Origin of the sequence: Candidatus Competibacter denitrificans Run_A_D11, from assembly GCF_001051235.1 — a bacterium.
GTDB classification, from domain to species: Bacteria; Pseudomonadota; Gammaproteobacteria; order Competibacterales; family Competibacteraceae; genus Competibacter_A; species Competibacter_A denitrificans.
Genome location: NZ_CBTJ020000002.1, coordinates 1 through 57,671, shown reverse-complemented (window position 1 = coordinate 57,671; position 57,671 = coordinate 1). Strand labels below are relative to the sequence as shown.

38 protein-coding genes (1 of these 38 running past the window's edge) are annotated in these 57,671 nt (G+C 59.3%); 24 read left to right on the top strand and 14 right to left on the bottom strand.

Going from position 1 to position 57,671, the window contains the following annotated elements; all coding sequences use genetic code 11:
* Both BN873_RS01320 and BN873_RS01315 read right to left on the bottom strand, forming a co-directional pair.
* Positions 1 to 3,743, bottom strand: the 5' portion of a protein-coding gene (locus BN873_RS01320) for a translocation/assembly module TamB domain-containing protein (protein WP_139031618.1). The gene continues 409 nt to the left of window position 1, outside the view; 3,743 of the gene's 4,152 nt are visible here — the first part of the coding sequence; its start codon is at positions 3,741 to 3,743; its stop codon lies beyond the left edge, outside the window.
* On the bottom strand, positions 3,740 to 5,554 hold the full coding sequence (locus tag BN873_RS01315) for an autotransporter assembly complex protein TamA (protein ID WP_048670162.1): 1,815 nt from the start codon (positions 5,552 to 5,554) through the stop codon (positions 3,740 to 3,742). The genes BN873_RS01320 and BN873_RS01315 overlap by 4 nt, the downstream gene beginning before the upstream one ends.
* Positions 5,555 to 5,730: 176 nt before the next feature.
* Between BN873_RS01315 and cysM the strand changes: the two genes are divergently transcribed.
* The 5 genes from cysM to BN873_RS01290 all read left to right on the top strand — a co-directional run bounded on the left by cysM (position 5,731) and on the right by BN873_RS01290 (position 13,812).
* On the top strand, positions 5,731 to 6,630 hold the full coding sequence (gene cysM / locus BN873_RS01310) for a cysteine synthase CysM (protein ID WP_048670210.1): 900 nt from the start codon (positions 5,731 to 5,733) through the stop codon (positions 6,628 to 6,630).
* 16 nt (positions 6,631 to 6,646) lie between these two features.
* Positions 6,647 to 7,987 (top strand): 23S rRNA (uracil(1939)-C(5))-methyltransferase RlmD, encoded by a 1,341-nt coding sequence (rlmD, locus tag BN873_RS01305; RefSeq protein WP_048670159.1) that lies wholly within the window; start codon positions 6,647 to 6,649, stop codon positions 7,985 to 7,987.
* Between the two features lie 329 nt (positions 7,988 to 8,316).
* Positions 8,317 to 10,227 carry a TonB-dependent receptor plug domain-containing protein gene (locus tag BN873_RS01300; RefSeq protein WP_048670158.1) on the top strand — a complete coding sequence of 637 codons (1,911 nt, stop codon included), beginning with the start codon at positions 8,317 to 8,319 and terminating at the stop codon, positions 10,225 to 10,227.
* 2 nt (positions 10,228 to 10,229) lie between these two features.
* Positions 10,230 to 10,850, top strand: a complete 621-nt coding sequence (locus BN873_RS01295; RefSeq protein ID WP_171820392.1) for a TOL_0243 family YfiR-like periplasmic protein — start codon at positions 10,230 to 10,232, stop codon at positions 10,848 to 10,850.
* A 16-nt stretch (positions 10,851 to 10,866) separates the two neighbouring features.
* On the top strand, positions 10,867 to 13,812 hold the full coding sequence (locus BN873_RS01290; RefSeq protein WP_071243951.1) for a response regulator: 2,946 nt from the start codon (positions 10,867 to 10,869) through the stop codon (positions 13,810 to 13,812).
* A 49-nt stretch (positions 13,813 to 13,861) separates the two neighbouring features.
* On the opposite strand, the gene BN873_RS01285 is transcribed toward BN873_RS01290, so the two are convergent.
* The gene (locus tag BN873_RS01285; protein ID WP_082161022.1) at positions 13,862 to 15,889 is read right to left on the bottom strand and encodes a transglycosylase SLT domain-containing protein; all 2,028 of its coding nucleotides are present in this window, start codon (positions 15,887 to 15,889) and stop codon (positions 13,862 to 13,864) included.
* Positions 15,890 to 15,911: 22 nt separating this feature from the next.
* Complete coding sequence (locus tag BN873_RS19005) at positions 15,912 to 16,943, bottom strand: lytic transglycosylase domain-containing protein (protein ID WP_071243950.1); 1,032 nt, start codon at positions 16,941 to 16,943, stop codon at positions 15,912 to 15,914.
* Between the two features lie 268 nt (positions 16,944 to 17,211).
* On the opposite strand from BN873_RS19005, the gene pap reads away from it, so the two are divergent.
* The 5 genes from pap to BN873_RS01255 all read left to right on the top strand — a co-directional run bounded on the left by pap (position 17,212) and on the right by BN873_RS01255 (position 23,948).
* On the top strand, positions 17,212 to 18,756 hold the full coding sequence (gene pap, locus BN873_RS01275) for a polyphosphate:AMP phosphotransferase (RefSeq protein WP_048670151.1): 1,545 nt from the start codon (positions 17,212 to 17,214) through the stop codon (positions 18,754 to 18,756).
* Between the two features lie 8 nt (positions 18,757 to 18,764).
* The gene (gene ppk1 / locus BN873_RS01270) at positions 18,765 to 21,014 is read left to right on the top strand and encodes a polyphosphate kinase 1 (RefSeq protein ID WP_242434342.1); all 2,250 of its coding nucleotides are present in this window, start codon (positions 18,765 to 18,767) and stop codon (positions 21,012 to 21,014) included.
* Between the two features lie 84 nt (positions 21,015 to 21,098).
* Positions 21,099 to 21,518, top strand: coding sequence for a rhodanese-like domain-containing protein (locus tag BN873_RS01265; protein ID WP_048670149.1), 420 nt, complete (start codon positions 21,099 to 21,101; stop codon positions 21,516 to 21,518).
* A gap of 137 nt (positions 21,519 to 21,655) precedes the next feature.
* On the top strand, positions 21,656 to 22,579 hold the full coding sequence (locus tag BN873_RS01260; protein ID WP_048670148.1) for a CHAD domain-containing protein: 924 nt from the start codon (positions 21,656 to 21,658) through the stop codon (positions 22,577 to 22,579).
* A gap of 70 nt (positions 22,580 to 22,649) precedes the next feature.
* The gene (locus BN873_RS01255) at positions 22,650 to 23,948 is read left to right on the top strand and encodes an MmgE/PrpD family protein (protein WP_242434341.1); all 1,299 of its coding nucleotides are present in this window, start codon (positions 22,650 to 22,652) and stop codon (positions 23,946 to 23,948) included.
* 320 nt (positions 23,949 to 24,268) lie between these two features.
* Here the strand turns inward: BN873_RS01255 and BN873_RS01245 are convergent, their stop codons facing one another.
* On the bottom strand, positions 24,269 to 24,952 hold the full coding sequence (locus tag BN873_RS01245; RefSeq protein WP_048670144.1) for a Bax inhibitor-1/YccA family protein: 684 nt from the start codon (positions 24,950 to 24,952) through the stop codon (positions 24,269 to 24,271).
* A gap of 507 nt (positions 24,953 to 25,459) precedes the next feature.
* Between BN873_RS01245 and BN873_RS01240 the strand changes: the two genes are divergently transcribed.
* Positions 25,460 to 27,904, top strand: coding sequence for an EAL domain-containing protein (locus BN873_RS01240; protein WP_053085198.1), 2,445 nt, complete (start codon positions 25,460 to 25,462; stop codon positions 27,902 to 27,904).
* 22 nt (positions 27,905 to 27,926) lie between these two features.
* Positions 27,927 to 31,748, top strand: coding sequence for a DNA topoisomerase 3 (locus BN873_RS01235; protein WP_053085197.1), 3,822 nt, complete (start codon positions 27,927 to 27,929; stop codon positions 31,746 to 31,748).
* A 62-nt stretch (positions 31,749 to 31,810) separates the two neighbouring features.
* On the opposite strand, the gene BN873_RS01230 is transcribed toward BN873_RS01235, so the two are convergent.
* Positions 31,811 to 32,551, bottom strand: coding sequence for a bacteriohemerythrin (locus BN873_RS01230; RefSeq protein WP_048670142.1), 741 nt, complete (start codon positions 32,549 to 32,551; stop codon positions 31,811 to 31,813).
* A 78-nt stretch (positions 32,552 to 32,629) separates the two neighbouring features.
* Between BN873_RS01230 and BN873_RS01225 the strand changes: the two genes are divergently transcribed.
* Positions 32,630 to 33,034: a DUF350 domain-containing protein gene (locus BN873_RS01225; protein ID WP_048670141.1), complete on the top strand. Its 405-nt coding sequence runs from the start codon at positions 32,630 to 32,632 to the stop codon at positions 33,032 to 33,034.
* A gap of 83 nt (positions 33,035 to 33,117) precedes the next feature.
* On the opposite strand, the gene BN873_RS01220 is transcribed toward BN873_RS01225, so the two are convergent.
* Positions 33,118 to 34,062: a serine/threonine-protein kinase gene (locus BN873_RS01220; protein WP_048670138.1), complete on the bottom strand. Its 945-nt coding sequence runs from the start codon at positions 34,060 to 34,062 to the stop codon at positions 33,118 to 33,120.
* Between the two features lie 151 nt (positions 34,063 to 34,213).
* On the opposite strand from BN873_RS01220, the gene BN873_RS01215 reads away from it, so the two are divergent.
* From BN873_RS01215 to BN873_RS01200, 4 genes are all read left to right on the top strand, one after another.
* Positions 34,214 to 36,019: a vWA domain-containing protein gene (locus tag BN873_RS01215; RefSeq protein WP_082161020.1), complete on the top strand. Its 1,806-nt coding sequence runs from the start codon at positions 34,214 to 34,216 to the stop codon at positions 36,017 to 36,019.
* Between the two features lie 114 nt (positions 36,020 to 36,133).
* A complete protein-coding gene (locus tag BN873_RS01210) occupies positions 36,134 to 36,697 on the top strand; it encodes an RNA polymerase sigma factor (protein WP_048670137.1) in 564 nt (187 codons plus the stop codon).
* Positions 36,694 to 37,470 (top strand): hypothetical protein, encoded by a 777-nt coding sequence (locus BN873_RS01205; protein WP_048670136.1) that lies wholly within the window; start codon positions 36,694 to 36,696, stop codon positions 37,468 to 37,470. The genes BN873_RS01210 and BN873_RS01205 overlap by 4 nt, the downstream gene beginning before the upstream one ends.
* On the top strand, positions 37,467 to 38,102 hold the full coding sequence (locus BN873_RS01200; protein ID WP_048670135.1) for a DNA-J related domain-containing protein: 636 nt from the start codon (positions 37,467 to 37,469) through the stop codon (positions 38,100 to 38,102). Before BN873_RS01205 ends, BN873_RS01200 begins: the two co-directional genes overlap by 4 nt.
* A 72-nt stretch (positions 38,103 to 38,174) precedes the next feature.
* Here BN873_RS01200 and BN873_RS01195 read toward each other — a convergent pair whose 3' ends face one another.
* Positions 38,175 to 38,543, bottom strand: a complete 369-nt coding sequence (locus tag BN873_RS01195) for a response regulator (protein WP_048670134.1) — start codon at positions 38,541 to 38,543, stop codon at positions 38,175 to 38,177.
* 230 nt (positions 38,544 to 38,773) lie between these two features.
* On the opposite strand from BN873_RS01195, the gene BN873_RS01190 reads away from it, so the two are divergent.
* The 4 genes from BN873_RS01190 (at position 38,774) to BN873_RS01175 (ending at position 44,653) form a co-directional block, all read left to right on the top strand.
* Positions 38,774 to 39,331, top strand: coding sequence for a DUF2760 domain-containing protein (locus BN873_RS01190; protein WP_048670132.1), 558 nt, complete (start codon positions 38,774 to 38,776; stop codon positions 39,329 to 39,331).
* On the top strand, positions 39,328 to 41,169 hold the full coding sequence (locus BN873_RS01185; RefSeq protein WP_048670131.1) for an Hsp70 family protein: 1,842 nt from the start codon (positions 39,328 to 39,330) through the stop codon (positions 41,167 to 41,169). The genes BN873_RS01190 and BN873_RS01185 overlap by 4 nt, the downstream gene beginning before the upstream one ends.
* 38 nt (positions 41,170 to 41,207) lie before the next feature.
* Positions 41,208 to 41,840: an FMN-binding negative transcriptional regulator gene (locus BN873_RS01180; protein WP_048670130.1), complete on the top strand. Its 633-nt coding sequence runs from the start codon at positions 41,208 to 41,210 to the stop codon at positions 41,838 to 41,840.
* A 131-nt stretch (positions 41,841 to 41,971) separates the two neighbouring features.
* Positions 41,972 to 44,653 carry an Hsp70 family protein gene (locus tag BN873_RS01175; RefSeq protein WP_242434340.1) on the top strand — a complete coding sequence of 894 codons (2,682 nt, stop codon included), beginning with the start codon at positions 41,972 to 41,974 and terminating at the stop codon, positions 44,651 to 44,653.
* A gap of 5 nt (positions 44,654 to 44,658) precedes the next feature.
* Here the strand turns inward: BN873_RS01175 and BN873_RS01170 are convergent, their stop codons facing one another.
* The 6 genes from BN873_RS01170 to BN873_RS01150 form a co-directional block, all read right to left on the bottom strand.
* A complete protein-coding gene (locus BN873_RS01170) occupies positions 44,659 to 47,787 on the bottom strand; it encodes an efflux RND transporter permease subunit (RefSeq protein ID WP_048670127.1) in 3,129 nt (1,042 codons plus the stop codon).
* Between the two features lie 11 nt (positions 47,788 to 47,798).
* Positions 47,799 to 48,944 (bottom strand): efflux RND transporter periplasmic adaptor subunit, encoded by a 1,146-nt coding sequence (locus BN873_RS01165; RefSeq protein ID WP_102046980.1) that lies wholly within the window; start codon positions 48,942 to 48,944, stop codon positions 47,799 to 47,801.
* A 48-nt stretch (positions 48,945 to 48,992) separates the two neighbouring features.
* Positions 48,993 to 50,153, bottom strand: coding sequence for an alcohol dehydrogenase (yqhD, locus tag BN873_RS01160; RefSeq protein WP_048670125.1), 1,161 nt, complete (start codon positions 50,151 to 50,153; stop codon positions 48,993 to 48,995).
* 24 nt (positions 50,154 to 50,177) lie between these two features.
* Complete coding sequence (locus BN873_RS01155) at positions 50,178 to 51,110, bottom strand: NADP-dependent oxidoreductase (RefSeq protein ID WP_048670203.1); 933 nt, start codon at positions 51,108 to 51,110, stop codon at positions 50,178 to 50,180.
* 8 nt (positions 51,111 to 51,118) lie between these two features.
* Positions 51,119 to 51,319, bottom strand: a complete 201-nt coding sequence (locus BN873_RS20265; RefSeq protein ID WP_171820391.1) for a hypothetical protein — start codon at positions 51,317 to 51,319, stop codon at positions 51,119 to 51,121.
* Between the two features lie 442 nt (positions 51,320 to 51,761).
* The gene (locus tag BN873_RS01150) at positions 51,762 to 52,664 is read right to left on the bottom strand and encodes a Fic family protein (protein ID WP_048670123.1); all 903 of its coding nucleotides are present in this window, start codon (positions 52,662 to 52,664) and stop codon (positions 51,762 to 51,764) included.
* A 118-nt stretch (positions 52,665 to 52,782) separates the two neighbouring features.
* Here BN873_RS01150 and BN873_RS01145 point away from each other — a divergent pair, with 118 nt between their 5' ends.
* Genes BN873_RS01145 through BN873_RS01135 form a run of 3 tightly spaced genes read left to right on the top strand, consistent with a single transcriptional unit; the run spans position 52,783 to position 57,563 of the window.
* Positions 52,783 to 53,877, top strand: a complete 1,095-nt coding sequence (locus BN873_RS01145) for an efflux RND transporter periplasmic adaptor subunit (protein WP_048670122.1) — start codon at positions 52,783 to 52,785, stop codon at positions 53,875 to 53,877.
* Complete coding sequence (locus BN873_RS01140; protein ID WP_048670121.1) at positions 53,874 to 57,020, top strand: efflux RND transporter permease subunit; 3,147 nt, start codon at positions 53,874 to 53,876, stop codon at positions 57,018 to 57,020. Before BN873_RS01145 ends, BN873_RS01140 begins: the two co-directional genes overlap by 4 nt.
* Positions 57,021 to 57,029: 9 nt before the next feature.
* On the top strand, positions 57,030 to 57,563 hold the full coding sequence (locus BN873_RS01135; protein ID WP_048670120.1) for a YgjV family protein: 534 nt from the start codon (positions 57,030 to 57,032) through the stop codon (positions 57,561 to 57,563).
* Positions 57,564 to 57,671: the final 108 nt, after the last annotated feature.

The following is a 57,671-nucleotide window of genomic DNA, read 5'->3' as shown; positions in this document are numbered from 1 at the left end:
GTGCCGCGCACCTGTGCGCCCGCCATGATCTCTGCACCGGAAATGATATTTCGCTCTTGACGGACGACGCGCAATTCCAAGCTGGGGTTGTCGAGCGCGCTACTGCTGAATAATAACTGACCGCGTTGGATCTCGATTTCTTCGCCATAAATTTTGTATTTACCGGCCACGACTTCGATGTCACCGCTGGCGCGCGGTGCCAACTGCGGACTTTGCAGCACCCGCAAATCACCCCGGAGCTTACCTTTGAAGGCAGGCGTTTCCAACTGCACATCCTGGCCTAGTACGACGCGCATATCCGCGAAAATCGCCATGCCGCGCTCTTTGGCTTCCGGCGCCGTGCCATCCCGATTCTTGACGATCACCGTGTCGCTGGAGGCGTTAATCGCGCCCGGACGCTGACCGCCGGGCCGCAAAAAGGCCCGTGGAATGGTCAAGGTGCCTTGCAGACGGGTTTGCTGCGGTGTGTAGTCGATCTTGAGGTCAGGACTGATCTGGATTTGCACATCCGTGGTTTTGAGCGCTTGAAAGTTTTCTCCGATGATCGCCAGGATAAGCTGTCCTTTGAACGGATCATAATGGCCGTCAACCTGCAACTGGCCTGGCTCGGATTGCACCGAACCCGCCAAGCGGATCGGTCCCTGGCCGGTGCTGGTGGCGGCGAATTGCACAGCGCGCAGCTTCAGACCAGCCTCTGGAATCGACAGGGCGGTATTTTCCAGGCGCACATCGCCGCGCATTAAGGGTTTGGTCAAGGTGCCGCCCAGCGCCACATCCGCACGGACTTGCCCGGAAATTTCCGTGATCTCCGGCACGAAAGCCGAAACAATCTTTAAGTCGGTGATCGCTCCCTCAATCTTGCCGTTCAACCGACCAGCGCCGAGCGGGTCTTGTACTTGCAGGTTAGCCTGCAACTGCCCGGTTGATCCCAGATCTAGCCGGGCTTGGCTGGTCGCAGTCCGCCCATTGCTGTCCAGCTTGAGGGTGCCGCCGTTGAAGGCGATAGTGACCGGTCGGCCCTGATTTTGCAGGCTGACGTTACCAGGGGCGATGGTGACGTTGGCTTTACCCAGCAGCGCGCCACCGATTTTGCCGCTGACGGTGGCTTCGCCATTGATACTGGTGGTGAGCGCGACCTCCTTGGGGAAAAAGCGTTTGAATTGGTCTGGGTTGAGATTACTGAGTTGTACCCGACCATTGAAGTCGCCGGCTTGTTGCCACTGGCCTTGTAGGCACAACCGGGTGGGTGCGCTGCTCAAGCAGGCGGTATCAAGGCTCGCCTCCTTGGCGGAGGCGCGAACCGCTGCCGGTTTCTCCAGACTCCAGTTGCCGGCCGGGGTGTTTTTGGCAGTCAGCTGAGTGATACGGCCTTGCCAAAGCATGGCCGGGGTTTGCAGGCTACCGGCCAGAGCGAGCAGAAAACTCCCCGGTTCGCCGCTGAGTTCGGCTTTCAAGTCGTGCGCAGCGGCCGTGCCGGAACCATCCACCTGCAAGCTTTGCCATTTCTGGCCGCCCAGCACCAGGCTATCGCCGATGATTTTCAATTGCGAGCGGCCGACACCGCCCGCGTCGATGTTGGCCTCACCGCGCAAGCGCTGGATTTGATTGGCCCCTTGCTTAAGGTTATCAACGGCGATATTGGCGGCTATGATCGGGCTGGTGCGGGAGCCGCTCAATTTGCCAGTGCTGGCAACGGTGCCGCTCAGCCCAGGAACTAAGGATTTAAGCTGCGGCGCATTCAGCTTCCAAACCAGATCCAAGCGTTCAGTCAGTGTTCCGGTTGCTTCCAGGCGCGCGTCGCCCGCGCTTACATTCAGGTCCCGAACGGTGAGATTTTGGCCGCGAACACTGACATCGGCCTTACCGGCGACTCGTTGCCCGCTTAGAGTACCGGTCAAGTCTTCCAACAACACGTTGGTTCGCAGTTCACCATTTTCCAGCCCGCCATCACTTTTGAGCTGAAAATTCAATTTGCCGGGTACATCCTGCCAATGAGCGCCCGGATTGATCCCTTGACCATTGACGCTGGCTTGCCAACCGACTGCCGGCGCCCAGGTCGCATCGGCGGCGGCTTGTAGAGTTCCCTCCAAGGTTTTACCCGTCAGCTTGACATCACGAACCCCTTGCTCCGAGCCTTGGCCCGTCAGCGCCCAGGTACCCTTGGGAACATTCGGTCCTCGCAGATCGGTGGCCGTGGCGGTAAAGCGATAATCCTTGGGCGTACCCTCAGCCGTGAAGTCACCCTTCGTGCTCTGGATTTGCGGGATGCCCTTTAACGGCCAGGCCAGTGATTGCCATTGACCATTAGCCTGGAAACGCAGATCGGCCAATTCAACCTGGCCTTGCACGTTGAGCTTGAGCGGATGCTGGGCGGCGGTCAGGCGCAATTCGTTGAGCTTGACGGTCTTGGCGTCGCCATCGGCAGTAAAGCGCAGTGCCACGGGACCGAATTGGGGGACAGTGGCATTCATTTCGCCTTGGGCTTGCAAGCCGGAAAAGGCCCCATCGGCAAATTGCGCTTCGCCTTGGGTGAGCAGATTCAACGCCCAGGCAGGCGCAGTCAGGCGCACGTCGTCGAGTTTGATGGTTTTCGCGTCGCCGGCGGCGGTCAGTTGCAGAGTGGTCGGGCCGAGTTCCGGCACGGTCGCTTTCAACTCGGCATGACTGCGAAATTTCGGTAAAGCCCCCTCGGTCAATTGGGCCTCACCCTCGGCAGTTAACGTCAGATCGCGCTCAGGAGCGGCTACCTGCAAGGTGTCGATTTTAATGTTCTGTGGGTCGCCAGCAACGGTAAAGCGCACGGTGGTCTTGCCCAGTTCCGGGAGCGTCGCAGCAATCTCTCCCTGGCCGGTAAAACGGCTCATCACCCCTTGGGCATCAAGGTGAGCCGTCAGCGGTTTGCCCGCTAAATCGGGAGCGAACGGTTTGAGGTCCGGCACATCCAGTTTGGTTTTAGCCGACCAGATCGCTTCCGTCAGCGGTTTGCGCACCTCGGCATCTAACTCCAAAGTCGCAGGCCCCGTGATTTCATGAGTGACCGTCAGCCGTTCCCGCAGCGTACCCCGGACTTTGCCCTGGCCACTAAAGGTGCCGTATTGGGACAAGAATGGGGTTTGCCAGTCCAGATCCAGCGTGAGCGGATAGTTACCAGTCGGATCGACCTGCCCCTTCAGCCGCAGATCACCCAGCGGCGATTTAATCGCCAAATGATCAACCTTTAGCCCCTCGGCGGCGGCGTGCGCCTTGAGGTCGATAGCGTCAATTTGAATCGGTGGCGCGTTAGCCGGGATAATACGGATATTGCGGCCTTGCAGATCGGCGATAGTGGCGCCGATTGGCAATTGTATCTCCGGCAATACGAACGGCTCGGTGGTGGGTGGCTTGTCTTCGCCAGGCGGCGGCAGATGGATTTCCAGGCCGTCGAAGTGCAAGCGATCAAGATTGAGTTGCCGGCTGAATAATTGTGCTGGATTCCATTCCAGATCGGCTTTATTCAGCTTGAGTTTTAACGGGCCGTCTTCGTAGCGGAGTCCTTCGATGTGTAACGGTCCCCAGAGTCGGCCGCTGATCTTGTCATAGGTCAACTGGCCTGGCGCGAAGCGATGGGCCAGTTCCAGCAGCGAGTTAAGACCTGCTTGAGTGGTCAGGCCGATGCCGCCCAGCACCAGCAGCAACAGGAGGAAGACCAGCACGCCGCCGCCCAACCAGAGCGCCGCACGCCGCATGGTGGGAGCAATGCTCAAAGATCCGGCCCCAGGCTGAAGGAGAAACGGAAGGTATCACCGGGGGGTTGGTCCAGTCCGGTGGCGAAATCGATACGTACCGGCCCGATGGGTGAGCGCCAACGCACCCCGACGCCGGCGCCGGTTTTCAGTTCTGGGCGGGCGCCGTCGAAAGCGTCGCCCACATCCATGAAAACGGCCAATCCCCAGTTGTTCCAGACCCGGTGCTCGTATTCCAGGCTGCCAACGACCAGATTCTTGCCACCGATGATCTTGCCGCTGTTATCGGTGGGGCCGATCTTGTTGTAGGCGTAGCCGCGCACGCTGGCGTCACCACCAGTGAAAAAACGCAGCGATGCTGGCATCTTGGTAAAATCTTCGCGGATCGCGGTGGCGCCCATGTCGCCCCGGACGATAAGGCGACTGTCTTCGTTGAGCGCGCGAATCCATTTCAGGTGCAGGAGTCCTTGCAAGAAATTGATATCGGACAGCAAGGCCGTGCTTGCGCCACGCACTTCGAAACCAAACATCAGGCCGCGCGTGGTGAAAAGCCGGTCATCGGCATCAATCCAGGTCCAGTTCAGCCCCGGAATCAGCAGAAATGAGGTGGCACGAGGTTCGTTGCCGACTTTGTAATCTTCATACTGCATGGTCAGATTGTAGATTTTGAGCCATTTTCCTTCTTCATGCTGGTAGCTGCCGCCTAGCGCGATGCGCTCGAAATCCTGGTCTTGGTAGTTTTGCAGGGTGTAATTGGCGCTTAGCGCGTATTTTTCGGTGACGGGATCGCGGCCGGGGATCACATACTTACCCCCGATAAAGGATTTGATCGGTGAGAGTTGTAGCTCCGCTTCGTAATAGTGGCCCCACCGATTCAACCAGCGATTTTCAACCTTGAGCTTGCCTCTAGGCCCGGTATCGGTGCCGTAACCCAGGCCAGCGCTGTATTTGTGTTTCTTATTCGGTTCCAGCGCGACATCGACCGGCACGGAGACGGTTTTGGCGTCGGGCGATGTGTTGATCCGAATTTGGCTGAAATAGGTGCTGCCGCCGAGATCGCCTTGCAGTTTCAGCAATTCGTTGGCGTCGTAAGGGTCGCTCGGCTTGAAGCGGAGATAGCGGCTTAATAGCTCTGGTGAAAGGAAGTTTTGCTTAAAAGTAATATCGCCGAACAGATAGCGCTTGCCGGTGTCGTAGTGCAGCTTGATGGCGGCCTCATAGGCGTGCAAGTCAACTTGGATGGCGTGCTCCGTGAAATGGGCGTCGAAATAACCACGCTCAGTGGCCAGAGCTTCCAGGTTCTGTTTGAATTGCTCATATTTGGCGTGATCAAGTGCCTGGCCTTTCGCCAAGGGCCGCTTGTCCACGAGCGCTTGGAAGACCGGATCGTTGGCCGCATCGCCCGTCAACTGAACATCAACTAAAGCGATGGGGAGTGGGCGACCGGGTTGAATGCGATAACGCGCTTCCCACCCACCGCCGGTGGTCTGGTTCAAGGTGCTTTCAATCACCGGTTCATAATAACCAAAGGGTTGCAGCGCCTCTTGGATATGGCGTTCGGCATTGGTATGCAACCAGCGCAACTCGGTTTCCGCCGGCGGCGCTTTGCCCGCGAAGCGGTTGATGTCGAGGTGGGCCATGATGTTATCGCGCAGCGGTTCTTCTACGCCCTCGACGATGACGCTGAGCGTGCCAGCCGGGGCCGGATCGCTGGCTGAGGTCGGTGGCGTGGGCTGTTCTTGACCATGCGCGGGGATGGCGAATAACGAGAGCCAAGCGAACAACAGAGGCAAGCAGCGGATGAGGCAGGGTCTCAAACCAGGTCGGGTCATGACAAAATCAGCGGTTGGCTTGGGATAGCGGTTCAGTTTGATTAAGGTGGCCGTTGCCAGCGGCGATAATGTTGGCCCCGGCCCACGAAATTTTGCTCTTTGTAATCGGTTTAACATATTTCACGGGGCGGGAAAACGCCCGATCCCAGAATTTTGCGGACAACCCGGAATCCACTATGCCCCATTCTCCCTATCCCACGCTGGAAAGCTTTGTTGGCAACACCCCGTTGATCCGCATACAACGCTTGGCGGTTCAACGAGATAATCTGCTGCTCGGCAAGCTGGAAGGCAACAATCCCGCCGGTTCGGTGAAGGATCGGCCGGCACTGAGCATGATTCGGTGTGCCGAAGCGCGTGGTGCCATACGCCCCGGCGATGGTCTGATCGAAGCCACCAGCGGCAACACCGGTATCGCGTTGGCCATGATCGCGGCCATCAAAGGCTATCGGCTGACTTTGGTGATGCCGGAGAACCAGAGTGTGGAGCGGCGCGCTGCAATGCGAGCCTATGGTGCCGAGCTGTTGCTGGTTAGCCAGTCAGAGGGGATGGAAGGCGCCCGTGATCTGGCGGCGCGGCTGGAGCGGGAGGGCAAGGGTAAGGTGCTGGATCAGTTCGCCAACCCCGACAATCCCTTGGCCCATTATCAGACCACCGGCCCGGAGATCTGGCGAGATACGGGGGGCAAAATCACCCATTTCGTCAGTGCGATGGGGACCACCGGCACCATCATGGGTGTGTCGCGTTATCTCAAGGAACGTGATCCCACCGTGCAAATCGTCGGCGTACAACCGACCGAGGGTTCCAGCATCGCCGGCATTCGCCGTTGGCCGCTGGCGTATCTGCCGGCCATCTTCGATCCGGCGCGCGTCGATCAAATCATCGATGTCAGTCAGGCCGAGGCTGAAAATACCACGCGCCGCCTGGCCTGTGAGGAGGGGATTTGTTGCGGCGTATCGTCCGGCGGGGCGGTGGCGGCCGCATTGCAACTGGCTGATACGGTCGAAAATGCAGTGATCGTGACCATTCTTTGTGATCGTGGCGACCGCTATCTATCGACCGGTCTGTTTGCCGCGTGACGCGAGGGATAAAGCCATGGGAAAGTCAGCAGCGAAAAAACGCCAAGCACTCGCGGAGATGGCGCCCTTTACGGTTGGGATCGAGGATTTAACCCACGAGGGCTATGGAGTGGCGCGGCGGGATGGCAAGGCTATCTTCGTGGACGGGGCACTACCCGGCGAGCAGGCGGAATGTGTCTACACCGCGCGCCGGAGCCGCCGCGACGAGGCCCGCGCAGTCCGTATCCTGACACCCGCTGCCGACCGGGTTGAACCGCAGTGCGCACACTTTGGCGTTTGCGGTGGGTGCGCCCTGCAACATCTGCATCCGACTAGCCAACTGGCCACTAAGCAGCGCTGGTTACTGGATAGCCTGACGCATATCGGCAAGGCACAGCCAAATCAAGTGCTAGAACCGGTTACCGGACCTTTGTGGGGTTATCGGCGCCGCGCGCGCTTGGGCGTGAAGTGGGTGCCGAAAAAGGGCCGGGTACTGGTGGGGTTTCGTGAACGGCATAGCGCTTATCTGGCCGATTTGCGCCGCTGCGAGGTGCTCGACCCGCGTATCGGTGGTCTATTGGAGGAACTGGCCGGTCTTGTCGAAGCCTTATCCATCCGTGACCAAGTGCCGCAGATCGAAGTGGCTGGTGGCGATGCGGTGCTGGCGTTGAGTGTGCGGGTTCTGGCAGCCCCCAGCGAGGCCGATTTGGCGCGGTTGCGCGCATTCGGTAAGCAGCACGGGGTTACGTTTTATCTGCAACCGGGTGGCCCGGACAGCTTGCAACCCCTGGAATCGGAGCCGCCGATGCTGGCTTACCCACTGCCGGCTTTCGATTTGGATCTGCTGTTCCAGCCCGCGCATTTCGTTCAGGTCAATGCCGCCATCAACCGACAATTGGTCGAACGCGCCGGTGAATTGCTGCAAATCCAACCCGAAGATCGGGTGCTAGATTTGTTTTGCGGGCTGGGTAATTTCACTCTGGCCCTGGCGCGTCGGGCGCGTGAGGTGATTGGCGTGGAGGGAGATACCCATTTAGTGGCGTGGGCGCGGCACAACGCAGCGCACAATAAAGTCAGCAACGTCGCTTTTTACGCCGCCGATCTGGCCGGCGACTTGGAAACGCAACCGTGGTTGCAAGGCCGCTACGACAAGATACTGCTCGATCCGCCGCGCTCTGGCGCGTTGGCGATGATGCCCCGCTTGGCGGCGCTGGCCGCACAGCGCATCGTGTATGTCTCCTGTCACCCTGCCACCTTGGCGCGTGATATTGGTGAGTTGGTACACCATTGCGGCTATCACTTGGAAAGTGTCGGTGTGATCGATATGTTTCCGCACACTGCACATGTTGAGTCCATTGCGCTTCTGGTCCACAAGTGATGCATCATGGTAGTGGATAGTTTAATCTGATGCGCTAGCAATTGTTGAGACACCTGCAACCTTGGCGACTCTTGGGTTTGGCCTGTTGAGAGCGGCAACAGCGCAATTTCTGTTTGCTGAATTCTCTAGCAGGTGGAATAAAACATGCATAATTCTGACCATCGTACCGATCTGAGCGGTGGTGGGAGTGGCGGATGGGCAAAGCGAAGACGGTAACACCTCGGCAAACAAGGGTGATTAAGGGATTGATTGTATTGGCTTGTCTCGGTATAGGGGCACGCGCTGAGGCCGTAGAGACAGACTTAACACAGCTAAGCATCGAAGATTTGATGCAAGTGAAGGTCGTGTCGGCGACCAAAGTGGAACAAACCTTACAAGATACGGCAGCGGCGGTTTTTGTGATTACCGCTGAAGACATTCGGCGGTCAGGGGCAACCGTCATCCCCGAAGTATTGCGGCTTGCGCCCGGCGTCGAAGTGGCACGTATCGATGCCAGCCGCTGGTCGGTCACGATCCGGGGTTTTGCCGGTACCTACTCTAACAAGCTGTTGGTGCTGGTCGATGGCCGCTCGATTTACACCCCTTTATTTTCCGGCGTTAACTGGGAAGTCGAGGGACCGCCGTTGGACGAGATCGAGCAGATCGAGATTGTGCGGGGGCCGGGTGGCAGCCTGTGGGGAGCCAATGCGGTCAATGGTGTCATCAATATCATCACGAAGCATACCAAGGACACCCAGGGTGGCATGGTAACGCTGACTGCGGGTAACAAGGAACGGGCCATTGCCAGTGTACGTTATGCCGATCAGCTAGGCGAGCAGGCCCGGTACCGTCTCTACGGCCAGTTCGCTGAGCGCGATAGCTTGGTCACGCCTGCTGGCCGCGATGCCCAGGATAATTGGCGCCAGGGCAAGGGTGGGTTTCGGTTGGACTGGAATCCGGCTGCCATGGATTCGTTCACGGTGCAGGGGGAATTTTATAACGCTGATCTTAAACAGAATTTTACGGTCTTTAACCTGGCAGCACCCTATTCGACACATCTGCTCTCGCCGGTTGAGGCATCGGGCGGCAGTGTGCAGGCCCGTTGGCAGCGCCAGTATTCGGCGCAATCGAAGATGGAATTGCAGGCTTATTACCATTATGAAAGCCATCAGGATTATCTGTACGACGCGACCCTGGATACGGTCAATCTCGACTTTCAACACAACTTTCCGCTGGGGGATCGTCAGGAGATCGTCTGGGGGTTGGGTTATCGGCGTAATCAGGATGAGTTCACCGATACAGTAATCACCGCTATCAACCCAAGAAGTGTGGCCACGGAGCTATTCAGTGCCTTCGTGCAAGATCAGGTCGACCTGATCACAGACCGTTTTCGGTTGATTGCTGGCGCTAAGCTAGAGCACAACGACTTCACAGGCTGGGAATGGCAACCGAGTCTGCGCGCGTTGTGGACGCCACATCCCAACCATCGGCTATGGGCTGCCGCCTCGCGCGCGGTGCGGACACCCTCACGAGGTGAACGGGATGTCATGAGACTTAATTTGACCACTGTGTCCCCTTCGGCCCTCACCGGCAATCTGCCAGGCTTGCTGTACTTTGCCGGGTCGCCTGATCTTGGTTCGGAAGAGTTAACCGCTTATGAGATCGGTTATCGCGGGCAGTTGACCGAACGCTTTTCGTTAGATGCCACCGTTTTTTATCACGATTACGCGCAACTGTTGATTGGCAATCTGGGAACTGTTGCAGTGGCGGGAACGCCGTGGCCTTCCTATTTGCTCCTGCCTGTGACCCTAACCAATGCGGGTTCAGGGGTTAAAAGCGGGTTCGAACTGGCGGCAGACTGGCGCCCGGCCGAGCGATGGCGGTGGCGTTTGGCCTATTCATACCTGGATTCGGAACTGAAGAGAGATGACGATTCTAGCCCCATTTACACGGATGGCGACCGTCAGCAGATTTCCTTATTGGCGTCCTGGAATGCCCGAGATAATGTTGATGTCGATGTGTGGTGGCGTTATGTGGCCGCCAACGAAATAAGTTTGGTGTCTTATAGCGGCCGGATTGAGAGCAGCTCCTACCCTGAATTGGGCGTGCGCTTGGGCTGGCGGCCGCGCAAGGATGTGGAGCTGTCCGTGGTCGGTAACAATTTACTCGGCGCTCACCATTTGGAGTTTGTCTCCGAGGCTTTTGCCTTTCCGGTCGAAGTCGAGCGCAGCGTGTATGGCCAGGTGAAATGGAAGTTCTGAACGTGCCAACTTCACGGATGGCTGGATCGGCTCGGCGTGGCGCTCAAAAGCGAGCACCGCCTACCCAATCCAAGCCATCCCTGGCGTTTCGGTGGCATCAAGCGTTGCTTGTCTTAGCGTTCTGGCTGACCACCGCGTTATTGGGTAGCACAGTCTGGGCCGGTGAGTTTGACGAATACTCGGTTAAAGCCGCTTATCTGTACAACTTCGCTAAATACGTCGAGTGGCCGCCAGGCGTATTCGACCGTCCCGATGCGCCTGTGATGATCTGCATTGCCGGTGAAAATCCGTTCGGCGCAGCGCTCAGCGTGTTGGTCGGCAAAGCGGTGGGTAGCCATCCTGTCGATGTGCGTGCCGTTTCCTCCAATACTGGTCTGGAAAAATGCCATGTCGTGTTCATCAGCCGGGCTGAACAGAGTCGTGCCCGGGTACTGTTGGCCAGTCTGGCGCGCTTGCCGATCTTGACCGTCAGTGACATCGACGATTTTGCCCGGGCCGGTGGCATGATCGGCCTGGTGGAGGCTGAACAGCGCATCCGTTTCGATATCAACTTAGCAACTGCCCGGCAGGCTAACCTCAAGCTAAGTTCCCAATTGCTCAAGTTGGCGACCATCGTGGAGTAGAGCGCTAGGGTGAGGCATGAGTCCCTTTGATAGGCTTTCGCTGAAAAATAAACTGATGGCGGTCATGCTGCTCACCAGCGCGCTGGTTCTGCTAGCGGTTGGCGTAGCCCTGGTCGTCAATGAGTCATTTTCCCAACGCAAAATTGCCCGATCACAATTGATAACGCTGGCCGATATCATCGGCGCCAATGTTGCTTCGGCTTTGCTATTTAATGACTTGAAAGCGGCCGAGCAAAACCTGGCGGCGCTGCGCGCCCGATCCGATGTGCCCTATGCCGTGATCGACGATCCCAAGGAAAACATGCTGGCTGAATACCGGGCGCCGGGGCTGACCGACCAGCAGCGCGAACAAATTCGCCGCTGGGAAAGGGAGATCGAAGGGGATTACGCGCAACAGGGACCAAAGGCCGGCCAATTGGTGCTCGGCGGTAGTCCAATGCTTGGGTTTGGCGGCCAGATGCTGGCTGTCAGAATGCCCATCGAGCAAGAGGGCCAAGCGCTGGGTTATATCGAGATTTATTCGGATTTGCGAGAGCTAAGCGCGAGCTTAAACCGCTACTATTGGATCATCGCCGGGTTGATGGGGGTTTCACTGTTGCTGGCGGCCTTGTTGGCGGCGCGGTTGCAGCGGGTGATTTCAGAGCCGATTCTCGGTTTGCGGATGGCGATGGGCGCAATCACTGACACCCGTGATTATAGCGTCCGGGTTCCGCGCATCAGTGAAGATGATCTCGGCGCGCTAGTGGATGGTTTCAATGACATGCTGGTGCAGATCCAGCAGCGCGATGCGGATTTGGCCGGCTATAACGCCCGGCTGGAGCAAGAGGTGGCTGCACGCACTGACGAGTTATCACGCGCCAACACCGAATTGCATCATGTGGTGCGGGAGTTGAGCCTCGCCAAGGAGCGCGCGGAGGCGGTCAGTCAGGCTAAATCCCAGTTCTTGGCCAATATGAGCCACGAAATCCGCACGCCCATGAACGGCATTCTAGGAATGACGGATTTGCTTTTAGGAGCGGAACTGCCGGCCAGGCAGCGCGAGTTCGCCAAAATTATCAAGCAATCCGGGACTACCTTGCTGCGCATCATCAACGAAGTGCTGGATTTTTCCAAAATCGAGGCCGGCAAGCTGGATCTGGAGACAATCAATTTCCCGTTGCGGTCCCTGCTCGAAGAGGCCGTCATCCTGTTTGCCGAGAGCGCCCAACGCAAGGGTTTGGAGTTTCTATGCGCCTTGCCCAGCGAGATGCTCTGGGTGCGAGGTGATCCGGTGCGCTTTCGTCAGATTGTAAGCAATCTGCTGGGCAACGCCATCAAGTTCACCGAGCAGGGAGAGGTGGTGCTGCGCCTGACCGTGCTCGACACACAGCCTGGCTATTACCAGCTTCGGCTGGCGGTGAGTGATACCGGCATCGGGATTCCGGCCTTGGAACAGGAACGTATTTTTAATGCCTTCGACCAAGCCGATGGCTCAATGACCCGCAAGTATGGTGGAACCGGATTAGGGCTGACCATCGCCAGGCAGTTGGCCGAATTGATGAATGGGGCTATTTCCGTCAGTAGTGTTGAAGGTCAGGGTTCTACCTTCACCTTCGTCCTGCTCATGGATCGGGTCCAGGGCGCACCGGCCGAACCGCAAGAGAGTGGGCAATTTCAGGGCGTTCGGGCGCTGGTGGTTGACGATCATGCCACCAGTCGCCAGATTTTGTGTGATGACTTGCTGGCCTGGGGAATCCGCGCGGAAAGCGCCAGCAGCGGCGAGGCCGCATTAACTCAGTTGCAGAGCGCCGTCGCGGCCGTTGACCCCTATACGGTCGCTTTTGTAGGCGAGCGTCTGGGGGGGATGACTGGAGCCGAGTTGGCCTTGGCGGTTCGTGCCAACCCCAAGTTGCACGCGACTCGGCTGTTGCTTTTGAGCCGTTTGATGACCCAGAACGTACCGTGTGAAAAAATCCTTGAAGCCGGTTTTGACCAACAATTGCATAAGCCGGTGTTGAAAGCTCAGTTACGGGAGTGCTTACAGCGCCTATTGACGAATGTGGGCGATGGTTCGGTGGTTGCCCTCGACGCGGCCAGGAGAGAAGATACTCGGCCTAATCTGCCGGCATATCAGCGAAAGCGCATCTTGTTGGTCGAGGATAATCCGGTAAACCAAGCGGTTGCCAGTGCGACTCTGACGCAATTCCATTGCGTGGTCGATATAGCGAACCATGGGCAGGAAGCACTCGACATTCTGGCCCATGATCATACCTACGACCTGGTGTTCATGGACTGCCAGATGCCGGTGATGGACGGTTTTCATGCCACTGAGATGATCCGCGCGCGTGAGCAGCGCGCCGCCGAATTAGGTCAGCCTTTGCGGCGAGTGCCGATCATCGCGTTGACCGCGCACGCGATCAGCGGTGACCGAGACCGTTGCTTGCAAGTGGGTATGGACGATTATTTGAGCAAACCGCTTGCGCGAGAGGATCTGATCGCAGTGCTCGACCGTTGGTTGCGGCCTACCCTGGCAAGCCCAGTGGCCGTAACGGAGCAGGCCCCACTGCTTGATGCAGCGCCTGTGGCGGCAGACACCTTGATGAGTAGTCTAGATCGGGATGCGTTGAACAAGATCTATGCCCTGGAGCGCGGGGGCGCCACTGGTTTAGTCGCCCGCTTGATTGAGTTGTATTTACGAGAGTCTCCGCCCCTGATCGAAGCGCTGAAACAGGCTGACCAGGCCGGTGATTTAGCGGCGCTGGGTGCAGCGGCTCACACCTTAAAATCCAGCAGCGCCAATGTTGGCGCCATGAAACTGCGTGCGTTGAGTGCGGAACTGGAACGTCAGGCGCGGGCGCGGGCTGTCGAAGATGCCGCCGCAGGCCAGGTCGAAGCGATTGAGCAGGAATTTGCCGCCGTCCAAGTGCTCTTGCGGCGAGAGCTGACCGTAGGCGGGGATAACATATCCGGCGCACCGGGATGAATGGGGCGTTGCCCAGTCTGGTGTGGACGGATTTTGGCGGCTGTTGGCTTTAGTCTACATGCCCGGCGACGGCCATGACCGGTGCCGGCTGGATCGGTTTCATCCGCGACCCCAGCGGTGGAATCGATTCCCCTAAACCGAGGCGCTGAGCGTAGAGGGTGGCGTATTCCATGACCCGTTGCACGTAACCGCGGGTTTCCTGGTAGGGGATGGTTTCCGCCCAAAGATCGGCAGAGAGGGCAGTGCCGGTTGGTAGCCAGCGCTTTACCTTATTGGGGCCAGCGTTGTAGGCGGCGGTGGCCAGTACCGGGTTCTCTTGCAACTCTCCCAGCAGTTTTTGCAGATAACCTACGCCCAGACGAATGTTGGTGTCTGGCTCCAACAGCCGTTCGGGTAAGCCCTCTGTGGAATCCTGCACAAGCTTCGCCATCTCCTGAGCGGTGGCGGGCAGCATCTGCATCAGCCCCAGCGCGCCGACCGGGGAGCGGGCAACAGCGCGAAAGCCGCTTTCCTGACGAATAATGCCGTAGACCCAAGCCGGGTCTAGCGCGCGAGCGCGGGCGTTGGTGAGGATCTGATCACGATAGGCCAGCGGAAACCGCAGCTCCAGGTCATCCCAATAGTCGGCGCGGGCGATGGTCGCGATGGCCTGCGGGTGCCAATCCCAGCGGTGGGCCAGCAGCGCGGCGCGTTGCAGCCCCGTGCGGTCGAGGCCGCGCAGAACCTGTCGCCACTCGGCCTCAGCTTCCGTTTCCCGGCCCAGGATGTACAGTTCGCGCGCGCGCGCCAGGCCGGGCGATGTGGCCAGTAGCATTTCCAGTTCAGTGGCGGTCGATGTCAGCGGTGTGGCGGTGACGGTATAAGGGACACCGATCCGTTCGGCGGCGAGAAAGCCGTGATAATCCCGCTGGAGGGCGACGGTCTGATAAAGTCGGCGGGCTTCCTCAGTGCGGCCCAGTAACTCCAAGACTCGCCCACGCCAATATTGCCAGCGCGGACTATCGCGTTCCGCTTGCGTCAACTGATCCAGCCAGTGCAAGGCAGTCACCCAATCGCCCTGCCGTAGGCAGACACGCACTCGCCATTCCCGCACCGCGCTATCCGTCGCCTGCTCAGGCACAGCGCTCAGGCGCGCTAATGCGCTCGAATGGTAGTCCGTGGCGATGCGCAGGGCCAAGTCCCGTTCTGTTGCGGTCCATTGGGTGGCGAGCGTCGGGTGGCGTTCCTTGAGCCTATCGAGCGCTGCCGCCGCTGCCAGCACGTCCCGCTTGCCCCACCATTGCAAGGCCGCCGCGATCACTGGCCCCGCGCGTGCATCGTCCTTTGGCAGGCGCGCGGGATCAAGCACCAGGTGTGGGTCGGTGGCAAGCATCAGCCAGACATCCGCCAATGGTTGATCGGTGGCCGACAGTTCCACTCGCAAGGCTCGCCCCAGGCTGACGTTGCGTTGGCTCATTGCCAGGCTAAACCGCTGCCATAAGGCTGCCGGAGAAGGCTCGCCTCGGAGCCGCCAAGCAGCAATCACCGGATCGCAAGCGGCAGGTAATGAGCTACCGCGCAGCCAGATCGCGCCAAAATCCCGCAGAGCTGGTTCCGCTTGGCCAGTGGCCAAGAGCGCTTGTCGGCGCCAACACTCGAACGCCGGGTCGGTGGATGCAATGGCATCCCGCAGATAATCATCCCAGCGGCCGATACGGGCCAACTGGCGCAGCCAAGCGTCCCGCAAAGTCCCGGCCAAAGGCGTGGCTGCGTACTGCTGCAAGAAATCGCGGACTTCGACAACCGGCAATTCTGCCAGTCGGCGCGACAAATCTCGGTAGCGAAGATAAGGGTACAGCGGATAAGGCTTAAGGTCGGCGTAATCAAGCCGCTCGCCGGTTGACAGTGACCGGTCGGCCGCTTGAAAGCGTTCACGTTGGCTTTGTGGTGATTCAGCCGCTCCGCTGTCGCCCGCAATGAGGGCGACACAGAGCAGAGTGGCAATCACACGCCCGTATTGAGCGAATTTCCGCCCGCCGCGTGACTCCGCAACGGGGTTTAGGTAGCGGGCACCGCGCACGGAGTGGTGAGCGAACATGCCCTTGTCAGCAGGCCCGATGTCATTTGTCGTTACCGGCGAAGAGCGGTGCTGTACTGGCGGATGAGGCGGCGGTTGCCGACGGGTTTGGTTTGGACGAATAAATGACAGGAGGACGCACACTCCGGCTGGGCATTCCGCTGCTGTTGCCGACAATAATCCGCGTACCAGTCGGCGTCAGGTAGGTGCTGGGGATGGTAGCCGATCCGGTGCTACCGCGAGCGGCGATAGAGCGTGGGGTGAGGATGGTGATGCCGCCGGTGCGGTTTCCGTAGCTGGAGGTCGCACCGGTATAGCCGCTGCCATAAACCCGTGGATTACTGGCCAAAGCCGTGTTGGCACTCGCACTGTAAAACATGCCACCTTTATATTGCTCATAAAAGCCCAAAACGCGGGTGACGTAAGTGCGAGTTTCCGAATAGGGTGGTATCTGATTGCCATATTTCTGCACTGCGCCTTCACCAGCGTTATAGGCGGCCACTGCGAGGCGGGTATCGTTAAATTGATCGAGCAACCAACGCAGGTAGCGGGCACCACCATGCATGTTGGAGATCGGATCATAGGGATTACCGACCCCAAATCGGTTGGCAGTACCGGGCATCAACTGCATCAGCCCCATCGCACCCTTGGGCGATACCGCCCAGGGATTATAGGATGATTCGGCGCTGATCACCGCATGCAACAAGGCTGGATCAAGCCGATATTGGGTGGCGATGCGGTCAACATCGGCGGAAAAGCGCTGGCGGTTTTGTTCGTTGACACGGCGGGGTCGGGGCGAAGCGTTCACGCGGGGGTAGTAAGACTGGCTGTTCCAAGTGCCCGGCCGGTATCCGGTGTACGAACTGTACAAGTTACTTGGAGCGAAGCTGGAAGATTGCGGAGAAGGCGTGCGGTAGGCTGGCGTTCGCATGACCAGCTTGTAGCGGTTATCGTTGGGGACGTTGCTTAAGTGTCGTATGCCGTTGCTGTCTACAAAGGCGTAAATATCTGCGTGAACTGGTCCGGAAAACAGGAAAACCGCTGGAATCAGACTAGCCAATAGCCGCCGCTTCATCTATTTCTCCTATTCTTATTGACAAGCTGGGCGTGTGATGGATGGTCTGGCGACTATCCTGGCCCCAGCAAAAGAGCCGAGCGTCTGTCGGTTGATGCAATTAGATTAACACAATCTCCAGGATTGCAAGCCCGCGCGCGGACCAACTAGGAACCACTGGCAAGGTAATGGCAAAAAAACAGCTTGAAAAAGATAGTAAAATTAATTTTTAGGGCGACTCGTAAATCGTCGAAGCCTATCGTCTACTTTCAGCGTGAGTGAGATACCCATGTTCCGGACCGCCGAACTGAAACGCAAGCTGCCCAAAGAGCATTACCACCAACAGGTTCCACAGTTGCGAGAAGATCTGCTGATGGTGCAGATGGAGTTACGGGCTGCCGCTTTTCCTGTCATCGTGGTGTTTGCCGGGGTGGACGGGGCTGGCAAGAGCGAAACGGTCAACCAGTTGCACGAGTGGCTTGATTCGCGCTGGCTGGTGACTCGTGCTTACGGTGAACCGTCCGACGAAGAGCGCGACCGCCCCGAATATTGGCGGTTCTGGCGCCAGTTGCCCGCTCAAGGGCGAATCGGTTTGTTCCTCAGTGCTTGGTATTCGACGCCGATCCTTGATCGGGTTTATGGGCACACCAGCGAGGCCGAATTCGACGGCCGTTTGGAACGGATCAAGGCGTTCGAAAAAACCTTGGCCGACGATGGCGCCTTAATTTTGAAGTTCTGGATGCATCTCTCCAAGAATGCCCAGAAAGATCGCTTGCGCAAATTGGAAAAGAATCCACTGGAAAACTGGCGGGTCTCTAAGCGGGATTGGCAGCATTGGGAGATGTATGAACAGTTTGTAGTTGCTGCCGAGCGCACGATCATGAAAACCAGCACCGGCCAGGCGCCCTGGAAGATCATCGAAGGTTACGACGAACGCTATCGCAGCACGGCGGTGGCTACCGCCATCCGCGATGCGATCCGGTTCCGATTAAATGAAACGGCTAAAGCGTCCGGCGGCAACGGTGGCGCCGATAGTGCGCGTTCAAAAGCGCCGGTACCTGAGACCGACGGTTTACCGGCGGTTACGATCCTGTCACGGCTGGATATGAGCCAAACCTTAGAAAAGGTGGACTACGACGCGGGCTTGAAGCGCTATCAGGCCAAGCTTAATCAGCTCCAGCGGGTCGCGCGCGAACAGAAGATTTCCACCATCCTGGTGTTTGAGGGATGGGATGCCGCTGGCAAAGGCGGCAGCATTCGCCGCATCACCGCCGCGCTGGATGCCCGCGATTATCAGGTGATCCAGATTGCTGCGCCAACCGATGAGGAGGCGGCGCATAACTACCTCTGGCGATTCTGGCGCCACATCCCGCGCGCCGGCCGCGTCACCATTTATGACCGCAGTTGGTATGGCCGGGTGTTGGTCGAGCGGGTTGAAGGCTTTGCCCGTACCCGCGAATGGCAACGCGCCTACGCCGAAATCAACGATTTCGAAGCCCAATTGGTGGAGCGCGGTATCGTGCTGCTGAAATTCTGGCTGCATATCACCCCAGAGGAGCAGTTGCGTCGCTTCAAGGAACGCGAGCAAATCCCTTACAAAGCATGGAAATTGACTGAGGAGGATTGGCGCAACCGTGAGCGCTGGGCTGACTACGAACTGGCGGTTAACGATATGGTGGAGCATACCAGCACCCAGAAAGAACCCTGGACCTTGATCGAGGCGAACGATAAGCGTTATGCGCGGATCAAAGTGCTGCATACCCTGTGCGAGCGGCTGGAAGCGGCGCTTGCCGGAATCTCCAACCATAAGGTGGCGAAAATCGCCAAGGGATGAGCGGATTCATGACCGAAGAGATCACAGTGATGCCAAGCTCGAATGAAAACGTTGCGCGGATGGCGGAAGCGAAGGTCGGCAGCCGCAAGCGTCCAAGCGAGGCCGCGCTGGTGGAGGCGAGCATCCCGCCTGAACCGGAGATCGATCTTGATGCGGCGGAGTGGTATCTAAACCGCGAGTTGACTTGGTTGGCGTTCAACCGCAGGGTCTTGCGTGAGGCCCAGGATGATCGCGTTCCGCTGTTGGAACGAGTCAAATTTCTGGCCATCGTCAGCGCTAACCTTGATGAGTTTTTTATGAAGCGCATCGGCGGACTGAAGCAGCAGATCGGTGCGCGGGTGCGGGAATTGACGGTGGATGGTCGCAGCCCTGAACAACAGTTGCGCGAATGTTTGACCGTGGTGCGCGATATCGTTGACCAGCAGCGGCATCTGGCATCGGAAATACACGAATTGCTGACCGAAAAGGGGATTCGGCTACGTAGTCACCATTCATTGACCGAGGACCAGCGCGAGCAAATGCGCGACTATTATCTGCGCAATATCTTTCCGCTGGTCACGCCACAGACCATGGACCCGGCACATCCTTTCCCGTTCATTTCCAATCTGTCGCTCAATTTGTTAGTGACGGTTCGCTACGCCGACGATGAATCAAGCGGATTGGCGCGAATCAAGGTACCGGTAGGCTCCGGGATTCCGCGCTTTCTCAAGGTCGGTGAAGAGGATCTGTATATTCCGCTGGAAGACGTGGTGGCCAATAACCTCGACCTGTTGTTCCCCGGCATGGTGGTGGAAGCCTGCGAGTTGTTTCGCGTCACCCGCAACGCCATTGCCGAGCGAGCCGAGGACCAGGCTGATGACATGTTGTTGATGATTGAATCCGAACTGCGGGAGCGCCGCTTCGCGCCTATCGTGCGTCTGGAAGTGGACAAGAACATGGACCCGATTCACCGGGGGATGCTGGCCGCCGAACTCGGTTTGGACGAAGCCAATGAGGTATTCGAAGTCGATGGCATGATGGCGTTGCGCGATTTGTTCCAGATCGTCGCCATCAACCGGCCGGAGTTGCACGATCCTTCGCACCACCCGCTTGATCATCCCAAGCTCAACGACAAGCGCAATATTTTCCACATCATTCGCGAGACGGGGCCGATCCTGCTGCAACATCCCTACGAATCTTTTGTCACATCGGTTGAGCGTTTTGTGCTGGAAGCCAGCGATGACCCGAAGGTGCTGGCGATCAAGATGACGCTCTATCGCACTTCGGCCGATTCCAAGATTATCCAGTATCTAATCGACGCCGCCCAGGATGGCAAACAGGTGACGGTCGTCGTGGAGCTGAAAGCCCGCTTCGATGAGGCGGCCAACATTCGTTGGGCCAATCGACTGGAAGAAGCGGGGATTCACGTTACGTATGGCGTGGTGGGGCTGAAAACCCATAGCAAAGTGATTTTGGTGGTGCGGCGTGATTTCAATGGCTTACGCCGTTACGCGCACATCGGCACCGGCAACTACCATGCCGGTACCGCCCGTTTGTACAGTGATTTGGGCTTGCTGACTTGCGATCCTGTCCTTGGTGAAGATCTGACTGAGCTGTTCAATTATCTAACGACTGGTTATGTGCCCAAGCGCAACTATCGCAAGCTGCTACCGGCGCCCAAAGTGCTCAAACCGGCGTTGTTGGCCAAGATCGACCGCGAGATCCATCACGCCAAGGCCGGTAAGCAGGCACGAATCCAATTCAAGATGAACGCGCTGGAAGACAAGGAGATCACCGCCGCCCTGTATCAGGCCTCGCGCGCGGGTGTGATGATCGATTTGATTGTCCGCGATACCTGCCGACTGCGCCCTGGGGTTGCGGGTTTGTCGGAAAATGTCCGGGTCATCAGTGTAGTCGGGCGCTTCCTTGAGCACACCCGAATTTTCTACTTCTACAACAACGGTAACGAGGAATACTTCATCGGATCGGCCGATTGCATGAAACGCAATCTAGAGAGCCGGGTTGAAGTGGTCGCCCCGGTCGATACCCCAGAGCTACGCCTGGAGCTAAGGCAGATTTTCGATGCGCAATTGGCCGACCACCGTTCGGCGTGGGATATGCAGCCTGACGGCAGCTACGTTCAGCGAATGCCCAGGGAAGGTGAAGATCCGCGCGGTTGCCAACAACTATTGATCGAATTGGCGGAACGGCGCCAGAAGGAGGCGCTGCGTTTGAAGAAACGCAAACCGAAAGGCATCGCCCGCCGCCTCGCCAATTGATGGCAGGGCTGTTGCCTAGCGTTTAGGCGGGCAACCCATACCAATAGACTCCGAATCATCAGGTCATTTTCCGGCAAAATTTATATGAAAAAAGGCCAGTTTTTAGGCGATGTCAGTCCTAGAGAAGCGTGGGATGCGTTGCAAAATCACCCCGAGACGATGTTGGTTGATGTCCGTACCAGGGCCGAATGGGCCTATGTCGGTGGTCCCGATCTGAGCAGCTTGCACAAGCCGCTGATTCAAGTCGAGTGGCTGATGTTTCCGAGCATGGCGTTCAATCCGCAATTTCTTGAGGAACTGCAAGCCTATGGCATCAAGCCGGGGCCGGTACTTTATATGATCTGCCGCAGTGGAGCGCGTTCCCACCAGGCGGCTGAACTATTGGCCGACTACGGTTATGCGACTTACAACGTGGCAGATGGTTTTGAAGGCCAACTGGATGAGATGGGTCATCGCGGGGTCGGGGGTTGGCGGGCTGAAAACTTACCCTGGCGACAAGGTTGATAGCCAGGATGGCCACCTTTCTGTGCTGCCAAAGGGGCCGCCGATAGCATCAAGGTCTTGGAATTACCCCTCTATCGGTCCAACCCGCAGGTTTTACCGGTCTGCCTTTTCAGCGCATCCCTCGGAGCGTTGCCACCATGAATCAAAAGATTATTGCTCCCGTCAAGGCCAAGCCGCTGGAGTTGAGTGCCGATACCACCACAGAAGACGCCTTCGTAAGGGTCATCAGTGTCTGCCTCTGTCACGCCCAAGCTAACCTGCCGGCGGTGCTGGATGGGCAGATAGAGGGAGTGCATCAGATGCGGGTGGGGTTTCGGCGGCTGCGTTCGGGCTTGAAGATATTCCGGCCGCTGGTGCCCCGCGAAGCCAGCGAGATGCTGGTGGAGGAGATTCGCTGGCTGAACGGATTTTTAGGACCGGCGCGCGACTGGGATGTTTTTTTGTATGAAGGTCTCGTGCCGCTGTTCAACTATTTTCCACGCAAGCGCAGTTTGCATTTATTTAGGGCTAAGGCCGAAACAATTCGTCAAACCCATAATCGACTTTTGCGGGATGCTTTAGTGGAACCCCGCTATGCGATCATTGGCGAGCGTTTTATCGCTTGGCTGGCTGAGCGCGCTTGGCATAATGAGGCCAGCGAGCGTCAAGCGAAACGGCTGGCCGAGTCGGTTGCACGCTTCGCCACCCCACTGTTAGAACAGGATCATCGCCGGGTGATCAAGCGCGGGGAGGCGTTTGCCCGCGCATCCCCCGAACAACGCCACGCCTTACGCATCCGTATCAAGGAAATCCGCTACGCACTCGATTTTTTTGCCGGCCTGTATCCCTCGAACACCATCAAGCCATATCTAGCGAGTTTGGCGAAATTACAAGACTGTCTGGGGGTCATGAATGATATTTCGGTGGCCCATCGCCTACTGGATGAAGCGGGTTCAGGCACGGCATCGGCGGCGCGTCAGTTGATCGATGGTTGGTACGGTTGTCGGTACGATGTCTATCAGCGCGAGTTCCCCGACCTTTGGCAGCGATTCACCGTGTGCGAGCGGCCTTGGAAAGAATAAGTGGGATCTGCCCGGCAGCGACTACACTAATGCCGACTAGCCCGATCAGCCCCGCCCAAAGGAGGATGGCATGCCCGATCTGACGCTCACCCAACAGTTGACCGAACTGATCACCGCCAAAGCGGTTCTGCCCACCGATCTTGAACGTGCCGCGTTATTGACCCTTGATGCGATAGCGAATGCGCTGGCAGGGCGCGCCACAGACCCTGGCGCGATATTGGTGCGTTGGGCTGGCGCAACTCCGGATACGGATGCTGCTCGTCGAGCCTTTCTATGGGGAGCGTTGACCCACATCCTGGAAACCGATGATTTGCACCGGGCCTCGGTCGTCCATCCCGGTTGCGTGGTGGTACCGGCGGCCTGGTCGGTGGCGCGGCGCGAGGGCCTGCGCGGTCACGCCATGCTCAAGGCAGTGTTGTGGGGATTTGAGGCTGCCACGCGGGTGGGTATGGCGGTAGGGCCGTCCCATTACCGGATTTGGCACAATACCGCGACCTGTGGGCCGTATGGTTCCGCGATGGCTGTAGCAGCGCTCTTGCAGCTCGAACCCGCACAGATCGTTCATGCGTTGGGTAATGCGGGTACGCAATCTTCTGGCCTCTGGCAGTTTCTGGAGGCCGGCACCATGACTAAACACCTCCATGCGGGCCGTGCCGCCGAAGCCGGCTTGTTGGCCGCTGATTTAGCACGCTTTGGCTTTACCGGGCCGCCGACGATTTTGGAGGGGGCTAAGGGCTGGTTTGCCGCCACCTGTCCCGATGCCGATCCAGGAGCGGTGACGCGCGATCCGACCGGGCCTTGGCAACTGTTGCAGACATCGATCAAGCCCTGGCCTTCATGTCGGCATACCCATCCGGCCATTGACGCCGCTGTTGAATTGCGCCCGCAGATCGTGGCCGGCACTATCGAGCAAATCGATGTCGAGACCTATCCAGCGGCTTTGGAGGTTTGTGATCGACCGTTGCCGAATAGCGAATACGAGGCCAAGTTTTCACTGCAACACTGTGTGGCAGCCGGCTTGATGCTGGAAAATGTGAATTTTGCCGCCTTTGCCGATGTCGCCCGTGCTGGGTTGGCGGATTTGCGCGAACGGGTGTCGATTCGAGTAGCCGAGCCGTATGCCTCCGCCTATCCGCGTGCGTGGGGCAGTGCGGTGACCGTCACTGTGCGGGGTGGACAGCAATTGACGGTGCGGCGCACCCATGCCAAGGGCGATCCTGAAGCGGCCGTATCACCGGTTGAACTGATCGCCAAGGCACGAATGCTGATGACGTATGGCGGGGTGCGTGACCCAGATCGGCTGATCGATGACATTCTTGCGCTTTCGGACGATTCGCCGTTACCGGATTTGCCGTGCAAGCATGATTAATTTTATGGCAGTGCAGCAAAAAACCTGATTTTAACCTATTGTTTATACAACAGAATGTTGTTTTTTGCCGAAAAACAACGAATATCGGTATCGTTTGGCAGATTTTTTTGGTATGATCGCCATCGTGCGGTGGGCACTTCTTCTCCTCAGTCCACCGCACATCCTCCTTTGGTGGTTTTTGGCCGGATTTCTTAATCCGGCCTTTTTTTTGGTCAACTGGCGAGAGAATGCGCTGAAAGCCGGTCAAACGACATAGACGTGGCCATAAAAAACCCCGCATTTGCGGGGTTTAGGCCAAACGAAGGCATCAACCGATTGAGTTAATCGTCGCCGGACATGATGCCCAGGATTTGCAGCAGATTGACGAATAAGTTGAACAGGGTGATGTACAGGCTGACGGTTGCCATGATGTAGTTGGTTTCCCCGCCATGAATGATCTCGCTGGTTTGCCAGAGGATCATGCCCGACATCAGCAAGATCACCATCGCCGAGACGGCCAAGGCCAGCGTCGGCAAGTTGAACAGAACCGCGCCGATGCTCGCCAGGAAAGCCACCAGGATGCCGACCATCAGGAAAGCACCCATGAAGCTAAAATCCTTGCGGCTGACCACGGCATACGCAGAGAGCGCTAGAAAAATAGCTCCGGTCCCTGCCAACGCCGTCATCACCAGCTCAGGCCCGTTAGGCAGCTTCAGATAGAGATTGAGTAGCGGACCTAGCGTATAACCCAGAAAGCCCGTTAGAGCGAAGACCGCAGCCAAGCCCCACGCGCTATCACGCAGGCGGGTCACGACAAATAGCAGCCCAAAATAGCCGCCAAGCGTAATCAACCAGTGCAATGGCGGCGCATGAGTCGCCATGGCGATACCGGCGGTCAGTGCACTGAACAACAGCGTCATTGACAGCAGCATATAGGTATTACGCAAGACTTTATTGCCGAGAGCCGGCCGGTCCACATTGAGCGTAATCGGCGCTTTGGCCAATAGGTCGTCTCTTTGAGCCATTGTGGAAAAACCTCCTAAGCTTGGGAATCTGGCTATATTGACCTTCGGCAAGCGAGAAGGGTTCACGCGCTGGAAGGTCTAATTCGCTGAAAATTACTCAATACTCCGATGATATAGGGATTGTGGACTCTTTTTCAAAAGTATTGCGGTCAAATAAAAATCTACCGAAGCGGTTCGGCTGTAGTGACTTTGCTAATGGCAATAGTTATGCCACTCATGAGTGAAGGTTCTTGTCTCTTCGGCGCTAGTGCTGGATCACACAAACCTATGGGAACTGGTCTAACCAGGGGTGGATAGCTATTTTCAAGCTAGACTGCTTGGGCCAAATATGTTACATCCGCTCTAGGCTAAGTCGAGAATATCAGCACAACTGATTGGAATTGGTGCGTCGTGTCTGATTCGGCCGGCGATGTGTGAATAGCTTAAAAACACACGGTTCGTTGACGGTCTCTATAGGAGATCGGCGCAACGCTCGGATGTTGATTCTATCGAGTGATGATCGGGAGGATGGTCTTGGTAAGCGGACAAGAGCATCAGGGAAAGATTCTGGTAGTGGATGATGATCCGCTGACCCAGACTGTGATCAGGGGTATGCTGGAGCATGAAAGCTTCACCGTGGTCGAAGCGGCCGGTGGCGAGATGGCGCTTACCCTTTTTCGCGAACAACCCTTCGATCTGGTCTTGCTTGATGTCTTGATGCCGGAGATGGATGGTTTTACCACCTGCGCCCGTCTGCGCGAGACACCGGCCGGTCGAATGGCCCCGATTGTCATGATCACCGGCCTAGATGACGAGTCATCGATTCGGAGCGCCTACGGCGCTGGGGCTACCGATTTCATCACCAAACCCCTCAACGCATTTATTCTCGTCCATCGGGTCCGTTATATCCTGCGGGCGACCGCCGCCATGCGAGAATTGGCTTGGCGGGTCGATTTTCAGCGGGTGCTGATCGAAACGCTCCCGGTTCCATTTATCGTGGAAGATACGAAGGGGCATTGCCTGATGGCGAACCCGGCTTTCGCGACCCTACAGGGAGAAGATGCTGCGGGCGTCGCTGATGAGCCGCACGCCGAGAGCCGTAGCCGTGTACCGCAACCTTCTTCCGTTGACGGCACCAGCATAGGTGCCGAGGGCCAGCGGATTTATGAAGCCGAAATTCTTCTGGCCGGCAAGGAGCCACGATCAATGATCATCCATCAGGCGATGTTTACCCCACCAGTCACGGGCGAAACCGGGGTCATCAGCGTGCTGATCGATATCACCGAAAGAAAGAAAAACGAGGAAAATCGGCGGTTAGCGGAGACCGTTTTTCAAAATGCCGCCGATGCCATCATGGTGACCAGTGCCACCGGAATCATCAAGTCGATCAACCCGGCGTTTAGCACCATCACCGGCTATGGCCGGGAAGAGGTCATGGGTCTAACACCGCGTTTGTTGCGCTCTGGACGCCAAGATAACCAGTTTTACGCCGCATTCTGGGCAAGCTTGCGCCAATATGGCAAGTGGTCGGGCGAGTTATGGCAGCGGCGCAAGAACGGCGAAGTTTATCCTGTCTGGGAAACCGTGGCGGCTGTGCGGTCACCGGAAGGCAGGATCATTGAATATGTGTCGTTTTTTAACGACATCACCGCGCGCAAGCAAGCCGAGCAAGAGATTTTTTACCGCGCCAATTACGATCCATTGACCGGCTTGCCTAACCGCAGCCTCTTCCATGAGCGTTTGGAGCAAGCACTCAAGCAAGCCCGTCGCTATGATCGGCGCGTCGCGCTGATGTTTGCTGACCTGGATCGCTTCAAGCAGGTCAACGACACGCTAGGACACAGTTTTGGTGATCAGCTACTGGGTCAGGCCGCATTGCGTTTGGAAGCGTGTGTACGTGATACCGATACCGTGGCCCGCCAGGGCGGCGATGAGTTCGTGGTCGTCTTGCCGAATGTAATTGAAGAGCGCGATGCCGGCGTAGTGGCCGAGAAAATCATCTCCCGGCTGCGGGAGCCGTTCGATTTGAGCGGCAACATCGTCCATATCGGGGTCAGTATCGGTATCGCGCTTTATCCTGATCATGGTGACAATTCGGAGGATTTGGTGCGCCATGCTGATCTGGCGATGTACCAGGCGAAGCTGGCCGGGCGCAACACCTATCGGCTGTATGAATCCGCAATGGCCGATGAGCTTAACCGGCAATTGATGCTGGAAACGGATTTGCGAACCGCGCTGCAAAAGAACGAACTGGAGCTGTATTTTCAACCGATCCTCAAAGTTGAGGACAAGAGCCTGGTACGGGCTGAGGCGCTGTTGCGTTGGTTCCATCCCCGGCGTGGCCCGGTCGCGCCGGGTGAGTTCATTCCGCTGGCTGAGGAAACCGGTTTGATCCGGGATATCGGCCTTTGGGTGTTTGAGCGCGCCTGTCAAACCCTCGAAAAGTGGCACGAACTCGGTTTGATGATCCCGTTGGCCATCAACCTGACCAGTGCGCAGGTATTTCGCGGCTTATCGCTGGAGGTCGTATCCTCCTTGTTAGAGCGCTATCACTTGGCGCCGGAATCTCTGGTGTTCGAAATCGCCGAAGGGGTGCTCCTGGCGGATAGCGCGCAAGCCCGTCAATGGCTCAAAAGTATCCGCCAACTGGGCATTTGTTTGGATCTTGACGATTTTGGCACCGGCTATTCCTCGTTATCCTGCCTGAAGCGCTTTCCGATTGATCGGGTCAAGATCGATCTCTCCTTTGTGCGCGATATGGTGCTAGATCTGGATGACCGCGCGTTGGTCGAAGCGATTTTGGCCTTGAGTCGGAGTTTACGGCTGGAGGTGGTGGCCGAGGGCGTGGAAACCCAGGAGCAATTCGACTTGCTGCGTGCCCTAGGTTGCGGGTACGCTCAGGGCTACTACTTTTCACATCCGGTATCGGCCGACGCCTTTGTTGAAGTCGCTCGTGCGTTGGCCGCCCGCTAGCTAGCCACCCGCTTTTTCCCCCATGAGTGTTGCCGTCGTCGCGGAGAAACCTGCGGTTGCCCGCGATATTGCCAAGGTGCTCGGCGCCCGCCAGCGCGGTGCGGGTTTTCTGTATGGGAACGGTTACGTGGTGACCTGGGCGGTCGGCCATCTGGTGCGGCTGGCCGAGCCTCACGAAATCGACCCAAACTGGAAACGCTGGCGGCGTGACGTGCTGCCGATGTTGCCGGCGCGCTGGCCGCTCATTGTAGGCGATGCGACGCGAGAGCAGTTTGAGGCGGTCTGTCGTATTCTCAACGATGACACCGTTGAGCGAGTCATTTGCGCCACGGATGCAGGCCGCGAGGGCGAGTTGATCTTCCGTTATCTTTATGAAGCGGCCCATTGCCGTAAGCCGTTCAGTCGGCTTTGGGTTTCTTCGCTGACGCCGGATGCCATCCAGCATGGGTTCCAAAACCTGCGTGATGGACGCGAGTTGGAGCCACTGGCCGCCGCCGCGCGAGGCCGCAGTCAGGCCGATTGGCTCGTTGGCATGAACCTATCTCGCGCCTATACCTTGGCGTGTGGCGGTACAGATCAAGAAACTCTCTCAGTCGGGCGGGTGCAGACGCCGACGTTGGCGATGGTCGTGGAACGGGATTTAGCCATCCGCGCCTTCGTTCCTGAGGATTACTGTGAGGTTGTGACCGTCTTCGGCCCGTGCGCACCGCTTGATGGGCTGATCGAAGACACAGCGAATGCCGAAGGAGACGAGGCAACGGTTTCTCGGCCAGGCGATGACAGAGGAAGTTATCGCGGGGTCTGGTTCCGTGGTGAAAAACCCGATGCCAAAGCCAAGCGCTTACCCGCTGATGGTATTGAAGCAGCCGAAATCGTCGCCCGTGCCCGGCAAGGACAAGCCACTATCGAATCCTGTACCGCCGAAACTCGCCGATCACCGTCGCCACTGCTCTACGATCTGACCGAGCTGCAACGCCATGCCAATCGACTGTATGGCTTCAGCGCACAAACCACCCTGGATTTAGCGCAAAAGCTTTACGAACAGCATAAGTTGCTGAGCTATCCGCGCACTGACAGTCGCCATCTTTCGACGGCGGTCGCGGCAACCTTGGGAGCGGTGGTCGCGGCGATTGTGGAACCGTTTCGGGCGCAGCTAGCACCGGACACCGGCCGACGTCCATTGGGGCGCCGATTTGTGGATGACAGTGCAGTCACTGATCATCACGCGATTGTGCCGACCACCCTGCAAGCCCGGAGTACGCTCACACGGGACGAGCACAAGATTTACGACCTGGTTTGCCGCCGCCTGCTGATGGCCTGGCATGAGGAACACATTTGGGCCGTCACCACGCTGATCACCGCGATCACTACCGCCGAGGCCGACGGCCCGACGACCATCGACCGCTATCACAGCAGCGGCACGACGGTAGTCCAAGTCGGCTGGAAAATCCTGGAGGTGAACCCTGAACCTCGGTCGTCGAAAACGGCTGTACGCACGGAAGAGGCTGCGCAGCGGCGACAATCTCAGTCACTCGATGCCGGGTCTGTCGTCGATGACGGCCTTGATCAGCGCTTACCGCCGGGATTGGTGGCCGGTCAGCCTCAGCAGGTTCTCGAAGCCCGCGCCGCGATCAAGCGGACCCGGCCACCCCCGCGCCTGACCGAAGCCGCTTTATTAACGGCGATGGAAACCGCTGGGCGGGCGCTGGAGGATAAAGAGCTATCGGCTGCGTTAAAGGAGCGGGGTCTCGGCACTCCGGCGACTCGAGCCGATACCATCGAGACCTTGTTGAAGCGGGGTTATCTGATCCGCGAAGGCAAGACCCTGAGCGCCACCGAGCGTGGAATTGGCCTGATCCAGGCTGTACAACCGCCGATCAAAAGCCCCGCGCTGACCGGTGAATGGGAGGCGCATCTGAAACGGGTCCAGCGCGGCGAGGTCGGTCTGGCCGATTTTATGGCGGCGATCACCGGCTATGTGCGTGAGGCGGTCGCAGGAGCGCTAGCGAGTGTTTTACCGCCCGTGCCAGTCCCGGCCAGGGTGAGCGCACCGGCAGGCAGATTGGCGCGTGAGCCGGTGCCGGTTGATCGGTTAGCGGAGCTGTTGCGTACCGTGTTCCGGTTGCCAGGCTTTCGACCGTATCAGGAACAGGTCTGTCGAGCCGTAACGGGTGGCCAAGACGTGTTGCTGGTGATGCCGACCGGGGCCGGCAAGTCGTTGTGCTTTCAATTACCGGGCCTGGCCCGCGCCGGAACTACCCTGGTGGTCTCGCCGCTGATCGCGCTGATGGAAGATCAAGTCGCCAAGCTATGCGAGCTGGGTCTCCGCGCCGAACGGATTCATTCCGGCCGAGATCGGGCGGTTTCCCGCCAGGTCTGCGCCGAGTATTTACAGGGCCAGTTGGATTATCTGTTTATCGCGCCGGAGCGTCTGAGCGTGGCCGGTTTTCCAGAGATGCTGGCCAAACGCCAACCGACCTTGATCGCGGTAGACGAAGCGCACTGTATTTCCCAGTGGGGCCACGATTTCCGGCCCGATTATCGGATGCTGGGTCGCTATTTGCCTCTGCTGCGGCCAGCGCCGGTCATCGCCCTGACCGCAACGGCGACGGTTCAAGTACAGGATGATATTGTCCGCCAGCTCGGCATGGAAACCGCAACGCGCTCTATCCATGGATTTCGCCGACCGAATCTCGCGGTTGAGGCGTTGGAGGTGCGCCTACCTGACCGCTACGATTCTGTGCAGCGGTTGCTGGCCGATCCGGCCCGACGGCCGGCCATCATTTATGCTCCGACCCGTAAGGACACCGAAGCACTCGCTTTGGCACTGGCCAATGCATTCCCCGTGGCGGCTTATCATGCCGGTATGGCGACCCAAGAGCGTGACCGGGTGCAGAGCCTGTTCAATAGCGGCGAGCTATCGGTCATCGTCGCTACCATCGCGTTCGGCATGGGCATCGACAAGCCCGATATCCGAACAGTCGCCCATGTGGCGCTACCGGGCAGCATTGAGGGCTATTATCAGGAGATCGGGCGCGCGGGGCGCGATGGGCAACCGGCGCGCGCGGTGCTGTTTTACTCCTACGCCGACTTACGGACTCACGAGTGGTTTCAGCGGCGCGACTATCCTGAACCTGAACGGTTAGCGGAAATCTTTGCCATGCTCAATTCCACACCACAGAGCAAGCTGGCGTTATGGGATCAGTTGGATGTAGAACTGGATGAGTTTGAAACCGCGCTGGAAAAATTGCGGGTGCATGGTGGGGTCTGGCGCGATACGGAAGGCAATCTTACGCGCGGCACTGGCGATTGGTTGACGCCTTACCAGCGACAACGTGCGCACAAGATGGCGGAATTGCGGCAGATTCTGGATTTCGCCGACAAGGCGACCGGTTGCCGGATGGTGCGGCTGGTCCGGCACTTCGGCGACCGGGACGATGATCAGCCCTGCGGGATTTGCGATGTGTGCGCACCACAAGCCACGCTGGCGCGGCGCTCACGGCCGCTGACGGCGGCCGAATCCAAATTGGCCTTGCATGTGCTAGATGTGTTGCGGTCGCGAGATGGTTTGACCATTCGTCAACTGCACGAGCAGATTGCCGGTGGCGTGGTGGATAGGCGCACTTTCGAGCGTTTGTTGGAGGCATTGGCGGCCGCCGGGCTGGTGACGACGCAGCAGGATGCCTTCAGTCGTGACGGTAAGGTAATCACCTTTTGGCGGGTCTATCTCACTGATGTCGGTCGTGCCGGTGGTATTGGCGCAGTGGGTTCGGCCCGATTGGCGGCGCAACAAGCCTCTCCAGCAGCGACTGGCCGGAAGCGGCCCGGCAAAAAGCGGTGTTAACGCGGCTGGTTTAGCGGGTCGAAAGCGTAGAATGAGCTGAAAGCTGCCACGCGGCGTGTTTCTCAAATCGGCTCAGGGCGCGGGCGTGATGCTTTGCCGGCCGCCGCCGACTTGGAACGCACCGGACGGGCAGCGGCCAAACGTGCCTGCAAAGCGGTTTGGACCAGAGTCGTAATGGTGGTGTAATCCTGATTGTTGAGCAGGCGCGTGAGCTTGGCGGCGATGACGGGCTTAGCCGGCTGGATTTCCTCAATCAGACTGTGCAGGGTCATTTGGCTGGTGGCGAGCACAGCGGCGAATCGCTCCAGGATGCTCAACGATAGGCTCGACAAATTCGATGCTTTCAACGCACGGGGCGGGGCCGTGGATGTGCCCACAGCGGTTGGTTGCGATACTTGATCTTTGGCTAATGCTTGGCGGTTGAGGAATTCGGCAAAACGCATGTCCGCCTTGGAGGTATGGTTCACGTACCAGTCCTTGAAAAAGCTAAGGATCGGTTCGTAGTTGTAATCCGCTTCGGTTTTAAGATCGACCATGACGATATTCAGATCCTCCAGCAGATGGAGGTGGGTGCTGCGGTGGGCTTCAAGTCCAGGATAACGGGCCGCGAACATGATGTTTTCTTCGCTTTGGAAATGGAATGCCGCATAGCGAACCAGTGCCTGCACGATGCGTTGCGCCATAACCGGATTGGCCTTGTTTTTATCTAATTCATTGATTATAACTACAAAAGTTTGATGCTCAAGATCGATCTCGCTGATACCAAGCGAAATCCCCGGATTCCAATTGACGTAATCGGACATCTTGGTCGCCTTCTTTGTTCTTAGTCAAAAACCGCGCCGCTGCCTTTGGTCAGGGGCCGAAGAGAGGAAACACCCACGATGCTGTTCCAATCCTTAGCCGGTTTGCCCTCATTCCTGGCCTATTTTGCCGTCGCCATCATTTTGTTGACGCTGTTTGGGATGGCCTACATCTTCATCACGCCCTATCGGGAGATCCACTTGATTCGTGAGGGCAATCTCGCAGCGGCGCTGGGTCTGGGCGGTGCCTTGCTTGGATTCGTTTTGCCGCTGGCGAGCGCTATCGCTCACAGTGTCAGTTTATTGGATATGGCAGTTTGGGGTTTGATCGCCTTACTGGTGCAGTTGTTAGTCTATCGGGTGGCGTGCGGGTTGATGCCCGAATTGGTGCGCGATATTCCCGCCGGCAAGGTTGCGACCGGGGTGTTTGTTGGTAGCCTCTCAGTGGTTACTGGAATTCTTAACGCCGCTTGTATGACGTATTGACCCGTGCGTCGGCCAGCGCGCTGGAACGGCTGGGTGGTCGCTTGACGATACCGCAGGGTCGGCGGTGGCCAAGAGCCGAGTCGTCACTCCGGCCGCCGTGGCGACCAGAGACGCACCAGCCAAGGCAGCCAACGCTGCAACCGTTGCGCCCAGCCGGAGGTAGATGATGCGCTGGTCGTCGTCGGCTGCGGTGTTCGCGCCCGGATTCGGCCGCCTGATACTGAGCCGGGCCGCGCGTCAAGTTGTTGGAACGCTTGCAGTAACTCCTCGCTATTGGCAAAGCGGTCTTCGGGCTTTTTGGCCAGCAGCCGGTCAAGGATTGGCTGAAAGCGGCGGAGCGTGTCCGGTAGGGTTGGTATCGGCCCCTTGACGTGCAGCATGGCGGTCTCAAAGGCATCCGCACCCTGATAGGGACGGGTGCCGGTCAGCATTTCGTAGAACACCACGCCCAGGCTATACAAGTCGCTGCGGCCATCGACCGGCTTGGCCAGGGACTGTTCGGGACTCATGTAGTTGGGGGTGCCGATTCGCCAGCCGACTGCGGTCAGTTGGGTTTTGTCTTCTAAATTCTTGGCAATCCCGAAATCGGACAGCACGGCCGTTTCACGATCTCGAAACATGATATTGGCCGGCTTGATATCCCGATGGATGCAGCTTTGCTGATGGGCGCAGCCCAGCGCCTGGGCGATCTGGCGCAGGATTTTGACCGCTTCTTCCGGGGTCACGCCGGCCTTGATGCGTTCTTTAAGCGTGTCGCCTTCCAAATATTCCATCGCGATATAGAACAACTCTTCGTAGCTGCCAGCATCGAAAATCGTAACAATATTTGGATGGCCTAACCGGCCGATGATGCGGGCTTCCTTGACGAAGCGCTTGTTGAAAGCGGGGTCGGCGGCTAACCGGGGAGTGAGAATCTTGATCGCGACCCGCCGTTCCAGCGATTCCTGAACGCCTAGAAAAACGGTAGACATGGCACCTTTGCCGATGGCTTGTTCGATCCGGTAGCCGGGGATGTAGGGCGTTTCCATGAGGTGAAGACCTTGCGCGGAGGTTCCGTTAATGGGCGAGATAATGGGCTAGGGTAACGTAAACGGCAAGCTGATGGCGCATTGGTTAACCCCATTTTGGTGACGATGGCGTTTATAGCGCATGAACTTGAACCCATACGAGGTCTCGCAGATGTCAAAGCCAATCAGCATAGTGTGCGTATTATACGTGGTAGCGTTACTCGGTGGTTGTTCGCCCAGTAACCCGTTGCCAGTAGCCGGCAAAGCGGCAGATGAGAAGCCGGCTGTCTCCAATACAGTCCAGGAACCAGCAAAATCTGCTGATAAAGAAGCGGCGCCGCCACCACAATCGGTGCCCGCAGGTGTTACGTCCCCGGCCCCCAGCGCTCCGGCACTGGTCGGCGCCGGTCTTGAAAAGCGTGCCCAAGAAGTGAAACAGTCTACCGTTGCTGTTAGCGCAGCCCATCAAGCGCCCGCCAGATCGGCGGAATTGGATGCCTTGCGGCCACCGAGTCAACCGACCGACCGGGAGAACTACGCTCAGATCGAGGAAAATCCGGTCAAGCGGGTGGCTGAACAGCCAGTGTCTACCTTCAGCATTGATGTCGATACCGGTTCCTATGCCAATGTTCGCCGTTTCCTGAACAGTGGCCGTTTGCCGCCACGCGCTGCGGTGCGCATTGAGGAGATGATTAATTATTTCGATTACGACTACCCGGCACCCGCCAGCCGCCAGCCGCCGTTTCAGGTCAGCACCGAGCTGGCATCGGCCCCGTGGAATCCGAAGACGACGCTGTTAGCCATTGGGATCAAGGGGTATCAATTACCGCAAAATCAGTTGCCGCCGGCTAATCTGGTGTTCCTGATCGACGTATCCGGTTCAATGAATGCACCTGACAAGCTGGAACTGCTCAAGCCAGCCATGAAGTTGCTGATCAAACAATTGCGTCGTGAAGACAAAGTGGCGATTGTTGTTTACGCCGGAGCGGCCGGGATGGTGCTGGAACCGACACAGGGCAATGATAAAGCCAAAATCGAAGCGGCCATCGACCGCCTTGCCGCTGGCGGTTCCACTAATGGCGGCGCCGGCATTCAATTAGCCTACGCACTGGCCCGACAAGGCTTTATCGACCAGGGCGTCAATCGGGTGATTCTGGCCACCGACGGCGATTTCAACGTCGGCACAGTCAATTTCGATGCGCTAAAGGAACTGGTGGAAACTCAGCGCAAGAGTGGAATCGCCCTGACCGCGTTGGGGTTCGGCACCGGCAATTACAACGACCGCTTGCTGGAGCAATTGGCGGATGCCGGTAACGGCAATTACGCCTACATCGACACCTTGCGGGAGGCCAACAAAGTATTGGTCGAACAGATGAGTGCCACGCTGTTGACCATTGCCAAGGATGTCAAGATTCAGATTGAATTCAATCCGGCGCTGGTCGAGGAATACCGGCTGATCGGCTATGAAAACCGCGTGTTGCGGCGGGAAGACTTTAATAATGATGCAGTCGATGCGGGTGACATCGGTGCGGGTCACACGGTCACGGCTCTCTACGAAATCGCCTTGAAAGGGAGCGGTGGCAGCCTAACCGAACCGTTGCGCTACAGCGGTACGATGGCAAATCCAGCGGAGTCCGCGCGTGGCGATGAAATCGCGTTCTTGCGCTTGCGTTACAAGCAACCCGACAGCGATGCCAGCCAGTTGCAGGAGTGGCCGATCCAGCGAGGACAATTAGCGGAGAAGTGGCAAGCCACCAGTGAGCGGTTCCGTTTCGCGGCGGCGGTCGCTGGCTTTGGCCAGTTGCTGCGTGGTGGGCGCCATACTGCTTCGTTCGGTTACGATGAGGTGCTGGCCATCGCCCGTGGGGCGCGCGGTGAGGACCCCTTCGGTTATCGGGGCGAGTTTCTGACGCTTGTTAGCTTGGCTCGCTCACTGGACGCAGGCAAGGCCGAGGGAGGGCCTCAGGCCATCCGTTGAGCAGATTGCCAGGGTCTCGCCAGGAAAGCACCCCTGGGCATGAGGATCAGTGATGGCGGGAAAATCGCTGGATGGCTTCCCCGTTACCGAGTGGACGGGTAAAGTGCCGTCCTCATGCAAGCCGATAACGACACCGACGAGACCCTCATGCTGCATTACCGCGATGGCGATTCTGGCGCCTTCGCTCGGTTGTACACCCGCCATAAAGGGCCGTTGTACCGCTATCTTTTGCGCCAATGCGGCCCCGTAGTCGCTGAGGAATTATTTCAAGAGGTCTGGCTGAAGTTGGTGGCAGCCCGCGCTGGCTACACTGTGCAGGCCAAGTTCACCACTTGGCTGTACCGGATCGCCCACAACCGGTTGGTGGATCATTATCGAGCTAGCGCGCGGGGCCTGCCGCTGTCTTATGCGGATGACTGCCCGGAATGGGCGCACATTCCCGGCCCGGAAGGCGCTCAGCCTGAAGTTTGGGATGATCGCCGGCGCCAAGCGGAACGCTTGCTGGCGTTGTTGGCGGAATTGCCCGAAGCGCAGCGCGAGGCGTTGTTGCTCAAGGAAGAGGCCGGGCTATCGCTGGAAGAGATCGCACAGGCGACCGGCACGGGTCGGGAAACCGTCAAGAGCCGTTTACGCTATGCACTGGCCCGTTTGCGGCAAGGTTTGGGAGGGGCGTCATGAACGAACAACCCGACGCACTGCACGACGAGCACCTGTCAGCCCTTTACCGTGCCATCCCCCAGGTCGAGCCGCCAGAGTGGCTGGATCGGCGGATTCTGCTGGCGGCTAAAGCGACCGTTCAGTCGTCTGCACCACGACCAGCGGCTATCGTGCCGAAGCGACGCCCGTCCCGCTGGGCGGTACCATTGGCCCTGGCTGCGACCGTGGTGTTGAGCGTGGGGGTAGTACGGCTGGTGCGCGAGTCAGGCGAGTTGGCGACAGCGCCATCGCTGGAATCCGCCCAAGTGGTGACAAGTTCTGCTAGCCCAGCTAATGCTGAGCCATCAGGGGCTTCTCAGGCCCTATCGGCTGAGGAAAAGGCACAGCCGCGAGCGGCTGCATCGGCCCCATCTCCGTCCGCACCGGCTACAAGTCCCATAATCTCACCGTCTTTGGCGCCGCCTGCCCCTCTAGCGGATCGGCTGCTGCCCGCCGAGTCGTCCGCGCGTCCTGCTGATGCAAAGCCCACCGGATCAGGCCAGCCCCCATCTTTTTCCCGGCAGATGAAAGAAACGGAGAAACTGGATGAAGCGCCGGCCCGCGCCCGTAAAGAACGCTCTAAAACCGAAGAGAAGCAGCTATTCCGAAACTCTCCAGAGCGCTGGCTGCGGGAAATTGCCGAGCTGCGGCGTCAGGGTGAGACGATGAAAGCGGAAGCCGAATGGTTGGAATTCAAACGCCGTTATCCACATTATCCGCTTGATCCGTCGGAGGCGGACTCCAACAAGCGATGAGCGCCGACTTCGTGCCAGTGCCTGCCGCCCTGATAGAGCTTGAGCGGCACCTGTTGGCATTTCTGGAGGCACATCCGGCTGGCCTGAGCGAATACGAGCTATTGAAGCGACTGCGTGAGCAAAATGCGCTGTTTGCCGACTTTAACGCCCGCGAACCGCTGAGCCTGTTTCGCAGCCATTTTTTGCTGTTTCATGCCCTGTACCGCTTGCGGGATCGGCTGTGGTTAGAGCAGCGCGGTCAATTGCAGATCGATCCATTGCAAATTGTGCTACTGCCCAGTAGACCAGTCGAGCATGTTGCCGACCGTACAAACGTTCTCGCGCCTTACGACGGCCTGGGGGTTTGGTATGGCGATCTGGAGCGTGGGGCAGCCGTGGCCGGGACCGATGTGCGCGAATGGCTGAATCAGTTTGAAAAATCCCGGCAGGCACTAAACCAACGGCAAGCTGCTTTGGCTGAACTGGGGTTGCAAGACCCGGTTGATGCAACCGCCATCAAGCGGCGTTACCGCTGGCTGGCGATGCGACACCATCCCGACCGAGGCGGCGACGGTGTGCGTTTGCGCCGAATCAACGCGGCGATGGCGATACTGAAAGCCGCTGCGATACGACCCGCCTGGCCAGGGCGCTAAGCGGATTGCACGCCAGGGCCAGGAGAGGCCAGGGGATCGGGGCTTGATGAGGCAAGACCCATTGCACGTCGTTCATGTCTTGGGCAGGAAGGGCTTAATGGTCTCCATAAGGATAGCTTCTTCCACCGGTTTGGTGACGTAGCCTTTAGCGCCTTGCCGCTGTCCCCAGATTCGATCCGTTTCCTGATCCTTGGTGGTACAGATGACCACCGGAATATGGCTGGTGGATGGATTTTTGGTGATCTGCCGCGTGGCCTGGAAGCCATTGACGCCCGGCATCACCACATCCATGAGGACCAAATCAGGCAATTCCGCTTCGGCCACCACGACGCCTTCGGAGCCGTTTTTTGCCGTTATCACCTCGTGCCCATTTTTTTTAAGAATTTTAGTGAGACTCATGGTCTGCGTGGGTGAGTCATCGACTATCAGTATGCGGGCCATGCTGCCACTCCTGGAGTGCTCTTGCGTATCTCATTTGTACGACCTTACCGGCATCGGAGCGATCAAACGATTCCGCGCCAGCCTGAAAAATTTAGCCGATCTTTGCCGGTTTCACCAAACACATCATAAGCGAAATACGGTATTTCGGGGATGGTTTTGAAGTGGTGGGCGACTTGCCGACGCATGATAGGATACAGGATCGGTGAACGGGTTTCGCGGGAGTTTGCTTTATGAATGATTCACAACCGGGTTTTTTTGCGCGGCTGGCCTTGGCGCTGCGTGTGTTCGGGCGAATTTTAGGCGATGGGGCATTTGCTGGCAGCGTGTTGCGGCTGGATCGAGGCGAATCAAGCGTGGTCGCCGCGCCCTCGCTGGCAGAGCCACCCAAGCCGGCACCGCTACGGGAAACATTGCCCGAATCCGCTTTACAGTTTTTGACCCTGCTACAACAGGAAGGCCGCTTCGTCGATTTTCTGGAGGAGAACGTGACGGCCTATTCCGATGCCGAGATCGGCGGCGCGGCTCGCGTGGTGCATGAAGGTTGCCGCAAGGCGTTGCGCGATTATCTGCAAATCGAACCGATCCGGCCTGAAGCGGAGGGCGCGCGGTTGACGCTGGCCGCTGGGTTCGATCCGGCGACGGTACGCTTAACGGGTAATGTGGTCGGCCAGCCGCCGTTTACCGGTACTTTGATGCACCGGGGTTGGCGAGTCGCGCAGATCACCTTGCCAAAACTGGCTGAAGGTCACGATGTCCGCATTCTGGCCCCGGCGGAGGTGGAGCTATGAGCGAGGCCCGCTATGCGGTCGGCATTGACCTGGGAACTACCCACTGTGTGATGGCGGCGGTGGATTTGACTGCCGAGGAACAGGATGGCACGGTGCAGTTGACCGTGCCGGTGCCACAGCTTACCGCGCCCGGTGCGGTGGAAGAACGGCCGATGCTGCCCTCCTTTCTCTATCTGCCGCATCCCGATGAATTGAAGCCGGATGACCGCATTCTGCCATGGGGCCAGCCGCAGCCCTTCGTGATCGGTGAGCTGGCGCGGACCATGGGTAGCCGCACGCCGATTCGGCTGGTGGCCAGCGCTAAAAGCTGGCTCTGTCATCCCGGAATTGACCGGCGTGCGGCGATTTTGCCGGTGGAAGCACCGGAGGAAGTCCAGCGCGTCTCGCCGCTGCAAGCCTCAATCCGTTATTTGGAACATTTGCGCGCTGCCTGGGATCAGCAGTATCCCGACTACCCGCTGACCGGACAGGATGTGATTTTGACCGTACCCGCGTCCTTCGATCCGGCGGCGCGCGAGCTGACCGCCGAAGCGGCGGCGGCGGTCGGTCTGTCGCGGCTGGTGCTGTTGGAGGAGCCACAGGCGGCGCTCTATCACTGGATACTGGCGGCGCAGGGCGAGTGGCGCAAGCAGGTGAAGGTCGGCGACATTATCCTGGTGATCGACCTCGGCGGTGGCACCGCCGACTTCTCGCTGATCGCCGTGACCGAACGCGACGGCTCGCTGGAACTGGAGCGGGTGGCGGTCGGTGATCATATCTTGCTGGGCGGCGATAACATGGATTTGGCGCTGGCCCACGCGGTTCGCGTCAAATTGGTGGCCCAAGGCACCCAACTCGATCCCTGGCAGTTGCAGGGCATCACCCACGGCTGCCGGAGCGCCAAGGAAACCCTGCTCAGCGATGCGAAGGCGGAGGCCGTGCCGGTGGTGGTGCCGAGCCGAGGCTCCAAACTGATCGGCGGTACCCTGCGCACCGAGCTGACCCGCGCGGAAGTGGCTCAAAATCTGGTGGAGGGCTTTTTCCCGGCGGTGGACGCGGCAGCCCGGCCAGCCAGTCGGGCGCGGGCGGCTTTGACCAAGTTGGGTTTACCCTACGCGCAAGATCCGGCGATGACCCGCCATCTGGCGTCGTTCCTCGCCCGGCAAGTCGGCGCGACCCGCGATCTGGCCGGTTTCGAGGATCGCCTACCAGCCGATGCGACTTTCCTGCATCCGACCGCTGTGCTGTTCAACGGGGGGGTATTCAAGGCGCAGCCGCTGCTGGAGCGGACCTTGAAGGTGCTGAACGATTGGTTGGCCGCCGAGGATGCACCGCCGGTGCGCCTGCTGGAAGGAGCCGATCTCGATTTGGCGGTGGCGCGTGGTGCGGCCTACTACGGTTTCGTGCGGCGCGGGCGTGGGGTGCGGATTCGCGGCGGCACCGCCAAGTCTTATTACGTCGGTGTCGAAAGCGCCATGCCAGCGGTGCCGGGAATGGAACCGCCCATTGAGGTGCTGTGCATCGCGCCGTTCGGGATGGAAGAGGGGACGCAAGCCGAACTGCCGCCGCAGGAAGTCGGGTTGGTCATCGGCGAGCCGGTGCGCTTTCGCTTTTTCGGTTCATCGGTGCGGCGGACTGATCAAGTGGGCGCGGCGCTGGAGCAGTGGGCGCCGGAGGAAATCGAGGAACTGGAGGAAATCGAGGCAACCTTGCCCGCCGAAGGCCGCCAAGTGGGCGATGTGGTGCCGGTACGGCTGCGCGCTGCGGTCACCGAGGTCGGCACACTGCGGCTGGAAGCGGTGCCACGCGACGGTTCTGAAGGCTGGAAGGTCGAATTTGATGTGCGCGGGGAGAGTTGAAGCCATCATGATCCACTGGCTATCTGCCGGAGCGGTTTATGTACATCCCCAAGCATTTTGATGAACCGAAAGTCGAGAGATTGCACGAGTTAATGCGGGATCAACCCTTGGCTACTCTAGTCACTTTTTCGTCACATGGACTTAATGCCGACCACCTACCCTTGCACCTTACGGAAACATCGAATTCCCTTGGCACACTACGTGGCCATGTTGCCCGTGCCAACCCGCTCCGTAGTCATTTGGGTGAACATGCTGAGGTTCTGGCGATCTTTCGGGGTTCGGACGCCTATATCACGCCGTCGTGGTACGCGACTAAGGCCGAAACCGGAAAGGTTGTGCCGACTTGGAACTATGTCGTTGCCCATGCCTATGGGACGTTGCGATTTCTTGATGATGCTGCGTGGTTACGCGCTCACCTCGAAGCTCTGGTCACCCATAATGAAGCTGCATTCGATAAACCGTGGCAGCTATCGGATGCCCCACATGACTTTATCGAGAAGCTCATCGGAGCGGTGGTCGGCATTGAAATCACTATCACTCGATTATTGGGTAAGTGGAAAGTCAGCCAGAATCAGCCTTCAGAGAACAAAATGGGTGTTATTAACGGTCTTCGGGAGAGCGGGACCGCAAAAGCTTTAGACATGGCCGATTTGATCGAGAGGGCTAATTGATGGGTTTATGCATCGATTCGGGATCTTGGCAAGGCACTATGATTGCCCCTTCCCCCAAGGATTGACCCATCGCCCACCAACGCACCCCCCGTTACCTCGTTGGCATTGACCTTGGCACCACCCATACGGTGGTGGCCTACGCCGACCTGAAAGCCGCCGGCGCGGCGATCCGACTCTTTCCCATCCAGCAACTGATCGCGCCCGGCGCGGTGGCGGCACGACCGCTACTGCCCTCGGTGCGCTATCACCCAACCGATGGGGAACTGGCGGCGGCGGATGTGCGGCTACCGTGGGATTTCATCGACCCCGGCGCGGTCCCGGATGTGGTGTTGGGGGAACTGGCGCGTGAGCGGGGTTCGCGCACGCCAGGCCGGTTAGTGGCCAGTGCCAAGAGTTGGCTATCCCATGCCGGGGTGGACCGCATGGCGCCGATCTTGCCTTGGGGCGCGGCGGAGGGTGTAGCGCGGGTATCGCCGGTCATGGCGACCGCCAGTTATCTCGCGCATCTCGCCGCTGCCTGGAATCACCACTTCCCCCGTTATCCGCTGGCGCAACAAGATGTGGTGCTGACTGTACCGGCGTCGTTCGATGAAGGGGCGCGGGTGCTAACGATTGGCGCGGCGCGACTGGCTGGATTGCCGCAATTGCGGTTGCTAGAGGAACCACAGGCGGCGTGCTACGACTGGCTGTACCGACATCGCGCCGAGGTAGCGACCGATCTCAGCGACGCCCGACTCTTGCTGGTCTGCGATGTGGGCGGCGGCACCACCGACCTGACGCTGATCCAGATCGAATCGGGCGAGGCCGAGCCACGTTTGACCCGGATCGGCGTGGGTGAGCATTTGATGCTGGGCGGCGACAACATGGATTTGACGCTGGCACGCACGGTCGAAGCGCGGCTGGGTGGCGCGCGACTGAATGCCGGGGAATTGTCGCAACTGTTGCAACAATGCCGCAACGCCAAGGAGCGATTGCTGGCGGCAGATGCTCCAGCACAAGTGGCGGTGACGGTGCTGGGCGGTGGTGCCCGACTGATTGGCGGTGCGCGGTCGGCCGAATTGAGCCGCGATGAGGCGCGAAGTTTGCTGGTGGACGGGTTTATGCCGTTGGTCCAGCCGACGGAGCGGCCGCAGGGACGGCGCGCGGCAGTCGTCGAATTCGGTTTGCCCTATGCCGCTGATCCGGCCATCAGCCGCCACCTGGCGGCGTTTTTTAGCCAGCACACCGACGTTGTTCAGCAGGCGTTGGGCGAGACTGCGGCCGACCGCGCCGCGATTCCAGACGCTATCTTACTCAACGGCGGCGTTTTTCATGGCTCAGTGCTGGCGGATCGCTTGCTGGAACTGCTGTCGGATTGGCGCGGCGCACCTTTGCAGCGCCTGGATAATCCCGAACCCGATCTGGCGGTAGCGCGCGGCGCGGTTGCCTACGGGCTGGCCCGGCGCGGTCAGGGGGTACGGATCGGCGGCGGTTCGGCGCGCAGCTATTTCCTGCTGATCGATGCCGACCGCGACCGCAAGCAAGGCGTTTGTCTATTGCCGCGCGGCGCGGAGGAGGGCAAACCGATCCGGTTGGAGCGCACATTCTCCTTGCGTCTTGGCGCCCCTGTGCAGTTTCACTTGCTGTCCTCGACGAGTGATAAGGTCTATCAGCCAGGTGAGGTGGTGACATTGGTGGCGGAGGTTTTTACCCCATTGCCGCCCATCGCCACGGTCATCGACAGCGAGACGACCGGGGAAGTCCCGGTGCAACTGGTCACGCAATTGACCGAAGTCGGCACGCTGGATGTGGAATGCGTGGCGGTCGATGAACCGGCGCGGCGCTGGCAATTGGCCTTCCAGTTGCGCGGCAGCGATACGGCGACGCTGGCCCGCCTGCATCCGCGTTTTTCGGAGGCGGCGGCGCGATTGGAACGCTTCTATGGTGCGCGCGCGCCCGATGTGGAACAGAAAGAAATCAAGGGGCTGCGAGCTGAGTTGGAGCGGTTGCTCGGCAAGCGTGAAAGCTGGGAAACCCCATTGCTGCGCGAGCTGTTCAGCGTGCTATGGGCGGGTGCGCGACGGCGGCGGCGGTCGGCGGAGCATGAACGGTTATGGTTTAGCCTCACCGGCTATTGCCTGCGGCCGGGTTTTGGTTATCCGCTGGACGATTGGCGAGTCGGGCAATTGTGGGCGCTCTACGAACAGGGTGTGCAATATGGTCAGGATGCCCAGAATCGCTCGGAATGGTGGACCCTGTGGCGGCGGGTGGCCGGTGGTTTGGATCGAATTGCGCAGTGGCGTCTGAGTGATGATCTGATGGCGGAACTGCGGCCGCTGACTGGCAAGGCGGCAAAAGATAAAACGCCGGGCATCGACGATATGGCGCGGCTGGCCGGGGTGCTGGAGCGGTTATCGACGCCGCGAAAAATTAAACTTGGCCAGCTTTTACTGGAGCGACTGGCGCGCAAAGGCGAATCGCCGCAGCTTTGGTGGGCAGTCGGTCGGCTGGGGACGCGGGTTCCCGCTTACGGCAGCGCCCATGATGTCGTGCCGGCGGCGACGGCGGCGGCCTGGGTAGAACAGGTGCTGGCGCTGGATTGGCGCGCAATCGCACCCGCGCCGTTTGCGGCGGCTTTGCTGGCGCGACTCAGTGGCGACCGCGAGCGCGATTTGGATGAAGCCTTGCGGGCGCAGGTCAGCCAACGGCTACGCGCCGCCAAAGCCCCGGCCTCTTGGCTGCGAATGGTTGAGGACGTCGTGGAGTTAGACGAGGCCGATGCAGGCCGGGTGTTCGGTGAAACCCTGCCGCCGGGGTTGCGGCTGGTGGGCTGAACCATCTACTTTCCCGAACTGTATTTCAGCGTTGGGGCGGCGATTGGCTGTTGGGAGTTGTTATCCACTCTTGCGGCGCGACCCGCCAACCGATCCATATATAGGTAAATCACCGGCGTCAGGTACAACGTCAGCAATTGCGACACCACCAGACCGCCGACCACCGCCAATCCCAACGGTTGCCGCACCTCCGCGCCCGCGCCCAAGCCCAGCGCAATGGGTAGAGTGCCGACCAGCGCCGCCATAGTGGTCATCATGATCGGCCGAAAGCGAATCAGGCACGCTTGAAAAATGGCCTGATCGGGGGCTATGCCGTCGTTGCGCTGCCGATCCAGCGCGAAGTCGATCATCATGATGGCGTTTTTCTTGACGATGCCGACCAGCATGATGATGCCGACGAAGGCGTACAAGCTGAGATCGATCTTGAACAGCAGCAAGGTCAGTAACGCCCCCAATCCCGCCGAGGGCAGACCCGACAGAATGGTCAGCGGGTGGATGAAGCTCTCGTACAGAATGCCCAGCACGATGTACACCACCAGTACCGCGACCAGCAGCAGGATGCCGAGGCCCTGCAAGGAATCCTGAAATGCCTGGGCGGTGCCTTGCAAGCTGGTGTTGAGCGACACCGGCAAATTCAATTCGGTTTCGAGCGCCTTGATCCGATCCACCGCCGCGCCGAGCGAAACGCCGGGCAACAGGTTGAAGGAAATCGTCACCGAAGGCAGTTGGCCTTGATGGTTCACAGTCAGCGCTTGGGTCTTGCGCGCCACCGAGACCACGGTATCCAGCGCCACCAGCGCCCCATTGCTGGAACGCACGTAAAGCCGCGCCAGCGACGCCGGATCGGCCTGAAATTCGGGGGCCAGTTCCAGAATGACCTTGTACTGGTTGGTCGCGCCATAAATGGTGGACACCTGACGGGCGCTGAAGGCATTTTGCAATGCGTCCTCGACTTGGCCGAAATTTAAACCGAGCGCGGCCAGTTTGTCCCGATCCACCGCCACCGCCACCGCCGGGCTCTGGTTGTTGAGGTTGCTGGTCACATCCACGAAGCCCGGCAATTGCCGGAAGCGGCCGACCAGGGTTTCCGTCCAAGTATAAAGTTCTTCTAAATCAGTGTCCTGTAAGGTGTATTGATACTGGGAAGCGGTACTTTGACCGCCGATGCGGATCGGCGACGGATTGCGCAGATAGACGTTGATGCCGGGGATGACCGCCAGTTTGGGCCGCAACGCTTGAATCACCTGCTCGGCGGACAGCGTGCGTTCGCGCCGGGGTTTCAGGCGGATGAACATGCTGCCGGTGTTGGCGGTAGGCCGGGGGCCACCCGCGCCGACCGACGACATGAACGCCTCGACGTTCGGGTCTTGCGCCAGGATCGCCGCAACGGCTTGCTGTCTCTCCACCATGGATGCGAAGGAGGCGTCCTGCGCGCCTTCGGTGGAGACGGTGATCTGGCCGGTATCGCCGCTGGGCAGAAAATCCTTGGGAACCAAGCCATACAACCACACCGTCGCCGCGAGGGTCAGCACGAAAACCATCAGCACCGTGCGCGGCCAGGCCAGCGCGCCGCGCAGCGTGCGCTCGTAACTCGCCAGCAGGCCGGCGAAAAAGCGCTCGAAGGCTTGATAGATCGCGTTATGTTGGCGCGGGTCGCTGTGTTTGAGATAGCGGCTGCACAGCATCGGGGTCAGGGTCAGCGAGACGAAGCCGGACACCAGAATCGCGGCGCAAATGGTGACCGCGAATTCGTGCAGCAGCCGACCCACGATCCCGCCCATGAACATCACCGGGATGAAGACCGCAATCAGCGATAAGGTCATCGAAATGATGGTGAAGCCGATCTCCTTCGCACCGAGGATCGCCGCCTGAAACGGAGCTTCGCCGCGCTCGATGTGGCGGACGATGTTTTCCAGCATCACGATGGCGTCGTCCACCACGAAGCCCACCGCCAGGGTCAGCGCCAGCAGCGACAGGTTATCGAGGCTATAGCCGAGGATGTGCATGGCCGCGAAGGTGCCGATGACCGAGATCGGCAGGGCCAGACTGGGAATCAGCGTCGCCGACAGATTGCGCAGAAATAGCAGGATCACCAGAATCACCAACACGCCAGCGAGAATCAGAGTGAATTGCACGTCGTGAATCGACTCGCGGATCGATTCGCTGCGGTCGTAGAGGATTTTCAGCTCGATGGAGGCTGGCAGCGTCGTTTGAAAAGCCGGCAGTACCGCCTTGATGGCGTCCACGGTGGCGACGGTGTTGGCCCCCGGCTGACGCTGGATCGCCAGCACGATAGCCCGCCGGTCCACGTACCAACTGGCCACCTTGTCGTTTTCCACGCCGTCCAGCACCGTGGCGACCTCGTTCAGCCGCACCGGCGCGCCGTTGCGATAGGCGACGATCAGCGGGCTATAGGCGGCGGCGGTTTCCAACTGGCCGTTGGTCTGGATGGCGACGCTCTGGCGGGGGCCGTCGAAGGTTCCGACCGGCTGGTTGACGTTGCTGTCCCGAATGGCTTGGCGCAGTTCGTCCAGACCGATGCCGCGCGCCGCCAGCCCATCCGGGTCGGCCTGCACCCGCACCGCGAATTTCTGCGAGCCGAAAATCCGCACCTGCGCCACCCCGGTGATGGTGGACAGCCGCTGGGCCAGCATGGTTTCGGCGTATTCGTTGACCACCGACAGTGGCAGGGTCGGCGAGGACATGGCAATGAAAAAAATCGGTGAATCGGCCGGGTTGGACTTGCGGAACGACGGCGGCGACGGCATATCGGCCGGCAACTGGCGCAGCGCGGTGGCGATGGCCGTTTGTACGTCCTGGGCGGCGGCATCGATATTGCGATCTAGCGCAAATTGCAGGGTGATCGAAGTGGAACCCTGAGCGCTGGTCGAACTCATCGAATCCAGCCCGGCGATGGTCGAGAACTGGCCTTCCAGCGGGGTCGCCACCGCCGCCGCCATGGTTTCGGGCGACGCGCCAGGCAAGGAAGCGGACACCGAGATGGTGGGAAAATCGACGCTCGGCAATTCGCTGACCGGCAAGGCGCGGTAGGCGATGACGCCGAAAATCAAAAATGCCGCCATCAGCAGGGTGGTCATCACCGGACGATGGATGCACAACTCAGGCAGTTGCATCGCGCTTGGCCTCAACCGCCGCCGGCTTTGATTTGCACTTTCGCGCCCGGCGTCAGCCGCAACTGGCCGTCGGTGACCACGGTTTCGCCCCCGCTCAAACCCTGTCCGATCACCGCCGTTTCGGCTTGCCGCAGGGTGACGGTGACGGGGCGGGTCTCGACCGTCTCATCCGTTTTGACCACGAAGACGAAAGCGCCTTGCGGCCCTTGCTGGATGGCGATGGCCGGCACGGTCACAGCGGCGGCGAGGGTGTCAAGGGTGAGGTTGATGTTGAGAAATTGGCCGGGCGTCAACGCCTGGGCGTCGTTCGCCACGGTGGCTTTCATTTGAATCGCGCCGGTGGTCGGATCGACCGCGTTATCGAGAAAGCGCGCCTCGCCGGGGAAGGTCTGTTCGCCATGACCGGGAACGGTGACGACCACCGGCAAAGCGCCCGACCGCAGCGCCGCGCGCAGCCGGGGCAGGTGGCGCTCGGGAACGCTGAAACTGACATCAAGCGGCCGCACCTGATTCAGGATCGCCAGCGCGGTGTCGTTGGCTTTGACGGTCGCGCCGGGCGACACCAGCCTGGCGCCGATCACGCCGGCAAACGGGGCTTTGATCGTGGTGTAACTCCGTTGCAGTCGAATCACGTCCGCTGCCGCCTGGGTGGCTTGCACCGTGGCGTTCATCGTATCGACGGTCACACGGGCATCGGCCAGTTGCTGGTCGGAAACGAAACCGCGCCCCTTGAGCGTTTGTAAGCGCCGCACATCGTTTTGCGCTTTGGCCAGTTGCGCCCGGTCGCGCGCCAGATTCGCCTCGGCCTGTTGCAAGCGGGCGTCAAAATCGGCGGGATCGAGCCGCGCCAGCACCTCGCCCGCTGTGACGGTTTGCCCCTCTTTGAATGGCAGAGCGGCGATCTGGCCATCGACCCGCGCCTTGAGGGTGACGCTCTCGTGCGCTTCCGCCCGCCCGACCAGTTCCAGGATCAATGGCACATTCTTGACTGTGGCCGGTGCAACTGTGACCGGCGGGGCGGCGCGGGCCGGCTTTTTGGTTTCGGCCGCCGTTCGGGGATAACCATAATGGAACACCGCGCCCCCGACGGTGAGGGTGGCTAGGAACAAAAGGAGCGCGGTGGATTTTTTCAGGGGCTGGCCTCTAGCGATAAACATCGCCCCACGTCCCCCCTCCCAGAGGGAGAGGATTTTTTTCGTATAGCCTCAAGCCGCCACACTCAGTTCCAGCACCTTGCGGCTGGTGGGTAGATCGATATCCCCGTATTCGCCGAGCTTGGTCAACTCATGCCGCTCCAGTTGGGCCACCAGGGCCGGCACGGCGTCGGCCTTGATGCCATAGTCGCCCAGATAGGTATGCACCCCCATCCGCTCGAAAAACTCGCGGGTCTTGGCGATGGCCGCGTCGATCCGCCCGTCCTCGTCACCGTCGGTGAGATTCCAAACGCGGGCGGCGTATTGCAGCAGCTTGGCGCGTTTCTTATCGCGCTTCACCTGCATGACGCTCGGTAAGACAATCGCCAGCGTTTGCGCGTGGTCCAGACCGTGCAAGGCGGTGATTTCGTGGCCGATCATGTGGGTCGCCCAATCGCCCGGCACGCCCGCGCCAATCAGCCCGTTCAAGGCCATCGTGGTACACCACATGATATTGGCGCGCACGTCGTAATCATCCGGCATCGCCAGCGCCTTGGGGCCTTCCTCGATCAACGTCAGCAGCAAGCCCTCGGCGAAGCGATCCTGAATCGGCGCGTTGACCGGATAGGTCAGATACTGCTCCATGATGTGGGTGTAGGCATCGACCACGCCGTTACCGATCTGCCGAGGGGGTAAGGTAAAGGTGGTGGTCGGATCGAGCACCGAAAAGCGCGGGTAGACCAGCGGGTGCATGAACGCCAGCTTGTCGTTGGTGGCGCGACGGGTGACGACCGAACCACTGTTCATTTCCGAGCCGGTGGCGGGCAGGGTCAGCACCGATCCCAGCGGCAGCGCTGTTTCGATGCGGCCGCGATTGGCCAGAATGTCCCACGGATCACCGACGAAGGGAATGGCAGCGGCGATGAATTTGGTGCCATCGACCACCGAACCGCCGCCGACCGCCAGCAGAAAATCCACCTTTTCCCGCCGGGCCAGTTCGACCGCTTTCATCAGCGTTTCATAGGTCGGATTCGGCTCGATACCGGCGAACTCGAACACGGTGCGACCGGCTAGCGCCGCCATGACCTGATCGTAAACCCCGTTTTGCTTGATGCTGCCGCCGCCGTAAGTGAGCAAGATACGCTGATCCTTGGGAATTTCCTTACTGATGGCGGCAATCTGGCCCTTGCCGAACAGGATTTTGGTCGGGTTGTAAAAACTGAAGTTGAGCATGGCGCGAGTTCCTAGAAGGATGAATCAGTCGGCGACGTGGAGCACGATCTTGCCGCGCGCGTGGCCGCCCTGGCTGATGGCGTGCGCTTGGCGGGCGTCGGACAGCGGCAGGGCGGTGTGAATCAGTGGCTTCATTTTACCGTCGTCGATCAAGCGGCCGATGGCGGTGAGTTGTCGGCCATCGGCATGAATGAAGACGAAGGCGCGGCGCAGGCCGCGTTCGGCGGCGATTTCCTTTGATGGTGGACTGACCACCGATACCAAAATACCGCCTGGTTTCAATACCTGCCACGAGCGCTCTTGGGTGTCACCGCCGATGGTATCGAACACCACATCTACCTCTTTGACCACCTCTTCAAAACGAGTTCGGGTGTAGTCGATAAACTGATCGGCGCTGAGTTCGGCCACCAGCCCGGTGTTGACCGCCGAGGCGGTGGCGATCACCCGCGCGCCTTTGGCCTTGGCCAGTTGCACCGCCAGGCTGCCGACCCCGCCGGCGGCGGCGTGGATCAACACCGTTTGGCCGGCCTGCAACTGGGCGGCATCCACCAGCGCTTGCCAGGCGGTCAGCCCGGCCAGCGGCACGGCGGCGGCGTGGATGTGATCGAGCGTCGCCGGCTTATAAGCGGCTTCGCTGGATTTGACGGCGATGTATTCCGCATAGCCGCCGTCGCGTTCGATGTCCGGCCGGACATAAACTGTGTCACCGATCTTAAAATCAGTCGCTTGCGGGCCGACTTCGACCACTTCGCCGGACACATCCCAGCCAAGCGTCAGCGGTAATTGATGTTTCAATACGCCTTGCAGATAGCCTTCCCGAATCTTCCAATCGACCGGGTTGACCGCCGCTGCCCGCACCTGAATCAGAATATCGTCGGGTTGGAGCCTGGGTATCGGTACGTTTTCGTAGTGCAATACGTCGAGTCCGCCATAGGCGTGAATGCGCACGGCTTTCATGGTCAGGGTCATAGTGTTTGATGACTCGTGGGGTGATCAGGGTGGAGAGAATCGATGATTCCAGCGCCAGCACCAGGCGTTTGCCGAGTGCCGCCGCTGCGCGTTCCAGTTGGCGCAGGGTAGGGGAGTGACGGGGGTTTTCCAGCCGCTGCGCTGCGGGCTAATTCGGCCAGCGAGCGGTCGCCGCGCGCCCGACGGATCAGCAGCATCGTATTTGCCGTGGGCTGGAACCGGAAAAACTGTGCCACCTTTCATCATGACTGATGGCTGCCGTTGATCCGCGCCAGCGTCCAGCCGGCGGCTTGCAGTTTTTGACGACCTCATTCCCGTTCATGATGGGGAATCTCTATCCTTAATGGTATATCCATTGGCCATATATTTTGCAATGGGTCTAATAAGCCAAACCGACTAAAGACCTCTTCGACTGGCTATTGATTGTGCAGGCGCCGGTCGTGGACATGACTCTGGCTGGTGGCCATTCAACCGGTTAGCCGGTTGCTGACGCGGAGGGTACGCTTGAGTGCTTTGAGTTCGTGGGCCGCGAACAGTGGGAGCCAGCCAGCTACAGGGGTACGCTGGAGCATGGGAGCCAGACCCCGAAAAGCTGTAGCTGAAGCAAGCGGGTGAACATCCAATAGACGGTACAATCGTTTAAACCGTTCCAAACCGCTCCAAATCACTCTGCACCGTTTGGAGCGTTTCAATCAACTGACTCGCCATGAACTGAATAAAAGGCGTAATGTCGCCTTGATCAGCGATTTCCAGCGTCTCCAAATAAGTTCGTTTTTGTTCGCGGCGGATGACGGCCGGAAAGAAGCTCGCCTTGAGCAGAATCAGATTCATCAGAAGACGCGCCCCCCGTCCGTTGCCATCATCAAAGGGATGGATACGCACCAGGTGGTAGTGCGCTACCCCCGCTCTCACAATGGGGTGAACTGGCTGGTCGCCGTTGATCCAGGTAACCAGGGTTTGCATTTGGGGGGCTACCTGTTCTGGAACAACATACTGATGCAGGGTGCCGTCCTGCTGGAGAACGTGATTGGGCAACCGCTTATACTGTCCGGCGTGAACCGTCTTGCTGACGGCTTGCCCGGCCGGGGTCCGCGCCGGGGTCTGTAAAACGCCATTGAGAAGCAGCGCATTCACTTCTTTGAGCAATCCCTCACTGATCGGCCGAGCGTTCGCCACGACATCGAAAAGAAGATCAATCGCTTCCGCGTGATTCCTCGCATCCAGAAAATCCTTGAACGGTTTCCCTTCAACCGTCAGCCCTTCCTGCAAAAAAAACAGGGTATCGCCCCGATTTAGGGTCGAGCCTTCAATAGCGTTACTGTGGTAAGTCCAATCGACACGCATTTTCTCCAGTATTTTTGACCAAAGGTCAGATTCAGGATGGAGACTGGCTTTGCCCGCATCGATCCGGCGCTTCAAATCATCGGCCAGCGCCAGAAGCGCAATGACGGCTTCAGGGTTTTGACGTGGATATAAAGCGCTGTCAACATCATCTTCTACGGATGATTCTGAAGCATGGATTCTATGTTCTGGTGGTTTCATGTCGTAGGTAGCCAGGCATTGCTTGCTTAAGCGTATTCGATGACCATTAGCACATCATTCTGCTAAGGTCTTGCGATGTTTTCTACCTTACCTGGTTTGACTCAAAAGGCGGCGCTCCGTGCGACATAACGCGGTTTTCGCTCTGCTGGCTGTTGCTTTGACGCTGGTCGCTTGCAACAAGCCCGATCTGCCGCCTCCCGCCGCAACGGTGCGCCCGGTATTGGTGCAGGCCCTGCAAGCGGCGAGTACGACACCAATCCTTTATTCCGGCGAAGTGCGCGCCCGTCATGAGTCGGATTTGGCCTTCCGGGTTCCCGGCAAGATCGTGGCCCGGCTGGTTGATGTCGGTGCGCGGGTCGAGCGCGGTAAAATCCTGGCCCGACTCGATCCCGCCGATCTGCAACTCAACGCCCAGGCCGCCAAAGCACAATTGGCGGCCGCCGAGAGCGATTTAAGCCTCGCGGAAGGCGAGCAGGTGCGTTACGCCGCCTTGCTGGAGCGCAAGCTGATCTCACCATCAGTCTATGACGCCAAAGCCACCGTTTATAAAGCCGCCAGGGCCAGGCGCGATCAATCGAAAGCGCAACTGGCCGTGATCGACAACCAGGCCGAGTACAGCACTTTGACCGCCGATCACACCGGTGTAGTGACGGCGGTGCTGGCCGAAGTCGGGCAGGTGGTCGCTGCCGGTCAGCCGGTCTTCAAGCTGGCGCGTCCCGACGAACAGGAAATCGTCATCAATATTCCCGAAGGGCGGGTGGCCGAACTCCGGCAGGCAAAGGCGATGACGGTGACGCTGTGGGCGAAACCGGAACTGCGTCTGTCCGCAGAGTTGCGGGAACTGGCCCCGGCGGCTGATGCTGCGACTCGTACCTATGCCGCCCGTATCCGGTTGCTCGCCGCCGATCCGGCGGTGCGGCTGGGCATGACCGCCCAGGTGATGGTGCAGCCCGCCGCGTCCGATGGTCAGTTGCTGGTGCCGCTGACGGCGGTGGTGGAGCACGGCGCGGGGCCAGCAGTTTGGGTGGTGGCGGACGGCAAGGCGCAGCGCCGACCAGTCACCATCGGCCAATATCGTGAAGAAGGCGCAGTGCTGGCCAGCGGCGTCCAGGCCGGGGAATTGGTGGTGACGGTCGGCGCCCATAAGCTCGTTCCCGGCCAGGCGGTGCGACCGGTCATGCAGGATACCGCCTCCGCCGGAACACGGCCGTGACCGGCTTCAACCTGTCGGACTGGGCTATCCGCCATCGGGCGCTGGTCGGTTATTTCATCGTCGCCGTGGCGTTGATGGGCGTGTACGGCTATCAGCATCTCGGTCAGGCCGATGACCCGCCGTTCACCTTCAAGGTCATGGTGGTGCGCACGCTGTGGCCGGGCGCGACCGCCCAGGATGTTGAGCAGCAGGTCACCGACCGCATCGAGAAGAAATTGCAGGAAGCGCCCCACGTCGATCACCTGGTCAGCTATTCCCGACCGAGCGAATCGGTCATTTTATTCATGGCCAAAGATTCCGCGCCGCGCTCGGTGATTCCCGAAGTGTTCTATCAGGTCCGCAAGAAAGTCGGCGACATCCGCCAGAGCCTGCCCGCCGGGGTGGTGGGGCCGTTTTTCAACGATGAATTCGGCGATGTTTACGGCAACATTTATGCGGTGGTCTCCGATGAATTGAGCGATGCCGCCCTCAAGCAGTACGCCGACGGGGTGCGCGATGCGCTGTTGCGGGTCAAGCAGGTCGCCAAAGTCGATCTGTTCGGTGAGCAGGATGAAAAGATTTATCTGGACATCGCCAACGCCAAATTGGCCACACTGGGCCTGGATCTCAACACCGTCATTCAAGCCTTGTCCCGCCAGAATGCCATCGCCGGGGCCGGCTTTTTCGAGACCGCCACCGACCGGATTTATCTGCGCCCCAGCGGCGGCTTCGACACCGTGGCCGCTGTGCGCAATACCGTAATCCGGGCCGGTGGGCGGCAATTGCGCATCGGCGATCTGGCCGAGGTGCGGCGTGGTTCGGTCGATCCGCCCGCGCCCCGGGTGCGCACCGGCGGCCAGCGCGCCATCGCCATCGGGGTGGTGATGACGCCCGGCGGCGACATCATCCAGCTTGGCCGCGAACTGCGGGCCGAAATGCAGCGCTTGCAGAACCAACTGCCGCTGGGCGTGGACTTGCAGGAAGTGGCCAGCCAGCCGGAGGTCGTGAAGCGGTCGATTGATAATTTTGTGAAAGCCCTGGCTGAAGCGGTGCTGATCGTGCTGGGCGTCACCCTGTTCAGTCTGGGGGTGCGCACCGGTTTGGTGGTGGCGCTGTCGATTCCGCTGGTGCTGGCGGCGACGTTTCTGCTGATGTGGTTTTTCAACATCGGCCTGCACAAGATTTCGCTCGGTTCGTTAATTCTGGCGCTGGGCCTGCTGGTGGATGATGCCATCATCGCGGTGGAAATGATGTGGGTGAAGATGGAAGAAGGCTGGGAGCGGGCCAGGGCCGCCGCCTTCGCCTACACCAGCACCGCCGGGCCGATGCTGTCCGGCACGCTGGTGACGATGGCGGGCTTTCTGCCCATCGCCACCGCCCGTTCCGCCACCGGCGAATACACCGTGTCGATTTTTCAGGTCAACGCCATTGCTCTGCTGCTGTCGTGGCTGGCGGCGGTGGTGGTGATTCCGTGGCTGGGTTACGGCACGCTGCCCGATCCCCGCGCCCCGCATAAGGCCCGATTACTGACCCGCTGGTGGCGACGCGCCCACCATCAGCCGGTTGAAACCGTAGTAGCGGGCGTCCACAGCGAATACGAGGTCTACCACACCGCCTTCTATCGGCGTTTCCGGGTGGTCGTCCAATGGTGTGTGGCGCAGCGCTGGTTCGTCATTACCGTTACCGTCGCCCTGTTCGTGCTGGCGATTGTCGGTTTCGGCTCGGTGCAAAAGCAGTTTTTTCCGGTATCAACCCGGCTGGAATTGATGATCGATTTACGCCTGCCGGAAGGTTCCTCACTGAAGGCGGTCGATACGGAAGTCCATAAACTGGAAGCGATTTTGGCCAAAGAGCCGGGCATCACCAACTTCGTGGCCTACATCGGCTGGGGTGCGCCGCGTTACTACCTGGGGCTGGATCAGCAGTTGCCAGCCACCCGTTACGCCCAGTTTGTCATTCTGACCGAGGATGTGCCGGCGCGCGAGGCGTTGCGGGCACGGCTGATCCAGTTATTTGAAGACGATTTTCCCACGCTGCGCGCCAACGTAACCCGCGTCGAAAACGGCCCGCCGGTCGGATTTCCGGTGCAGTTTCGGGTATCCGGGCAGGATCTCGCCCCACTGCGTGGCGTGGCCAACGCCATAGCCGACGTGATGCGCGGCAATCCCCATCTCAGCAACGTGCATCTGGATTGGGAGGAGCAATCCAAGGTGATCGGCGTTGAGATCGACCAGGATAAAGCCCGGCTGCTGGGCGTGAGCAGCCAGGAAGTCGCGCAGATGCTCAATACCTTGCTGACCGGAATGCCGGTTACCAGCTACCGCGAGCGGGATAAAGCCATTGAGGTGGTGTTGCGGGGCGATGTCGCTGCGCGCACGCAACTGGCCTTGCTGGACGATCTGACGGTGCCCACAGCCAGCGGCAAAAGCGTACCGCTGGCGCACATCGGCCGGATTCAGTACCGCTTTGAGCCAGGCGTGATCTGGCGGCGCGACCGGCTGCCGACCATCACCGTGCGCGCCAATGTCTACGGCACCATTCAGCCCGCCACGGTGACCGCGCAAATCGAGCCGCTGCTGGCCCCGATCCGCGCCCAATTGCCGGCGGGATTTCGGCTGGAAACCGGCGGCACGGTGGAGGAAGCAGCCAAGGGGCAGGGATCGGTCAATGCCGGTATTCCGCTGTTTGTGCTGGTGGTGCTGACGGTGTTGATGATCCAGTTGCAGAGTTTCTCGCGGGTAGTGCTGGTGGTGTTGACTGCCCCGCTGGGCCTGATCGGGGTGACGCTGTTTTTGTTGCTGTTCAACCAGCCGTTCGGCTTTGTCGCCATGCTCGGCACCATCGCGCTGTTTGGGATGATCATGCGCAATTCGGTGATTCTGGTTGATCAGATTCAACAGGACATCGCCGCTGGTCGCAGTCAATGGGAGGCGATTGTCGAATCCACCGTGCGCCGGTTTCGGCCGATTGTGCTGACGGCAGCGGCGGCGGTGCTGGCGATGGTGCCGCTATCGCGCAACGCTTTTTTCGGGCCGATGGCGGTGGCGATCATGGGTGGGCTGATCGTCGCTACGTTGCTGACGCTGCTGTTTTTACCGGCGTTGTATGCGGCATGGTATCGGGTGCGGCGGGTGGAAACCGTTCCGGCGGATTCGAGCCATTAGCGACCCGATATGCGTGCTTTAGCGGACTTGTTCGCGGCCAACCCGCTGGCGCAATCGGTCGGCTTGCTGGCCTTCGGCCTGGGCATTTTGACCTTCGCCCAGCGTAGCGACCAGCGTCTGCGCGTTTTCCTAACGGTGTTCTGTGCCGTGATCGGCGGCCATTTTCTGCTGCTCGGTACCCCTTCCGCCGCGTATGCCGCCTGGTTGAGCGGCGTGCGCAGTTATGTTTCCGTGCATACTCGCCATGTCGCGGTGATGGGCTTTTTTCTGGTGGTGGTCTGGGTGATGGCGATTCCGACCATTACCCGACCGGTGCAATGGCTGGCGGTGATCGGCGCTACCCTGGGAACCTGGGCTTTGTATCGGGAGCAGGGGATTCGGATGCGGGTGGTGATTCTGGGGGGAACCGCGTGCTGGCTAATCCACAATATCGCGGTCAGTTCCATCGGCGGGGTATTGATTGAGAGCTGCTTTCTGGTGGTGAATAGTCACACCATTTTTCGCTTGTGGCGGCAGCGGAACGCTTCAGCGCCCTCACCCTGACCCTCTCCCAGAGGGAGAGCAACTGTGTTGTCATCTCATGGCCTGCACTCTGCGGGAGGCTGCCAAGGGGAGTTGGTCTTGAGGATGGCATTGAGGATGGTCAACAAT

Coding starts and splice junctions, on each gene's coding strand:
- BN873_RS01255 (WP_242434341.1), top strand. CDS start 22,650: ATGCCCGATCTGACGCTCACCCAACAGTTGACCGAACTGATCACCGCC.
- BN873_RS19005 (WP_071243950.1), bottom strand. CDS start 16,943: ATGAAGCGGCGGCTATTGGCTAGTCTGATTCCAGCGGTTTTCCTGTTT.
- pap (WP_048670151.1), top strand. CDS start 17,212: ATGTTCCGGACCGCCGAACTGAAACGCAAGCTGCCCAAAGAGCATTAC.
- BN873_RS01230 (WP_048670142.1), bottom strand. CDS start 32,551: ATGTCCGATTACGTCAATTGGAATCCGGGGATTTCGCTTGGTATCAGC.
- BN873_RS01285 (WP_082161022.1), bottom strand. CDS start 15,889: ATGTTCGCTCACCACTCCGTGCGCGGTGCCCGCTACCTAAACCCCGTT.
- yqhD (WP_048670125.1), bottom strand. CDS start 50,153: ATGCTCAACTTCAGTTTTTACAACCCGACCAAAATCCTGTTCGGCAAG.
- BN873_RS01185 (WP_048670131.1), top strand. CDS start 39,328: ATGAGCGAGGCCCGCTATGCGGTCGGCATTGACCTGGGAACTACCCAC.
- BN873_RS01150 (WP_048670123.1), bottom strand. CDS start 52,664: ATGAAACCACCAGAACATAGAATCCATGCTTCAGAATCATCCGTAGAA.
- BN873_RS01215 (WP_082161020.1), top strand. CDS start 34,214: ATGTCAAAGCCAATCAGCATAGTGTGCGTATTATACGTGGTAGCGTTA.
- BN873_RS01190 (WP_048670132.1), top strand. CDS start 38,774: ATGAATGATTCACAACCGGGTTTTTTTGCGCGGCTGGCCTTGGCGCTG.
- BN873_RS01205 (WP_048670136.1), top strand. CDS start 36,694: ATGAACGAACAACCCGACGCACTGCACGACGAGCACCTGTCAGCCCTT.
- BN873_RS01245 (WP_048670144.1), bottom strand. CDS start 24,952: ATGGCTCAAAGAGACGACCTATTGGCCAAAGCGCCGATTACGCTCAAT.
- rlmD (WP_048670159.1), top strand. CDS start 6,647: ATGGGAAAGTCAGCAGCGAAAAAACGCCAAGCACTCGCGGAGATGGCG.
- BN873_RS01265 (WP_048670149.1), top strand. CDS start 21,099: ATGAAAAAAGGCCAGTTTTTAGGCGATGTCAGTCCTAGAGAAGCGTGG.
- BN873_RS01210 (WP_048670137.1), top strand. CDS start 36,134: ATGCAAGCCGATAACGACACCGACGAGACCCTCATGCTGCATTACCGC.
- BN873_RS01155 (WP_048670203.1), bottom strand. CDS start 51,110: ATGAAAGCCGTGCGCATTCACGCCTATGGCGGACTCGACGTATTGCAC.
- cysM (WP_048670210.1), top strand. CDS start 5,731: ATGCCCCATTCTCCCTATCCCACGCTGGAAAGCTTTGTTGGCAACACC.
- BN873_RS01135 (WP_048670120.1), top strand. CDS start 57,030: ATGCGTGCTTTAGCGGACTTGTTCGCGGCCAACCCGCTGGCGCAATCG.
- BN873_RS01240 (WP_053085198.1), top strand. CDS start 25,460: ATGGTCTTGGTAAGCGGACAAGAGCATCAGGGAAAGATTCTGGTAGTG.
- BN873_RS01300 (WP_048670158.1), top strand. CDS start 8,317: ATGCAAGTGAAGGTCGTGTCGGCGACCAAAGTGGAACAAACCTTACAA.
- BN873_RS01220 (WP_048670138.1), bottom strand. CDS start 34,062: ATGGAAACGCCCTACATCCCCGGCTACCGGATCGAACAAGCCATCGGC.
- BN873_RS01260 (WP_048670148.1), top strand. CDS start 21,656: ATGAATCAAAAGATTATTGCTCCCGTCAAGGCCAAGCCGCTGGAGTTG.
- ppk1 (WP_242434342.1), top strand. CDS start 18,765: ATGACCGAAGAGATCACAGTGATGCCAAGCTCGAATGAAAACGTTGCG.
- BN873_RS01315 (WP_048670162.1), bottom strand. CDS start 5,554: ATGACCCGACCTGGTTTGAGACCCTGCCTCATCCGCTGCTTGCCTCTG.
- BN873_RS01290 (WP_071243951.1), top strand. CDS start 10,867: ATGAGTCCCTTTGATAGGCTTTCGCTGAAAAATAAACTGATGGCGGTC.
- BN873_RS20265 (WP_171820391.1), bottom strand. CDS start 51,319: ATGCTGCTGATCCGTCGGGCGCGCGGCGACCGCTCGCTGGCCGAATTA.
- BN873_RS01225 (WP_048670141.1), top strand. CDS start 32,630: ATGCTGTTCCAATCCTTAGCCGGTTTGCCCTCATTCCTGGCCTATTTT.
- BN873_RS01165 (WP_102046980.1), bottom strand. CDS start 48,944: ATGTTTATCGCTAGAGGCCAGCCCCTGAAAAAATCCACCGCGCTCCTT.
- BN873_RS01235 (WP_053085197.1), top strand. CDS start 27,927: ATGAGTGTTGCCGTCGTCGCGGAGAAACCTGCGGTTGCCCGCGATATT.
- BN873_RS01170 (WP_048670127.1), bottom strand. CDS start 47,787: ATGCAACTGCCTGAGTTGTGCATCCATCGTCCGGTGATGACCACCCTG.
- BN873_RS01200 (WP_048670135.1), top strand. CDS start 37,467: ATGAGCGCCGACTTCGTGCCAGTGCCTGCCGCCCTGATAGAGCTTGAG.
- BN873_RS01180 (WP_048670130.1), top strand. CDS start 41,208: ATGTACATCCCCAAGCATTTTGATGAACCGAAAGTCGAGAGATTGCAC.
- BN873_RS01195 (WP_048670134.1), bottom strand. CDS start 38,543: ATGGCCCGCATACTGATAGTCGATGACTCACCCACGCAGACCATGAGT.